Origin of the sequence: Sanguibacter suarezii NBRC 16159, assembly GCF_001552735.1 — a bacterium.
Taxonomy (GTDB): domain Bacteria; phylum Actinomycetota; class Actinomycetes; order Actinomycetales; family Cellulomonadaceae; genus Sanguibacter; species Sanguibacter suarezii.
Genome location: NZ_BCRT01000013.1, coordinates 56,697 through 114,367, shown reverse-complemented (window position 1 = coordinate 114,367; position 57,671 = coordinate 56,697). Strand labels below are relative to the sequence as shown.

39 protein-coding genes, 1 tRNA gene, 1 pseudogene and 1 riboswitch (2 of these 42 cut by a window edge) are annotated in these 57,671 nt (G+C 67.4%); of the genes and pseudogenes, 30 read left to right on the top strand and 11 right to left on the bottom strand.

Annotated elements, in window-relative coordinates; genetic code table 11:
• The 3 genes from tpiA to SS2_RS08460 all read left to right on the top strand — a co-directional run.
• On the top strand, nt 1-778 hold the 3' portion of the coding sequence (gene tpiA, locus SS2_RS08470) for a triose-phosphate isomerase (RefSeq protein ID WP_066463017.1). 5 nt of this gene lie to the left of the window's left edge; the window shows 778 of its 783 coding nt (coding positions 6-783); its start codon lies beyond the left edge, outside the window; its stop codon occupies nt 776-778.
• Nucleotides 779-963: 185 nt separating this feature from the next.
• Complete coding sequence (gene secG, locus SS2_RS08465) at nt 964-1,218, top strand: preprotein translocase subunit SecG (RefSeq protein ID WP_066463015.1); 255 nt, start codon at nt 964-966, stop codon at nt 1,216-1,218.
• Nucleotides 1,219-1,245: 27 nt separating this feature from the next.
• The gene (locus tag SS2_RS08460; RefSeq protein ID WP_066463014.1) at nt 1,246-1,593 is read left to right on the top strand and encodes an RNA polymerase-binding protein RbpA; all 348 of its coding nucleotides are present in this window, start codon (nt 1,246-1,248) and stop codon (nt 1,591-1,593) included.
• 85 nt (nt 1,594-1,678) lie between these two features.
• Here SS2_RS08460 and pgl read toward each other — a convergent pair whose 3' ends face one another.
• From pgl to tkt, 5 genes and pseudogenes are all read right to left on the bottom strand, one after another.
• Nucleotides 1,679-2,431: a 6-phosphogluconolactonase gene (gene pgl / locus SS2_RS08455; RefSeq protein WP_066463012.1), complete on the bottom strand. Its 753-nt coding sequence runs from the start codon at nt 2,429-2,431 to the stop codon at nt 1,679-1,681.
• Nucleotides 2,428-3,351 carry a glucose-6-phosphate dehydrogenase assembly protein OpcA gene (locus tag SS2_RS08450; RefSeq protein ID WP_066463010.1) on the bottom strand — a complete coding sequence of 308 codons (924 nt, stop codon included), beginning with the start codon at nt 3,349-3,351 and terminating at the stop codon, nt 2,428-2,430. Before SS2_RS08450 ends, pgl begins: the two co-directional genes overlap by 4 nt.
• Before the next feature lie 61 nt (nt 3,352-3,412).
• The gene (gene zwf, locus SS2_RS08445) at nt 3,413-4,954 is read right to left on the bottom strand and encodes a glucose-6-phosphate dehydrogenase (RefSeq protein ID WP_066463005.1); all 1,542 of its coding nucleotides are present in this window, start codon (nt 4,952-4,954) and stop codon (nt 3,413-3,415) included.
• 162 nt (nt 4,955-5,116) lie between these two features.
• Nucleotides 5,117-6,261 (bottom strand): annotated as a pseudogene (tal, locus tag SS2_RS08440) (transaldolase).
• Nucleotides 6,262-6,399: 138 nt separating this feature from the next.
• The gene (gene tkt / locus SS2_RS08435; RefSeq protein ID WP_066463001.1) at nt 6,400-8,577 is read right to left on the bottom strand and encodes a transketolase; all 2,178 of its coding nucleotides are present in this window, start codon (nt 8,575-8,577) and stop codon (nt 6,400-6,402) included.
• Between the two features lie 507 nt (nt 8,578-9,084).
• Between tkt and SS2_RS08430 the strand changes: the two genes are divergently transcribed.
• From SS2_RS08430 to SS2_RS08375, 12 genes are all read left to right on the top strand, one after another.
• Complete coding sequence (locus SS2_RS08430; RefSeq protein WP_066463271.1) at nt 9,085-9,969, top strand: heme o synthase; 885 nt, start codon at nt 9,085-9,087, stop codon at nt 9,967-9,969.
• 22 nt (nt 9,970-9,991) lie between these two features.
• A complete protein-coding gene (locus SS2_RS08425) occupies nt 9,992-10,927 on the top strand; it encodes a site-specific tyrosine recombinase XerD (RefSeq protein WP_066462999.1) in 936 nt (311 codons plus the stop codon).
• 119 nt (nt 10,928-11,046) lie between these two features.
• Complete coding sequence (locus SS2_RS08420) at nt 11,047-11,928, top strand: ParA family protein (protein ID WP_066462998.1); 882 nt, start codon at nt 11,047-11,049, stop codon at nt 11,926-11,928.
• The gene (locus tag SS2_RS08415; RefSeq protein ID WP_439646297.1) at nt 11,921-12,805 is read left to right on the top strand and encodes a segregation and condensation protein A; all 885 of its coding nucleotides are present in this window, start codon (nt 11,921-11,923) and stop codon (nt 12,803-12,805) included. Before SS2_RS08420 ends, SS2_RS08415 begins: the two co-directional genes overlap by 8 nt.
• Nucleotides 12,798-13,556, top strand: coding sequence for an SMC-Scp complex subunit ScpB (gene scpB / locus SS2_RS08410; RefSeq protein ID WP_083942004.1), 759 nt, complete (start codon nt 12,798-12,800; stop codon nt 13,554-13,556). The genes SS2_RS08415 and scpB overlap by 8 nt, the downstream gene beginning before the upstream one ends.
• The gene (locus tag SS2_RS08405; RefSeq protein WP_066462997.1) at nt 13,549-14,340 is read left to right on the top strand and encodes a pseudouridine synthase; all 792 of its coding nucleotides are present in this window, start codon (nt 13,549-13,551) and stop codon (nt 14,338-14,340) included. Before scpB ends, SS2_RS08405 begins: the two co-directional genes overlap by 8 nt.
• A 76-nt stretch (nt 14,341-14,416) precedes the next feature.
• Complete coding sequence (gene aroH, locus SS2_RS08400) at nt 14,417-14,779, top strand: chorismate mutase (RefSeq protein WP_066462995.1); 363 nt, start codon at nt 14,417-14,419, stop codon at nt 14,777-14,779.
• The gene (cmk, locus tag SS2_RS08395; protein ID WP_245643459.1) at nt 14,776-15,531 is read left to right on the top strand and encodes a (d)CMP kinase; all 756 of its coding nucleotides are present in this window, start codon (nt 14,776-14,778) and stop codon (nt 15,529-15,531) included. Before aroH ends, cmk begins: the two co-directional genes overlap by 4 nt.
• A complete protein-coding gene (locus SS2_RS08390) occupies nt 15,528-16,250 on the top strand; it encodes a lysophospholipid acyltransferase family protein (protein WP_083942002.1) in 723 nt (240 codons plus the stop codon). Before cmk ends, SS2_RS08390 begins: the two co-directional genes overlap by 4 nt.
• A gap of 46 nt (nt 16,251-16,296) precedes the next feature.
• Nucleotides 16,297-17,856, top strand: a complete 1,560-nt coding sequence (gene der, locus SS2_RS08385; RefSeq protein WP_066462990.1) for a ribosome biogenesis GTPase Der — start codon at nt 16,297-16,299, stop codon at nt 17,854-17,856.
• Between the two features lie 90 nt (nt 17,857-17,946).
• A complete protein-coding gene (locus SS2_RS08380; RefSeq protein WP_066462984.1) occupies nt 17,947-19,344 on the top strand; it encodes a UTP--glucose-1-phosphate uridylyltransferase in 1,398 nt (465 codons plus the stop codon).
• 90 nt (nt 19,345-19,434) lie between these two features.
• Nucleotides 19,435-19,511 (top strand) — tRNA-Pro (locus SS2_RS08375).
• Between the two features lie 310 nt (nt 19,512-19,821).
• On the opposite strand, the gene SS2_RS08370 is transcribed toward SS2_RS08375, so the two are convergent.
• Together SS2_RS08370 and eccCa are read right to left on the bottom strand one after the other, a co-directional pair.
• A complete protein-coding gene (locus SS2_RS08370) occupies nt 19,822-20,367 on the bottom strand; it encodes a hypothetical protein (protein WP_066462983.1) in 546 nt (181 codons plus the stop codon).
• Entirely contained in the window at nt 20,364-23,957 is a 3,594-nt protein-coding gene (eccCa, locus tag SS2_RS08365; protein ID WP_245643476.1) for a type VII secretion protein EccCa, read from the bottom strand. Before eccCa ends, SS2_RS08370 begins: the two co-directional genes overlap by 4 nt.
• 194 nt (nt 23,958-24,151) lie before the next feature.
• Here eccCa and SS2_RS17390 point away from each other — a divergent pair, with 194 nt between their 5' ends.
• From SS2_RS17390 to SS2_RS18235, 5 genes are all read left to right on the top strand, one after another.
• Nucleotides 24,152-24,517, top strand: coding sequence for a DUF6507 family protein (locus tag SS2_RS17390; RefSeq protein WP_157607262.1), 366 nt, complete (start codon nt 24,152-24,154; stop codon nt 24,515-24,517).
• 64 nt (nt 24,518-24,581) lie between these two features.
• Entirely contained in the window at nt 24,582-26,582 is a 2,001-nt protein-coding gene (locus SS2_RS08355) for an HNH/ENDO VII family nuclease (protein WP_169796281.1), read from the top strand.
• A gap of 19 nt (nt 26,583-26,601) precedes the next feature.
• Entirely contained in the window at nt 26,602-27,189 is a 588-nt protein-coding gene (locus SS2_RS08350; RefSeq protein WP_157607261.1) for a hypothetical protein, read from the top strand.
• 12 nt (nt 27,190-27,201) lie between these two features.
• Nucleotides 27,202-27,573: a DUF2185 domain-containing protein gene (locus SS2_RS08345; RefSeq protein ID WP_066462978.1), complete on the top strand. Its 372-nt coding sequence runs from the start codon at nt 27,202-27,204 to the stop codon at nt 27,571-27,573.
• A 576-nt stretch (nt 27,574-28,149) separates the two neighbouring features.
• On the top strand, nt 28,150-29,358 hold the full coding sequence (locus SS2_RS18235; protein WP_369405205.1) for a DUF6011 domain-containing protein: 1,209 nt from the start codon (nt 28,150-28,152) through the stop codon (nt 29,356-29,358).
• A 58-nt stretch (nt 29,359-29,416) separates the two neighbouring features.
• Here the strand turns inward: SS2_RS18235 and SS2_RS08340 are convergent, their stop codons facing one another.
• From SS2_RS08340 to SS2_RS08330, 3 genes are all read right to left on the bottom strand, one after another.
• Nucleotides 29,417-29,791: a hypothetical protein gene (locus SS2_RS08340; protein ID WP_066462976.1), complete on the bottom strand. Its 375-nt coding sequence runs from the start codon at nt 29,789-29,791 to the stop codon at nt 29,417-29,419.
• Nucleotides 29,792-30,059: 268 nt separating this feature from the next.
• Complete coding sequence (locus SS2_RS08335; protein WP_066462974.1) at nt 30,060-30,869, bottom strand: hypothetical protein; 810 nt, start codon at nt 30,867-30,869, stop codon at nt 30,060-30,062.
• A gap of 135 nt (nt 30,870-31,004) precedes the next feature.
• Nucleotides 31,005-31,739 (bottom strand): DUF4839 domain-containing protein, encoded by a 735-nt coding sequence (locus SS2_RS08330; protein WP_066462973.1) that lies wholly within the window; start codon nt 31,737-31,739, stop codon nt 31,005-31,007.
• Nucleotides 31,740-32,640: 901 nt separating this feature from the next.
• Here SS2_RS08330 and SS2_RS08325 point away from each other — a divergent pair.
• The 7 genes from SS2_RS08325 to SS2_RS08300 all read left to right on the top strand — a co-directional run bounded on the left by SS2_RS08325 (nt 32,641) and on the right by SS2_RS08300 (nt 52,454).
• The gene (locus tag SS2_RS08325; RefSeq protein WP_066462972.1) at nt 32,641-33,885 is read left to right on the top strand and encodes a hypothetical protein; all 1,245 of its coding nucleotides are present in this window, start codon (nt 32,641-32,643) and stop codon (nt 33,883-33,885) included.
• Nucleotides 33,886-34,267: 382 nt separating this feature from the next.
• A complete protein-coding gene (locus SS2_RS08320) occupies nt 34,268-37,153 on the top strand; it encodes a helicase-related protein (protein WP_066462971.1) in 2,886 nt (961 codons plus the stop codon).
• Between the two features lie 503 nt (nt 37,154-37,656).
• Entirely contained in the window at nt 37,657-41,976 is a 4,320-nt protein-coding gene (locus SS2_RS08315; RefSeq protein ID WP_217995581.1) for an Eco57I restriction-modification methylase domain-containing protein, read from the top strand.
• Nucleotides 41,973-48,440, top strand: a complete 6,468-nt coding sequence (locus SS2_RS08310) for a DEAD/DEAH box helicase (RefSeq protein WP_066462969.1) — start codon at nt 41,973-41,975, stop codon at nt 48,438-48,440. Before SS2_RS08315 ends, SS2_RS08310 begins: the two co-directional genes overlap by 4 nt.
• Nucleotides 48,440-50,686, top strand: a complete 2,247-nt coding sequence (locus SS2_RS08305) for a UvrD-helicase domain-containing protein (protein ID WP_066462968.1) — start codon at nt 48,440-48,442, stop codon at nt 50,684-50,686. The genes SS2_RS08310 and SS2_RS08305 overlap by 1 nt, the downstream gene beginning before the upstream one ends.
• A gap of 260 nt (nt 50,687-50,946) precedes the next feature.
• The gene (locus SS2_RS17380; protein ID WP_157607259.1) at nt 50,947-52,011 is read left to right on the top strand and encodes a TY-Chap2 family putative peptide chaperone; all 1,065 of its coding nucleotides are present in this window, start codon (nt 50,947-50,949) and stop codon (nt 52,009-52,011) included.
• 122 nt (nt 52,012-52,133) lie between these two features.
• Nucleotides 52,134-52,454, top strand: coding sequence for a hypothetical protein (locus tag SS2_RS08300; protein WP_157607258.1), 321 nt, complete (start codon nt 52,134-52,136; stop codon nt 52,452-52,454).
• Nucleotides 52,455-52,579: 125 nt separating this feature from the next.
• On the opposite strand, the gene SS2_RS08295 is transcribed toward SS2_RS08300, so the two are convergent.
• Entirely contained in the window at nt 52,580-55,102 is a 2,523-nt protein-coding gene (locus SS2_RS08295) for a DUF4268 domain-containing protein (protein WP_066462966.1), read from the bottom strand.
• A gap of 322 nt (nt 55,103-55,424) precedes the next feature.
• On the opposite strand from SS2_RS08295, the gene SS2_RS17375 reads away from it, so the two are divergent.
• From SS2_RS17375 to zorA, 3 genes are all read left to right on the top strand, one after another.
• Nucleotides 55,425-55,727 (top strand): hypothetical protein, encoded by a 303-nt coding sequence (locus SS2_RS17375; protein ID WP_157607257.1) that lies wholly within the window; start codon nt 55,425-55,427, stop codon nt 55,725-55,727.
• Between the two features lie 628 nt (nt 55,728-56,355).
• Nucleotides 56,356-56,472: riboswitch (SAM riboswitch) on the top strand.
• A 23-nt stretch (nt 56,473-56,495) separates the two neighbouring features.
• Nucleotides 56,496-57,023: a hypothetical protein gene (locus SS2_RS08280; protein ID WP_157607256.1), complete on the top strand. Its 528-nt coding sequence runs from the start codon at nt 56,496-56,498 to the stop codon at nt 57,021-57,023.
• Between the two features lie 377 nt (nt 57,024-57,400).
• Nucleotides 57,401-57,671, top strand: the beginning of a protein-coding gene (zorA, locus tag SS2_RS08275; RefSeq protein ID WP_066462959.1) for an anti-phage ZorAB system protein ZorA. The gene runs 1,487 nt beyond the window's last position; only the first 271 of its 1,758 coding nucleotides appear in the window; it begins with the start codon at nt 57,401-57,403; its stop codon lies beyond the right edge, outside the window.

Below are 57,671 nucleotides of genomic sequence, written 5' to 3'. Positions count from 1 at the left end.
TAACGCCCGTACCCCGCTCATCGCGGGTAACTGGAAGATGAACAAGGACCACCAGGAGGCGATCCAGCTCACGCAGAAGCTCGCCTGGTCCCTCAAGGACGCCAAGCACGACTTCTCGGCCGTCGAGGTCACCGTGCTCGTCCCGTTCACGGACCTGCGCAGCGTGCAGACCCTCGTCGACGCCGACCAGCTCGAGCTGAGCTACGGCGCCCAGGACGTCTCCCAGCACGTCTCCGGCGCGTACACCGGCGAGATCTCACCGGTGTTCCTGAGCAAGCTCGGCGTGAAGTACGTCGCGGTCGGTCACTCCGAGCGTCGTCAGTACCACAACGAGGACGACGCGCTCGTCAACGCCAAGTCGAAGAACGCCCTCGCCCACGGCATCATCCCGATCATCTGCGTCGGTGAGGCCCTGGACATCCGCAAGGCCGGGGACCAGGTCTCCTACACCCTCGCCCAGGTTGACGGCGCCCTCGCCGGCTTCTCGGCCGAGGACGCGGCCAAGGTCGTCATCGCCTACGAGCCCGTCTGGGCCATCGGCACCGGCGAGGTCGCCACCCCGCAGGACGCCCAGGAGGTTGCCGGAGCCATCCGCACCCGCCTGGCCGAGCTGTACTCGGCCGAGGTGGCCGACGCCGTCCGCGTGCTCTACGGCGGTTCGGTCAAGTCCTCCTCGATCGCCGAGCTCATGAAGGAGACCGACGTCGACGGCGCCCTCGTGGGCGGCGCGAGCCTGGACCCCGAAGAGTTCGCGAAGATCGCGGGCTACCAGGGCTGAGACTCCACCCGGTCGCGTCGATGACATGACCGGCCCTCCATGGCCCACCGATACCTCGGTATCGGTGGGCCATGTGCGTGGGCACCTGAGAAGTGGCCTATTCTTGACCCCAGCGCGGACAGTGTTGTGCGTCACGGTTTTCGCCTCGTGCGGAAATGCCACCGAGAGAAAGAAAGAACGATTCTGTGGACATCTTGCGTATCGCCCTGAACGTGGTCCTCGTGCTCACGAGCGCCCTCCTGATCCTGCTCATCCTGCTGCACAAGGGCAAGGGCGGGGGACTGTCGGACATGTTCGGTGGAGGTGTCTCGAGCAGCGTGGGCAGCTCGGGCGTGGCCGAGCGCAACCTCAACCGCCTGACGATCGGCTTCGCCCTCGTGTGGTTCGCCGCCGTCGTGCTGCTCGGTCTGATCCAAAAGGCTTCACCCGCCCTCGGGTGACCTGTCCCTTCTCTTGCTGGAGCTGTCGTGGCTGGTGGTAGTGCGATCCGCGGATCGCGTGTAGGCGCTGGACCCATGGGCGAGGCCGAGCGCGGGACCACCGCGCCCCGGTTCTTCGTGTCGTACTTCTGCGCCAACGCGCACGAGACCCGCCCGAGCTTCTCGATCGAGTCCGGCGCGCAGGCGCCCGAGCTCTGGGACTGCACGCGGTGCGGTTGCCCAGCCGGCCAGGACCGGGAGAATCCCCCGAGCAAGCACCACAACGAGCCGTACAAGACGCACCTCGCCTACGTGAAGGAGCGGCGCAGTGTCGAGGACGGCGACGCCCTCCTCGCCGAGGCCCTCGCGGCGCTGCGCGCCCGCCGAGGTCGCTGACCCGACGCTGCTGACACGCAGAAGGCCGCCAGATGCTCTCGCACCTGGCGGCCTTCGTCGTTGTCGCAGACCTGTCCGTGAACGCTCAGGCCAGCGTGACGTCCTGAGCGGCAGCAGCCGAGTCGAGCAGCCACAGCGTGACCGCGGTGCCCACAGCAGCAGAGACCGGTGCGGCCGGGTCGCCGGCCAGCCCGTCCGCCACGGCCTGGGCCTTCTCCGCGCCGGCGGCCACGATCCACACCTCGCGCGAGGCCTGGATCGTCTCGACCGTGAGCGAGACGCGCTCGGGCGGCGGCTTCGGTGAGCTGCGCACCCCCACGGTCGTCACGCCGGTCACCTCGAGGGCCGGGTGACCCGGGAACAGGGAGGCGACGTGCGCGTCGGGGCCCATGCCCAGCAGCGTCACGTCGAAGACCGGAGCCTGCTCGCCCTCGGGAGCGAAGGCGGCCAGCTCGCCGGCGTAGCGCTCAGCAGCAGCCTCCACCGTGAGCGTGCCGTCGGCGGCCGGCATCGGGTGGACGTTCTCGGCCGGCAGCGTGGTCAGGTGGTCGAGCAGCGCGCGCCGGGCCTGGGTCTCGTTGCGGTCCGGGTCGCCGTCGGGCAGGAAGCGCTCGTCGCCCCACCACAGGTGCACCCCGGACCAGTCGACCGCGTCGCGGACCGGGTTGGTCGCCACCGCGGCGAGCATCGCGATGCCCACGGTGCCGCCGGTGAGGACGAGGTGCACGGGGGAGTGCACGGACTGCAGGTCGAGCACCCGGGTGAGCAGGCGCGCTGCGGCAGCCTGCGCGAGCACCTGAGCGTCGGGGTGGACCACGACGAGACGCTGGCCGCTCATGCGGTCACCTCCACCCGGGCCAGGCCCTTGGACAGGACCTCACCGTAGACGTCGTCGGGGTCCAGGCGGCGCAGCTCCTCCGAGAGGCACTCGCGCAGCTCACGGACGGGCAGGGCGATGCGGTGGGCCGGCTGCCCGGGCTGGGACAGGGTGGCGATCCGGCCGTCCGGGCGCTCCAGGACGATCTCCCCGGACTTGCGGCGCAGGATGACCTTGGTGATCGCGTTGGCCGAGGTCTGGCGGGCGATCTTCACCGGGCAGCGCAGGCGCTGGGCGAGCCACGCGGCGAGGAGGTCGACCGAGGGGTGGGACTCGTCGCCCTCGACGACGGCCTCGGTCACGGACTCGAAGGGAGCCTGGTCCAGCGTCGCGGCGAGGAGGCCGCGCCACACGGTGACCCGGGTCCACGCGAGGTCGATGTCACCGGGCTGGTGGTGCGAGCGCAGGGTCTTCAGGGACTCGACAGGGTCCGCGTTGCGCAGCGCGTCGGTGATGCGGATCTTGGCCATCGAGCCGACGAGGTCGTTCGCCGGGCTGTCCGGGAACTCGTGCGGCCACCACACCACGATCGGCGCGTCCGGCAGCAGCAGCGCGGTGACGAGGGTGTCCGGGTGCTCGGCGACCACCGGTGAGGGGCGCAGGATGATGACCTCGCTCGCACCGGCGTCCCCGCCGACCCGGATCTCGGCGTCGAGGCGGTTGGTCGTGGCCTCCGGCTCCGGCGCGATGACGAGGATGCGGCAGGGGTGCTCGCGGCTGGCGTCGTTGGCCGCCTCGACCGCTTCCTCGAAGGTCGACTCGTGGGCGACGATGATGAGCGTCAGGACACGGCCGAGGGCGACCGCGCCGCCGTCCTCGCGGAGCTTGATGAGACGTTTCGCCACGGCGCTGGCCGTGGTCTCAGGCATGGTGATGATCACGTGTGGTCGTCCCTCTCAGGGCTGCGGGTCGGCGAAGGGGTCGGCGGGCGGGTGCGGGCCGTCACGGTCGGCGCCAGGCGCGCCCGTCCCGGGCGAGCATCTCGTCGGCCGACGCCGGACCCCAGGTGCCCGAGCGGTACGGCTCCGGCTTGCCCTTGGCGGCCCAGTGCGCGGTGATCGGGTCGAGGATCTTCCAGGACAGCTCGACCTCCTCGTGGCGCGGGAAGAGCGGCGGGTCGCCGAGCAGCACGTCGAGGATGAGGCGTTCGTAGGCCTCGGGGGAGGACTCGGTGAAGGCGTGGCCGTACCCGAAGTCCATGGTCACGTCGCGGACCTCCATCGCGGTCCCGGGAACCTTGGCACCCAGACGCAGCGTGACGCCCTCGTCGGGCTGGACCCGGATGACGATGGCGTTCTTGCCGAGCTCGGAGGTCGCGGTGGACTCGAAGGGCAGGTGCGGGGCCTTCTTGAACACGACGGCGATCTCGGTGACGCGGCGGCCCAGACGCTTGCCGGCACGCAGGTAGAACGGGACGCCAGCCCATCGACGCGTGTCGATGTCGACGCGGATCGCGGCGAAGGTCTCGGTCGTGGAGTTGGGGTCGGTGCCCTCTTCCTCGAGGTAGCCCACAACCTCCTCGCCGCCCTGCCACCCGGCCTCGTACTGACCGCGGGCGGTGTGCTTGGAGATGTCTGCGGGCAGGCGCATCGCGGACAGGACCTTGATCTTCTCAGCGATGAGGTCGTTGGCGGAGAAGGAGACGGGCTCCTCCATCGCGGTCAGCGCGAGCAGCTGGAGCAGGTGGTTCTGGATGACGTCGCGGGCGGCGCCGATGCCGTCGTAGTACCCCGCGCGGCCCCCGATGCCGATGTCCTCGGCCATGGTGATCTGGACGTGGTCGACGTAGTTCGCGTTCCAGATCGGCTCGTACATCTGGTTGGCGAAGCGCAGCGCCAGGAGGTTCTGGACCGTCTCCTTGCCCAGGTAGTGGTCGATGCGGAAGACGGAGTCGGGGTTGAAGACCTCCGAGACGACGTCGTTGAGCTCGCGCGCGCTGGCCAGGTCGTGGCCGAAGGGCTTCTCGATGACCACGCGGCGCCAGGCGTTCTCCCCGGACTTCGACAGCCCGGAGCGGGCGAGCTGACGGCACACGACCGGGAAGGCGCTCGGCGGGACGGAGAGGTAGAAGGCGTGGTTGCCGCCGGTGCCGCGGATCTCGTCGAGCTCGGCGACGGTCTCGCTGAGCCGCTCGAAGGCCTCGTCGTCGTCGAAGGTGCCCTGGACGAAGCGGATGCCCTCGGCGAGCTGGTTCCACACGGACTCACGCCACGGGGTGCGCGCGTACTGCTTGACGGCGTCGTGCACCACCTGGGCGAAGTCCTGGTCCTCCCAGTCCCGGCGGGCGAAGCCGGTCAGGGCGAACCCTGGGGGCAGGAGGCCGCGGTTGGCGAGGTCGTAGACCGCGGGCATGAGCTTCTTGCGGGCGAGGTCACCCGTGACACCGAAGATGACGAGGCCGCACGGCCCCGCGATACGCGGCAGACGCAGGTCGCGTGGGTCGCGCAACGGGTTTGAATCGGCTTCGATCTTTGCAGGTCTCACTGGCGCCACCATTTCTCAGAGTGCGGGTGCTCGTCCTATCCAACACGATCATCGTCGCTGATCATCCCGTCGGTCGAACGTCGGGTTCCTCCTGAAGTGCACGTACACCTCGGCGTTGCCCGCTCCATTATCAACCGCGACGGGCGATCGGTTCGGGTCGTCTCAGGACCGGGCCTGCTCCAGCCCGGCCGTCACGGTGGCCACCAGCTCCTCCCAGCTGGCCACGAACTTGGCCAGCCCGTCGGTCTCCAGGTGCTCGGTGATCGCGGCCAGGTCTCCGCCCACCCGCGCGAAGGCCCCGATGGTGACGTTGGCCTCGGCGATGTTGGCGCTGATCGTGTCTCCGGTGATGAGGCCGTGGTCGGCGACCGCCTCCAGCGTGGCCTCGGGCATGGTGTTCACCACACCGGGTGCGACGAGCTCGGTGACGTAGAGCGTGTCGGGGTAGGCGGGGTTCTTCACGCCGGTCGAGGCCCACAGCGGACGCTGCGGCTTGGCCCCGATGCGGGCGAGGGCCTGCCAGCGGTGGCTGGCGAGGATCTCGGTGTGGATGTCGTAGGCGAGACGGGCGTTGGCGACGGCGACCGTTCCCTGCAGGGCCAGGGCCTCCGGCGTGCCGATCTCGGCCAGGGCGGCGTCTGCCTCCCCGTCGACGCGGGAGACGAAGAAGGAGGCGACCGAGGCGATGTTCGTCACGTCCAACCCGGCCTCGGCGGCCTGCTCGATCCCGGCGAGGTAGGCCTCGATGACCGCCGCGTAGCGGTCCAGGGAGAAGATCAGCGTGACGTTGACGCTGATCCCCTGCGCGATCGCCGCGGTGATCGCCGGCAGGCCCTCGAGGGTCGCGGGGATCTTGATGAACAGGTTGGGCCGGTCGATGGTCTGCCACAGGAGGCGGGCCAGCTCGACGGTGCCTTCCGTGTCGCGGGCCAGGCGCGGGTCCACCTCGATGGAGACGCGGCCGTCCACGCCGTCCGAGGCGTCGTAGGCCGGGCGCAGCACGTCGCAGGCGTCCTGCACGTCCCGGGTGACGATGGACCACACGGCGGCGTCGACGTCGGCGGGGGAGAGCGGGCCCTCGCCGCCAGCCAGCTCGCTGAGCTGAGCGTCATAGCTCGAGCCCTTGGCCAGCGCACCGGCGAAGATCGTCGGGTTCGTGGTCACGCCGACGACGTTGCGGGTCGCCATGAGCTCGGCGGGTTCCCGGAGGTGATGCGTTCTCGGGAGAGGTCATCGAGCCAGATGGCCACCCCCTCTGCGGACAGCTGCGCGGTGGCTTCTGACTGAAGGGTGCTGGCTTCGGACACGATGACCTCTCCTTAGGATGTGGTGCTCGTTCACTGCTGATAGTGCTGGTGATGCGGATCCTGCTGATTCTGCGGGTGCTGCTGGTGGTGCCAGATGCGGAAGGGCCCGGGCGCTGTGTGCGCCCGGGCCCCGGTGGATCAGATCTGGTCGCCGGTCCCACCCTGGGAGACGACCGGTGCGGCGCCCGGGGACGTGGACCCGGCAGCGGCGATGGAGTCCTTCGCCGCAGCGGCCACGGCCTCGGCGGTGATGCCGAACTCGCGGTACAGCGTGGCGAAGTCGGCCGAGGCACCGTAGTGCTCGATGCTGACCGAGCGACCGGCGTCGCCGATCAGGTCGCGCCAGCCCTGAGCGATCCCGGCCTCGACCGAGACCCGGGCCTTGACCGAGGACGGCAGCACCGACTCGCGGTACTCCGCGTCCTGGGCGTTGAACCACTCCAGGCACGGCACGGACACCACGCGGGCGTTGATGCCCTCGCCCGCCAGCGCCTTGCGGGCGTCGACGGCGAGCTGGACCTCGGAGCCGGTGCCCAGCAGGATGACGTCGGGCGTGCCGCCCGGAGCCTCGGCCAGCACGTAGGCACCCTGGGCGACGCCGGCGGCGGAGGCGAACTCCTCGCCCTGCGCGGCACCCTCACCGCGGCTGAACGTCGGGACGTTCTGGCGGGTCAGGACGATGCCGGCGGGACGGTCGGTGTGCTCCAGGAGCGTCTTCCAGGCCCAGGAGACCTCGTTGGCGTCGGCAGGACGCACGACGTCCAGGCCCGGGATCGCGCGCAGCGAGGCGAGGTGCTCGATCGGCTGGTGCGTGGGGCCGTCCTCGCCCAGACCGATGGAGTCGTGGGACCAGACGAAGGTGGTCGGGATGCGCATGAGCGCGGCCAGACGCACCGCGGGGCGCATGTAGTCGGAGAAGACCAGGAAGGTCCCGCCGTAGGCGCGGGTGCCGCCGTGCAGGACGATGCCGTTGAGGATCGCGCCCATGGCGTGCTCACGGATACCGAAGTGCAGGGTGCGCCCGTAGGGGTCGCCGGTCCAGGCGTTGGTCGAGTGCTCGGCCGGGATGAAGGACGGCTCGCCCTCCATGGTCGTGTTGTTCGACTCGGCGAGGTCGGCGGAGCCGCCCCAGAGCTCGGGCAGGACCGGGGCGAGGGCGCTGAGCACCTTGCCCGACGCCGCGCGGGTGGAGACGGCCTTGCCGCCCTCGAAGCTCGGCAGGACCGAGTCCCAGCCCTCGGGGAGGGTGCGGGTGCTCAGACGCTCCAGCAGAGCGGCGCCCTCGGGGTTGGAGGTCTTCCACGCCTCGAAGCCGGTCGACCACTCCTTGCGCAGCTCGGCGCCGCGGGCGCCCACCTCGCGGGCGTGGGCCAGCACGTCGTCGGCCACCGCGAAGGACTCCTCGGGGTCCAGGCCCAGGTTGATCTTCAGGCCCTTGACCTCGTCGGCGCCGAGGGCGGAGCCGTGGATCTTGCCGGTGTTCTGCTTGCTCGGCGACGGCCAGCCGATGATGGTGCGCAGCGCGATGATGGAGGGCTTGTCGGTCTCGGACTTCGCGGCGGCCAGCGCGGCGGCGAGCTCCTCGACGTTCTCGACGTAGCCGGTGCCACCCTGCGTCCAGTCCACGCGCTGGGTGTGCCAGCCGTAGGACTCGTAGCGGGCCAGCACGTCCTCGCTGAAGGAGATGTTGACGTCGTCCTCGATCGAGATGTGGTTCTGGTCGTAGATGACCACGAGGTTGCCGAGCTTCTGGTGACCGGCGAGGGAGGACGCCTCGGAGGTGACACCCTCCTGCAGGTCGCCGTCACCGGCGATGACATAGATCGTGTGGTCGAAGGGGCTCTCACCCGGTGCGGCGTGCGGGTCCAGCAGACCGCGCTCGCGGCGGGCGGCCATGGCCATGCCCACCGAGGAGGCCAGGCCCTGTCCGAGTGGCCCGGTCGTGATCTCGACACCGTCGGTGTGCATGTACTCGGGGTGCGCGGGGGTCTTGGAGCCCCAGGTGCGCAGCGCCTTGATGTCGTCGAGGTCGACGTCGTAGCCGGACAGGAAGAGCTGGAGGTAGATCGTCAGCGAGGAGTGGCCGGCGGAGAGCACGAAGCGGTCGCGGCCGACCCACTGGGAGTCGCTCGGGTCGTGGCGCAGCACCTTCTGGAAGAGCAGGTAGGCGGCCGGCGCCAGCGAGATGGCGGTGCCGGGGTGGCCGTTGCCGACCTTCTCGACTGCGTCTGCGGCCAGGGCCTTGATGGTCTTGACCGCGCGGTCGTCGAGCTCTGACCACTCGAAGGGCTTCGCTGCGGGGGTGAAGGCGTTCACCGAACCTCTTTTCTTCGCAGGCGCTGTGCCCGCTCGTTTCTGGCGTGATGGGGGACTGGCGCCCAGTCCCGCTGTGCTCCGTACCACGATACGTGTGCCCGCTCGCGCGAGGCCGAGCCGTCCGTCAGACGGTCGGCCGGGTGCGTGCGGATCGACATCGATCGCAGACCCCAGCGTATCGCGTCGACGCGTCGGAGTGTTAGCGCTCACAACAGGACTTCTCGGCCGTGTTCCCCGTGTTCTGGAGAGGGTGGCAACCAATCTCACAGTGGCTGAGACCACGAACAGCATGGAGTTGGCACACCGTCGACGTAGCATGGGGGGACGTTGGTCACCCCTGCCCCCTGCCTGTCTCGGGCACATGACCTTCCATCAGACGCAGAACGGAACCAGCCCCGCGTGCACACCTCGAGTCCAGCCTCGGCCCACCCGTCCAGCTCGCACCTGGACCGTGGTGCGTCGGCGTCGTCGGCCCCAGTCTCAGACGAGCCCGTCACCCGGTCCGCCGTGGTGCTCGGCCGGATCGGCGCGTACGTCGCGCTGACCAAGCCGCGGGTCATCGAGCTGTTGCTGGTCACGACCGTCCCCACGATGCTGCTCGCCGCCGGCGGGTTCCCGTCGCTGTGGCTGGTGATCGCCACGCTCATCGGCGGCGCCGGCGCGGCCGGTGCGTCCGGGGTCCTCAACTGCTACATCGACCGCGACATCGACGAGGTCATGAACCGGACCAAGCGACGCCCGCTGGTCACCGGTGAGATCACCCCGCGCAACGCGCTGATCTTCGGCCTCGTCCTCGGGGCGGTGTCCCTGGCCTGGTTCGCGGTCTTCGTCAACCTCGCCTCGGCGCTGCTCACCGCGGGTGCGATCGCGATCTACGTCGTCGGCTACACGATGATCCTCAAGCGACGCACGCCGCAGAACATCGTCTGGGGCGGCATCGCCGGGTGCATGCCGGTCTTCATCGGCTGGTCCGCGGTGACCGGCGGCCTGAGCTGGGGCGCCCTGGCGCTCTTCCTCGTCATCTTCTTCTGGACGCCGCCGCACTACTGGCCGCTGTCGATGAAGTTCCGCCGCGACTATGCCGAGGCCGGTGTGCCGATGCTTCCCGTCGTCGCCGACGACCTCAAGGTCGCCCGCGAGATGATCATCTACACGGTGGCCATGATCATCTGCTCCCTGGCCCTCGTCCCGCTCGAGGACATGACCTGGGTCTACGCCGTGGTCGCCGCCGGGCTCGGTGCCTGGTTCCTGGCGCAGTGCATCGGCATGTACCGCCGCGCCGCCGACCCGCGCCGCGGCAAGCTCGGAGCGATGAAGGTGTTCCACGCCTCCATCACGTACCTCACCCTGCTGTTCGTCGCCGTCGGCGTCGACGTCTTCCTCCCGCTGTAGAGCGACCGAGCCCCGTCCCGCCGTGCCCGCCCCGACCACAGCCCGCGCGCTGCAGGAGTACCTCGACCACCTGACGATCGAGCGGGGCCGCTCGGCCAACACGGTGGCCGCCTACCGCCGGGACCTCAGCCGCTACATCGCGTACCTGGACAGCCTCGAGCTCGCGCTGGACGCGGTGACCACCCAGGTGGTCGAGGACTACGTGGTCGTGGTGCGCACCGGGTCCGACGGCGGCGCCCCGCTCGCGGCCGGCTCGGCCGCCCGCAGCCTCGCCGCGCTGCGCGGCTGGCACGGCTTCCTGGTCGACGAGGGTCACGCCACGCACAACCCGGCTCACGGCATCCGCCCGCCCGCTCAGGGCAAGCGGCTGCCCAAGGCCATCTCCACCCACGAGGTCGAGCGGCTGCTGGAGGCGGCGGGCACCGGTGACGGCCCCGGCCCGCTGCGCGACCGGGCCCTGCTCGAGCTGCTCTACTCCACCGGAGCGCGCATCTCCGAGGCCGTCAACCTCGACGTCGACGACCTCGACCTCACCCCCGGGACGGCGGCCGTGCGCCTCTTCGGCAAGGGCAGCAAGGAGCGGGTGGTGCCGGTCGGCTCCTACGCGGTCGTCGCTCTCGACGCCTACATGGTGCGCGCCCGGCCCGAGCTCGCCGGTGCCGGTCGAGGGACCCCAGCGGTGTTCCTCAACACCCGCGGCGCCCGGCTGAGCCGGCAGAGCGCCTGGGCGATCCTGCGCGCCAGCGCCGAGCTCGCCGGCCTGCCCGAGTCCGCGCACGTCTCCCCGCACACCCTGCGCCACTCCTTCGCCACCCACCTGCTCTCCGGCGGGGCCGATGTCCGCGTGGTCCAGGAGCTGCTCGGGCACGCCTCGGTGACCACGACGCAGATCTACACGATGGTCACCGCTGACGCCATGCGCGAGGTGTACGTGCAGTCCCACCCGCGCGCGCTGTGACGGGCACGCCCAGCGCCAGGACCCCTGTGACGCGTGCGGTGAGTGGTGTGCGCCACGCGCTGCACGCCTGCGCGGCGCGGTGACGTGTGCGGACGGGAGCCCTGCGGTAGCGTGAGCGCGTGAGCAGCCAGGCCCCGACCTCCGCACAGATCAACGCGCCGTCCTTCGACCCCGTCGGGCGCCCGTTGCCATCCTTCGACGTGCCCGATCTGCTGGAGGGGCACGGCCCCGCCCGGATCATCGCCATGTGCAACCAGAAGGGCGGCGTCGGCAAGACGACGACGACCATCAACCTGGGCGCGAGCCTGGCCGAGTACGGCCGCCGCGTGCTCATCGTCGACTTCGACCCGCAGGGCGCGGCCTCGGTGGGCCTGGGCATCAACACCCACGAGCTCGACCGCACGGTCTACTCCCTGCTCATGGAACGCGCCGCTGACATCCACGAGATCATCGTGCCCACCCGGTTCCCGGGGCTGCACGTGCTGCCGGCCAACATCGACCTCTCCGCAGCCGAGGTCCAGCTCGTCGGTGAGGTGGCCCGCGAGTCCGTCCTGGCGCGCGTGCTGCGCCCGGTCGTGGACGACTACGACGTCATCCTCGTCGACTGCCAGCCCTCCCTCGGGCTGCTCACCGTCAACGCCCTGACCGCCGCGCACGGCGTGCTCATCCCGCTGGAGTGCGAGTTCTTCGCCCTGCGCGGGGTGGCGCTTCTCGTGGAGACCATCGAGAAGGTCCGCGACCGGCTCAACCCGCGCCTCGAGGTCGACGGCATCATCGCCACCATGTTCGACCCCCGCACCCTGCACTCCCGCGAGGTCATCGCCCGCGTCTACGAGGCCTTCGGTGACACCCTCATGCAGACGGTCATCGGACGGACGGTGAAGTTCCCGGACGCCTCGGTGGCCGCCGAGCCGATCACCACCTACGCCCCCACCCACTCCGGGGCGACGGCGTACCGCCAGCTGGCACGCGAGCTCGTGGCGCGTGGCGACGCTGCCTGAGCTGACCTCGCCTGAGGTGGTGACGCCCGAGGTGGCGACGACCTCGGCGCCCTCAGTGGGAGCCGCGAACCCTGGCGCCGCCGACGCCGCTGAGCCTGCCGGCTTCCGGGTGCACCTGGACAACTTCGAAGGTCCCTTCGACCTGCTGCTGTCCCTCATCGCCAAGCACAAGCTCGACATCACCCAGATCGCCCTGGCGCAGGTCACCGACGAGTTCATCGGCTACATCCGGGCCGCGGACCGCGACCTGTCGACCACGAGCGAGTTCCTGCTGGTGGCGGCGACGCTGCTGGACCTCAAGGCGGCGCGGCTGCTGCCCACCGGCGACGTCGAGGACCCCGAAGACCTCGCCCTGCTCGAGGCGCGCGACCTGCTCTTCGTCCGGCTGCTGCAGTACCGGGCGTACAAGCAGCTCGCTGCGGTCTTCGCCGACCGGCTCGCCGACCAGGGCCGCGGCCTGCCGCGCACGGTGCCCCTCGAGCCGCACCTCGCCGAGCTGCTGCCCGAGCTCGTGTGGACCACCACCCCGGCTGACCTCGCCGCGCTGGCCGCCCAGGCCCTCGCCCCGCGCCCGGCGCCGCCCCAGGTCGACACCAGCCATGTGCACGCCCCCGCCGTGAGCGTTCGCGAGCAGGCCGACCTCATCGTGCGCAGGCTGCGCCGCGACGGCCCGGCGACCTTCCGCGTGCTGGTGGCCGACGCCGAGTCCCGGCTCGTCGTCGTCGCGCGCTTTCTCGCGCTGCTCGAGCTGTTCCGGGAAGGCGTGCTCGCCTTCGACCAGATGGCGCCCCTCGGTGACCTCACCGTGCGGTGGACCGGCGCGGGGGAGGGCGACGTGATCTTGACGACACTGACCTCGGAGGCGAGCGATGACTGACCAGCTGACGACCGAGGCTCCGACCGAGCCGGCCACAGAGGCAACCACAGAGGCAACCACAGCCCCGACCACCGACGCGCCCGCCACCCCGAGCGTCGACGACCTGCCCGGGGGAGCCCTCGCCGCGATCGAGGCGATCCTCATGGTTGCTGACGCCCCGGTCTCCGCCGTCCGCCTCGCCGTTGCCCTGCAGCTGCCCGTCGAGCGGGTCGAGGACCTGCTGTGGCGGCTGACCACCGAGTACTCCCAGGGCGCGCGTCCGGCGGGCTTCGAGCTGCGCGAGGCGGGCGGCGGCTGGCGGTTCTACTCCGCGCCGGCCTTCGCGGACGTCGTCGGGCAGTTCGTCACGGACGGGCAGTCCGCCCGGCTGTCCCAGGCGGCACTGGAAACTCTGGCCGTGATTGCGTACCGTCAACCTGTGACGCGGGGGCAGGTTTCCGCGGTTCGTGGGGTCAGTGTGGACGGTGTGGTGCGCACTCTGACCATGCGTGGGCTGGTCGCCGAGGTGGGCACGGAACCGTCCAGTGGGGCGACCTTGTACGGAACTACGGGATACTTCATGGAGCGCATGGGCTTCACATCGCTCGACGAGCTACCCGCACTAGCACCGCACCTGCCTGAGATCGACGCCGAGGACATGGCCGACGACGCCCAGCGTCGTGGCCTCACCGGCCGATGGGCAGAGCCGGGACCCGCCGAGCCGGCGGGACAGCTCGATGCGACCAAACTGGAGGAAAAAGTACATGAGTAACACCCGTGGCGGCCGCAAGAAGGCTCGCCCGCAGGAAGCGCCCCGCGACGTCCACGTGCCCGACGGCGTGCGGCTGCAGAAGGTCTTGGCGACCGCCGGACTCGGCTCACGACGAGCCTGCGAGAACCTCATCACCGCCGGCCGCGTCGAGGTCGACGGCGTCCTGGTGACCGAGCTGGGCGTGCGGATCGACCCGGACAAGAACGTCGTCCACGTCGACGGTCTGCGGATCCAGCTCGACCAGTCCCTGCTGACCCTGGCGCTCAACAAGCCGCTGGGCGTCGTCTCGACCATGCACGACCCGGACGGTCGCCCGACCCTCGCCGAGTTCGTCGCTGACCGCCCCGAGCGCCTCTTCCACATCGGCCGTCTCGACGCCGACTCCGAGGGCCTCATCCTGCTGACCAACGACGGCGAGCTGGCCAACCGGCTGGCGCACCCCAAGTACGAGATCCCCAAGACGTACCTCGTGCACGTCGAGGGTCGCGTGCCGGCGACGCTGGGCACCAAGCTCACCCACGGCATCGAGCTCGAGGACGGGGTGGCCAAGGTGGACAAGTTCCGCATCGTCGACTCCACCCCGCAGGCGAGCCTCGTCGAGGTCGAGCTGCACGAGGGACGCAACCGCATCATCCGTCGCATGTTCGCTGAGGCCGGCTACCCGGTCAACCAGCTCGTGCGCACGAAGATCGGTCCGGTGCGCCTGGGTGACCTGCGCCCCGGACGCGTCCGCGTCCTCGGCCAGACCGAGCTCGGCACGCTCATGGCGGCCGTCGACCTCTGACCCGGCGCCGGCCACGGGCGACCCGCCCTCTGCTTCACCAGGACGAGCTTCACCAGGACGACCCAAGGAGTGACCCATGACGGTGCGCGCGATCCGCGGCGCAACGCAGCTCGACGTCGATGAGCGTGAGCACCTGTTCGAGCGTACGACCGAGCTGGTGCAGGAGGTGCTCGCCGCGAACGACCTCTCCACCGAGGCGCTCGTGTCGATCATCTTCACCTGCACCCCGGATCTCGTCTCCGACTTCCCGGCCGCGGCGGCCCGGGAGATGGGCCTGGGTGACGTCCCGCTCATGTGCGCCACCGAGGTGGCCGTGCCCGGGGCGCTGCCCCGGGTCGTACGCCTCATGGCGCACGCCAACCTCGAGGTGCCCCGCGGCGAGGTCCGCCACGTGTACCTGCACGGGGCCACCACGCTGCGCAAGGACCTGGCGCAGTGACCGGGGCAGTGAGCGCGGGAGTGAGCGCGGCGCGGGTCGCTCCGCTGACCGTCGCGATCGACGGTCCGTCCGGGTCGGGCAAGTCCAGCGTCTCCCGTCAGGTCGCCCACCGGCTCGGCCTCGCCTACCTCGACACCGGCGCGATGTACCGCGCCGCCACGTGGTGGTGCGTCGAGCAGGGCGTGGACCTCACCGACGCCGACGGCGTGGCTGCCCTCGTGGCCGCCATGCCGCTGGAGATGGGCCTCGACCCGCTCGACCCGACCGTGCACGTGGGCGGCACGGACATCGCCGAGGCGATCCGTGACTCGGCCATCTCCACGGCCGTCTCCGCGGTCGCCACCAACCTCGCCGTCCGCGCCGAGCTGCGCGCCCGCCAGCGCGCCGTGATCGACGCCGAGCGGACCGCAGGCTTCTCCGGCGGCGCCGGGGTGGTCGCCGAGGGCCGGGACATCACCACTGTCGTGGCTCCCGACGCCGACGCGCGCATCCTGCTCACCGCGAGCGAGGAGGCGCGCCTGGCGCGCCGCGCCCGCGACGTGCACGGAGCCGACGACGCAGCCGCCGTCGAGGCGACCCGTGACCAGGTGCTGCGCCGCGACCGCGACGACTCGACCGTCTCCCAGTTCCAGGTGGCTGCGGACGGTGTGGTCACGGTCGACTCCTCCGACCTGGACTTCGAGCAGACCATCGCCGCTGTGCTCCAGGTCATCGCCACCGTGACCGGGACGGCCGCCGGACTCAGCCGGTGACCTCGACCGCCGCGCCCGCCGCGTCCGCTGCCTCGACGGGCCCGCGTGTGCCGGGCCCGCGCGGGCCCGTGTGGTCGCGGTGGGTGGGGCGGTTCCTGGCCCGCGTGGTGTGGAACACCGACGTGGTCGGCGCCGAGCACGTGCCGGCCACCGGGGCGGTGCTGCTCGCGGCCAACCACACGGGCCTCATGGACGGTCCCGTGGTCATGGGCGTCGCGCCCCGCCCGGTGCACATGATGGTCAAGGCCTCCATGTTCGACGGCGCACTCGGTGTGATCTTGCGCGCGGCCGGGCAGATCCCCGTCGACCAGGAGAACCCGCGCGCGGCGCTGACTGCCGCCGTCGCGGTGCTGCGCCGCAGCGGCGGCGTCGGGATATTCCCCGAGGGCAACCGGGGGCGCGGCGACCTGGCCGGTGCCCGCGCGGGTGTCGCGTGGCTGGCGCTGGCCAGCGGCGCGCCGGTGGTGCCGGTCGCGGTGCTCGGCACCCGGCGCACGGGGGAGAAGGTCAGTGCGATCCCGGGGCTGCGGCGGCGTCTGGTCGTCCAGTTCGGCCCGCCGGTGATCATCTCCCGGGCCCCCGGGACGAGCGGCAAGGCCGCTCTGGAGCAGGGCAACGAGCAGGTCCGCCAGGCTCTCGTCGCGGTCGTGGCGGACGCCGTCGGGCGCAGCGGGATCACGCTGCCGATCGACGATCCCAACCGTGAGGGACGCCCCTGAGAGCGGTGTGTTCGTCGAAGGCCTCTGCGGCTGGGACAATGGGTGTATGAGCACGCCTGAACAGAACCTTTCCGAGGACCAGACCGCACCCGCGGCGTCCCCTGCAACGACCCCTAGCGCCGCGAGCGAGGCAGCTGCCTCCCAGGTGCCATCCGGCAGCAGCGACGGGCCCTCCGACGAGGTCCGGGAGCGCGCCCTGCGCGCCGGGCTCGAGGACTACGAGCTGGCCGAGGACGACCTCGCCCTGCTCAACAGCGAGGGTGGAGAGGGCGACGAGGACCACGCACCCGTCGCCCTGCCCGTGCTGGCCGTCGTCGGCCGCCCCAACGTGGGCAAGTCGACGCTGGTCAACCGCATCATCGGCCGCCGTGAGGCGGTCGTCGAGGACAAGCCCGGTGTCACCCGCGACCGCGTGAGCTACCCGGCCGAGTGGGCCGGTCGCCGCTTCATGCTCGTGGACACCGGTGGCTGGGAGGTCGACGTCGCCGGCATCGAGGCGCGCGTCGCCGAGCAGGCCGAGGTCGCCATCTCCCTGGCCGACGCCGTGATGTTCGTCGTCGACGCGACCGTGGGCCCCACCGCGACCGACGAGCAGGTCGTCAAGCTGCTGCGCAAGTCTGGCAAGCCCGTGATCCTGTGCGCCAACAAGGTCGACGGCCCGCGCGCCGAGGCCGACGCCTCCGAGCTGTGGAGCCTGGGCCTGGGCGAGCCCTACCCGGTCTCCGCCCTGCACGGCCGCGGCACCGGTGACCTGCTCGACGCCGCGATGCGCAAGCTGCCGACCGAGACCGTGCACGGCAAGGCCATCGTCCAGGGCCCGCGCCGCGTGGCCCTGGTGGGACGCCCCAACGTGGGCAAGTCTTCCCTCCTCAACAAGGTCGCCGGGTCCGAGCGCGTGGTTGTCGACTCGACCGCCGGCACCACGCGTGACCCGGTCGACGAGCTCGTCACCCTGCGCGGCAAGCAGTGGATGTTCGTGGACACCGCCGGTATCCGCCGCCGTGTGCACCAGACCTCCGGTGCGGACTTCTACGCCTCGCTGCGCACGCAGTCCGCGATCGAGAAGGCCGAGGTGGCCGTCGTGCTGCTCGACGCTTCCGAGAAGCTCACCGAGCAGGACACCCGAGTGATCTCCCAGGTGATCGACTCCGGCCGGTCCGTGGTCATCGCGTACAACAAGTGGGACCTCATGGACGAGGACCGTCGTCCGTTCCTCGAGCGCGAGATCGAGCGTGACCTCGTCCAGGTGCAGTGGGCACCGCGGGTCAACATCTCCGCGGCGACCGGCTGGCACACCGACCGGCTGGTGCCGGCGCTGGAGAAGGCGCTGGAGTCGTGGGACACCCGCATCTCCACCGGGCGCCTGAACTCCTTCCTCGGTGAGCTCGTGGCCGAGCACCCGCACCCGCTGCGTGGTGGCAAGCAGCCGCGCATCCTCTTCGCCACGCAGGCCTCCACCCGGCCGCCGCGCTTCGTGATCTTCGCCACGGGCTTCCTGGAGGCCGGCTACCGCCGCTTCATCGAGAGGCGCCTGCGCGAGACCTTCGGCTTCGAGGGTTCGCCGATCTCCATCTCGGTGCGCGTGCGCGAGAAGCGCAAGCGCTGACGAACGCTCCCGGACCCGGGCAGCTGTGAACTGAGCCACATGGCTCGGCCTCGGCTGTCCGGGTCTGTGCGTTCTCCGTAGGATCGGTCCATGAGCGAATCTGGACTGGACCAGGCACGACGCAAGATGCGTGACGGCGGCGTGCACGAGACTGCGATCGACGTGTTCTCCCACCTGTACGCGCTGCTGGAGGCGGGGGAGACGGGGATCATCGCCGAGGCGGACGTCGACCCGCTGACCGACGTCCCGCGCCAGGAGGACCTCGACGTCCCCGAGGACGTGGGCCGGGAGGCGCTGGCCAAGACGGCGATCATCAAGCTCAACGGCGGGCTCGGCACGTCGATGGGGATGGACAAGGCGAAGTCGCTGCTCACCGTGCGCGGGGAGGAGACCTTCCTCGACATCATCGTGGGCCAGGTGCGCCACGCGCGGGAGCGCTACGGGGTCCGGCTGCCGCTGGTGTTCATGAACAGCTTCCGTACCCAGGACGACACCCTCGCGGCTCTGGACGCGCACCCGGACGTGACGGTGTCCGGGGTGCCGCTGGACTTTGTGCAGAACCGCGAGCCGAAGCTGCGCGCCGACGACCTCACCCCGGTCGTCTGGGACGCCGATCCCGGCCTGGAATGGTGCCCTCCCGGGCACGGGGACCTGTACACGGCCCTGCAGACCTCCGGGGTGCTCACCGCGCTCCTGAAGGCCGGTTTCAAGTACGCCCACATCTCCAACTCCGACAATCTCGGTGCCGCCCCCGACGCGGCCCTGGCCGGGTGGTTCGCCTCCTCCGGGGCGCCCTTTGGCGCCGAGCTTGCCGTGCGCACCCCTGCCGACCGCAAGGGCGGCCACCAGGTGGTGCGCAAGAGCGACGGGCGGATCGTGCTGCGCGAGACCGCCCAGACCCTCGACGCCGACGCCGACGCCGCCGCGGACATCTCCCGTCACCGGTACTTCAACACCAACAACTTGTGGTTCGACCTCGAGGCGCTGGCCGCCGAGCTGGAGCGGTCCGGCGGGGTGCTCGCGCTGCCGCTCATCCGCAACGCCAAGACGGTGGACCCCACGGACTCCTCCTCGACCCCGGTGATCCAGATCGAGTCCGCCATGGGGGCCGCGATCGAGGTGTTCGAGGGCGCTGCGGTGCTCGAGGTGGAGCGTGGGCGGTTCTTGCCGGTGAAGACCACGAACGACCTGCTGGTGCTGCGCTCCGACGTCTACGAGCTGGGGGAGGACTACCGGCTCACGGCGGTGGTGGACGCACCGCTGGTGGACCTGGACCCGGAGTACTACAAGACGATCGGGGCCTTCGACGCGCGGTTCGCCGAGGGCGCGCCGTCGCTCGTGCAGGCGCAGTCGTTGACGGTTGAGGGGGACTGGACGTTCTCCGCCGGGGTGACGGCTGTGGGGGAGGCCGTGCTGGCTGACCCGGGGGAGCCCGCAACCGTGCCGGCAGGGGCCACGATCAGCGCCGACGGCATCACGAGTTCGTGAGCACGGCCTCGGATGGGGTAATGTTCTTCTCGGCCCTCCGGGGCTGGTGAGGTTCTCACGGAAGGTCTTCGGACCCTAGGTGGGAACCTTCGGGATGTGGCGCAGCTTGGTAGCGCACTTGACTGGGGGTCAAGGGGTCGCAGGTTCAAATCCTGTCATCCCGACCAGCGTTTACGCAGGTCGGAGGCCATCACCGCGAAAGCGGTGGTGGCCTTTTTCGTGCCTGGGAGCCTAACTGGGAGCCTAACTGGGAGCCTAAGTCTGGGGTGGACGCGGGTGGATACGGTTGGGTAACGATTGACTACGTCGGCTGCCTATCGCTGACGGAGAAGGGTGACGCGAAGCAACCCTCTCTCGAGCGACGAGGTGCCGAGGTGTCTTCCCTATCGACCTGGATGTGTCGGCCGTACGGCGCAGCTACGCCGCGGGCGACCTCTCCGCTCGTCGAGTGCGGGTCGAAGACCGCCACGAAGGTGCTCAGGTCCGCAGCGCCCAGGACGCGTAGTTCTGCCATGCGGTGATGGCTGTTCGTGTGCGGCGGGAGTAGTTCCGTGGGTCGACAGGAACCCCACCGGGCTGGGTGAGCGCGCGGTCGTAGGGGAGGGCAAGCGAAGCGATGCCCATCCTTGTGCGCCGTGGTCGGCGGTATCCGTAGATCCCGGTGTGGACGATCGTCACTCGTTCTAAGAGCTCGGGGTTGGTGCTGGAGATCGCGGCGGTGACGCGGGCTGCGTCGGCGCTTCCGAGCGGGGTTGCTGGGACGGCGATCGCGACGATGACGTTTCGTGTGGTGAGCAGGTCGAGGATCTCGGTGGTGGAGCGGACCCCTGCGTCCCAGAGGGCGATGTGTGGGTTGAGCGCCGTGACCTCATCGCCGTTGGCGCGGTTCAGGAGCGGGCCGTGGGCTGGTCCGCAGAGCAAAGGGGAGCCGTTGAGGTCGTGGCGGGTGCGCGCGAAGGCAAGTGCCGTCAGAGTGGTGACGCCGGCGCCGGCGGTGGTGCTGAGGATCGCGAGTGTTCTCATGTGTGGCTGTCTTCGGGTGTTTGGGCAACTTGGATGACCCGGGGTGGTGTCCCACGGCGGATGAACTTGCCCCGGCCGGGCGGGAAGCGTTCGGGGTAGATGCGGTTGGCGAGCTGTCCTTCGCTACGTTCCCCCGACATGAGGAGCATCGAGCCGCCGGTGTCCCGCGTGACTTGGAGCATCTGGGAGTACATGGCACGGCTCGCGCCGGCGACCGGGCGTGCGATCACCAGGTGGAGTCCGAGGTCGCGGGCACTGGGTAGGTAGGGCAGCAGGGGAGCGAGGGGGTCCGTGCCGCCTGCGGAGACGATGTCGTAATCGTCGACGAGCACGACGATGCGCGGGGCGCGGGCGCGGAGCGCAGCGTCCATCGATGGGCGCTTCTCGAGTTCGCTGGCGATCGATTCCGCAACGCCCCGGGCTTGCTTGGCGTTGCGGGCGTGGGCGGCGAGGTAGTCGTCGTCGATGACGTCGGGTACGTGCCCGCGGACGTCGATGACGGCGATGGCGAGCTCGTCGCTGGTGAAGCGGGCGGTGAGGCCGAGCGCGAGGGTGCGCAGCAGGGTGGTCTTGCCGCTCTTGGTGTCACCGAGGACGATGAGGTGCTGGTCTTCCCCGGCGAAGTCCCAGAGTGCGGCGTCCATGGTGTCTTGTCGCAGCCCCATCGGTACCTGGTCGGGTTCGTCGAAGGGGTCGGGCAGATCGACGGTGCTGACGTGCAGCGGGAGGAGCCGGATCGGTGCGGCGGCGGGTCCGCTCCAGGCCTTGGCGGTGCGGCGAGCGAGTTCTTCGAGCTCGTCGCCGATGGAGTCGTCGGGGACGTCGTCGAGGATGGGCAGGGCGACGTGGGCGAAGTTGCGGTTGTCGAGGAGGACACGCCCTGGGGTCTCGGCGGACAAGGTGGTGGAAAGCTTGCGGTCGATGCTGGACTCGGCCGGGTCGTTGAGGCGCAGCTCGAGGCGGGTGCCGAAGAGCGCTTGGTGGCCCATGCGAAGCTCGCTCCAGCGGGTCAGGCCGAAGACGAGGTGGATGCCGAAGCTGGCTGCCCGGAGCATGATGTCGATGAACGGGTTTTCGAGGTCTTCGAAGTCTTGGCGGATCTGGCCGTATCCGTCGACCAGGAGGACGACGTCGGCGGCGGCGAGCTCGGGGATGCGACCTGCAGCGTGCATGGTGCGCAGCTGAGGCATCGAGTCGATTCCGTGGGACTTGAAGATGGCTTCGCGCTGAGCGAGCATGCCCGCGAGCTCTTCGATGAGGCGGACGAGCCGGTCGCGGTGGGACCTGGTGGCGACGCCGCCGACGTGGGGGAAGTCTTCGATGCGCTGGAGGCCACCACCGGTGAGGTCCATCCCGTAGATGGCAACTTCGCGTGGGGTGTAGGTGAGGGCGAGGGAGGCAGCGATCGTGCGCAGCACGGTGCTGCGCCCGGACTGGGGTGCCCCGATGACGGCGACGTGACCGCCGGCTCGACCGAGGTCGAGGCGCCAGGGATTCTGCGCCTGCTTCGCGGGATCGTCTTCGAGTCCCACGATGACGGTCAACCCAGGGGGGCGTTGTCCTTGCTGGTCGAGCACCAGGCCGAGGGCCAGGCGGTCAGGCAGCGGCGGCAGCCACACCGGTCGGACGGCCCGGTCGTCATTGCGGATTCGCGAGACGGATTCGTCGATGAGGCTGCGACCGGTGTCCGGGCGGGTCAGTTGCAGGGGGGCGCCGTGGGCGGCCCGGTCGTCGGTGATGCCGTTGTAGACGGGAAGCAAGAGCGGGCGCAGCTGACCGTCGTGGTCGGTGGACGTGCGGGTGCGCTCGACTGGTCCGGAGACGTACCCGGCGCGGAACCGGGTATAGACGCTCGTGTCGACCTTGAGGTAGCCGAATCCGGGCAGGGCCGGCAGGTGATAGGCGTCGGAGGAGTTGAGCACCACCTGGGATTCGGCCTCGCTGAACGTGCGTAGCCCGAGGCGGTAGGACAGGTAGGTGTCTAGGCCGCGAAGCTTGCCGCCCTCGATCCGTTGGCTGGACAGCAGCAGGTGCACGCCGATCGATCGGCCGATCCGCCCAATCTGAAGGAACAGATCGATGAAATCCGGTTCCGCAGTGAGCAGCTCGCCGAACTCGTCGATGACGACGAAGAGATGGGGCATCGGCGCAAGGCTGGGGTCCTGGGCGCGGAGCTCGCGGTAGTGCGAGATGGACGGCGAGGACCCGGCGTCTTTAAGCAGCCGTTGTCGGCGCACGACCTCCCCTTGGATGGAGGCCCGGGCGCGGGTGGTCAGTTGGGGGTCGTCGGCCAGGTTGTCGATCAGCCCAGCGAGGTGGGGGAGATCGGCGAACGGGGCGAAGGCGGCGCCGCCCTTGTAGTCGACCAAGATCATGGACAGGTCTTCGGGCGGGTGTGTCAGGGCCAGGGAGAGGATGAGGGTGCGCAGCATCTCGGACTTGCCAGATCCGGTCGCCCCGATGCAGATGCCGTGGGGACCCATGCCGAGCTGGGCGCTCTCCTTGAGGTCGAGGTGGACGGGGTTGCCGCGGTCGTCGCAGCCGAAGGGGACCCGCAGGAAGTCCGACGGCGTGCGTGCGCGCCACAGGAGCTCGGGGTCGACGTCGTCGAGACCGTCGATCTCGAGAAGCTCGTAGATGTTGAGCGTTCGATCACCTTCGGTGTCCGCAGCTGCCGTGAGGGATACGCGCATCGCTGACATCGCGCGGGTGGTCGCCTCGAACAATGGCGTGCCCGTCTGGTCAGCGTCGAACTCGAACTCTTGCGCAGCGGGCGTCCCGGATGCGACCTCGAGCAACGCTGACTCGGCGAGAGTGATGCGGACATCGACGTCGCGGGGTTCATCGAGGCGGTCCGCCAGGACATGGATCAGGGTGATTCCCAGCTCGTGCAAGGTGGCGGCGGCGTCGACGGGAAACTGGGCGGCGCGGTTGCCGTAGTCGTCGCAGACGATGATGAGTCGCGATGGCAGGCGCTGGGATACGCCCGTGCGGCGGGCGGCGTGTACGTGCTGGAGCCGGTCCGTCAGGCTCGTGCCGAGGACCGCGGCGAGGGAGTCCAGGTCAGCGGCGACGCGGCGCGCGGGCACCGGTCCGTCGAAGAGCTCGGGATCTTGGACGTGGGGGAGGAGGTCCAGCCCAGCCCAGTCCTGTGCCCGCTCGCGGGGGAAGGCCGCCGCTACGCAGACGTCGTCGGGCCCGTGGGCGGTGGCGATCTGCAGGAGCATGCTGCGCACGCAGGCGATGGCCTGGCTGCGGTCACCGATGACTGCGATCACCGCAGCCTCACGCAGATCGACCGCGACCGGGAGCAGATCGATCCGTTGGGCCCGGTCGACGACGAGCTCAGCCTGGGCCAGGAGGCTGGAGTCGTGAGGTTCCATGGGGGAGGAGGCTGGTGGGATGGACAGATCGAACCAGGGGACCGTCCCTGTCCCCAGGCGGATGGTGAGGAAGTCGTCGTCGTGGCGACGCCTGTCCCAGAGACGGCAGGGGTCGCGGACCACCCCGATCAGGGCGGCTGGCTCGGGGTGCGCCGATGCTGCCTGGAGCCGGGTCTGCGCTGTGCGCTTGGTGAGGTCGCGTCGCAGAGTCTCTATCGGACCAGACCCATAGTCATCGCGCGCGAAGCAAGGGCTGCGCTCCGCAACGCGCCGAAGAGCTTCGGACTGTGGACGGACATGACCATCGCCTATGGAGACCCGTCCTGCGGTCGTGTCCTGGCTGAATCGATCGCTGCCGCTGTGGGCGGCGTCATCAACGACAGAATCTGATTGGGCCCGACATGACTCAATGGAAAGTTGACCCCGACGCGGTCAAGGCGATCATGGTGAACGTTGCCGCAGATCAAGGAGAACTGGGCGCGGCCCTCTCTGAAGACGGATTTCAGGGAGTCCTGGACGCGCTGGTTTGGGGAAGGGACCTCACCGCGTGTGTATCTACCGCAGTGAATGCAGTGTTCACTGACCAGAGCGCGAACCTGCAGAATATCGGAAACCGCATCAATGCCGGCATCATAGGCGTTTCCAATGCCGCCATAGCCTTCCAGAACAGTCAGGAAGACATGTGCGACAGCTTTCAGGCTGAACTTCTGCTCTCCGCCGAGACTGGCGACTTCACCTACTTCGCAGACAACGGCTACCAAGAGTGAGGGGCGTCCGACGATGATGGACTCTGACCCTCAAGCCGACCCAACCGGTCTCATCAAACCGGACATGTTTGTGGCCAAGGCCGCCAGTCTGAACACGAGCCTTATTGCCCAAGCCGCGAGGGACCTGCGCAGCATGGGGCGCAAGGTGAGCGATGAGGTGTCCTCGATCAGCACCTCCTGGAGTGCTCTGAAGGACGGCGAGACCTATCAGTCTCCACATCAAGACCGCGTCTATGACCTGATGGCACCCGCCGTGACCAGCGCGGACGACCTCGAGGCGGTCTTCGATGCGATGGCGACCCACCTAGAGACCTACCGGGGGACTTTGTGGGCGATCAAGCCACGACTGACTGAATTCGAGACCCGAGCGGCAGCATTCCGGTCGAAGGTGGTCGGGGGCGTCATGGTTGATGGCTCCAGTAAGAAGAGCCCAAGCATCGGCGACTCTATCCGCGGCGCATTCGACTTTGTGCCGCTGGTCAACGAGAAGAAGGTTCGCGTTCCCTGGTATGAAGACCGGGCAAGCTGTGACATGAACGAGGGTCTCCTGGCCGAGTACGCAGGCCTCCTGGCGGAGATTTCGGAGGCCAGTACGTTGTGTGCCAACAGCATCAACGCGCTCGTGGTGGGAACGACCATCGACGTGGCCACCGCGTACCAGGCCGAGCAGTTCACTGACCTCGCCAACCCAATGCCGTGGGGGACGCCACGCGAGGAGGACCGCAACTGCTCGGAGTCGGCCCGGCACGGGGCTGAATCCTTCGGGACAGGGTTGTGGGATGGAGCGCGCGCGCTTGTCGTCGGCTACAACCCCCAGACGGGAGGCTATTTCGAAACCGCTGACGCCTGGCGAGGGCTGGGGGATTTGGCAGAGTCCATCGCGGCTGTGGCTGTGTTCGGGATCCCCGCCAACCTCATGATTGCGTTCGGTCGCGATGACAACGCTTTTTCCGACTATATGGGGGAGCGCTCAACCACATTCATCACGGTATTGGGTTCTTTTGTGGGTTATGACGCCAGCTCCTCCGATGGGTGGCATAAATGGAAGGAAGACGCGGTCTCAACCGGCACTGAATCGGCCCTGACGCTGGCAACGTTCTTCATCCCTAGTGCTTCTGCCAGCAATGGCCTCAAGGCAGGCTCTGCCGCGTCCCGTGCAGCAGCTGCAGGTGCTGTTGCGGCCGATGTTGTCTTCCAAGGCGGATCGTGGGCGGTAAAGGGCGGCGTCAAAGTCAGTGCGGCTCTGGGTGACGTGCTGCGATTCGGTGATGACCTGGCGGGCGTGTCTGGGCAGGTCGTGCAGTCAGGCGGCAGGCTCAGCTGGTCGGGTGGCACTGCCGGACTGATCGACGCCGTCGCAGGGCCAACACCGGTGACCGACTCCTTGTTCGGCCCGGCCAAGGTCTCTCCCTCGAGTGGTTCAACATCTTCCTTGTACGACCCCAACGCACCTGTTCGGGAGACCGTCAACCAGAGTTCCGCACCGAAGGGCTATGGTGCTGCCGATGTTGAGACTGCGTGGCGGGACGCACCGGTGGACGCTCAAGGTCGTCCTGTCGACCACCGCACGGGGACACCCCTGATCGCAGAGAACCTAGACGGCAATCGCGGATGGCACATGAAGTGGGACCCTGAAGGAGGGCAGTGGGTTGCCGAGAATCCGGGCACTGGAGCGCTCGCTCCTGGTCACTTGCCACTCACCGGTGAGCCGGGCTCGTTCGGCTACGACTCTGCCGGAAACCGGATGCCGTACGCGAACTCTCGTCCCGACTACGCCCCCGGGCAAGAGATTGAGGTGTGGCGTGGAATGCAGAACGAGAAGGGCGAGGTGTGGGTCGAGGGGCCCGAGGGGCAGCGGGTTCAGATAATATGGAAAGAGGGGGATCCCCGCCAAGGGGTCTGGGATATGGGGCACGTGCCCGATCAGGAATATCGGCTCCTGCGCGACGACTATCTCAGTCACAAGATATCCTTGGAGGACTTCCTTGGGCAGTACAGGACTGTGGACAATTACCAAGTCGAGCACCCCTCTGTGAATCGTTCGCGCTCTGCTGAGACAAACTAGATTTGCAGAATAAATCTGATTGGGAGATCTCTGGGTGCGTGTGGAGAGGAGAATTATGCCGAGTCTGATTACCGCCGCGAGGAGTCATGCGCTGGACGTGTTTGAGGAGGTGTATGAGCCGGGGCAGGAGACGTGGTTCAGTCCAAGTGGGCTCCCGCTCTTGCTGATTGCGCTGGGGAACAACGATCCTGCCAACAGGGTTGCGATCGCGAATTTTCTCCTGGATGAGGGGGCTGACGTGGCCGCGGTCTCCATCCATGATCGGTACACAGCGTTGCACATTCTCTTTGGCCAGAATGTCCACGACTTTGAGGCGGAGGCTGTGCTGCTGAAGAGGCTTCTGGATGGTGGGGTTGACGTCAATGGTGTTGCTCGCGGGCGGTGGGGGACGCCGCTACAGACGCTCGCCTCCAAGCTGAAGTTCAGTGACGAGACGCTCAGCCCGTTCTACGATGTGCTCTTCGCCCGCCACGATCTTGACCTCCTGCGTGCTGGCAAGGCGGGCCGATCCTCCCTTCTGAGCGCTCGCCTGCTTGAGCGCCAGGGTTTGGTCGCTCGCATGGAGCAGTATCTTCTCGACCATGGCCTGTCGGCCGACGATTCCTAAGGAGCCCCGAAAATGACTGGTTACCCTGAGTTCATCCCCCAGGCGGGCGCGTGCCTGGTGTCCAAGAACGTGATGTCCGGTGCGGGCCGGGTGCGGTGGATGGTCCGTGTGCCGTCCCAGGTCCCGGCCGACAACGGGTGGCGGATCTTTAGTTCCATCGACTCGCAGGCGTACCTCGCTGACCCGTCGAACCTTCAGGTGGCTGACTTCAACGCGGTCTGCGCTCTCGAGCCGGCGCTGATCGGCATCTATGACTTCCCCGTCGGATCCGACCTGCAGATCGTCGACGACGGCAGAGGCATCCAGGTCGTCGACACGGCCACTGGCCGAGAGATCCCTGCCGAGAACTTCTTCGTCCCACCCGCGATGAGAGACCGCGGCTAACGACTCGCCGCCGAGAGAGTCGGCTCTGACGCTCGGGATAGTTCCTCAGGCGAGGGTCTAACATCGGGTCGGGTGCGCTGGGGGTCAAGGGGTCGCAGGTTCAAATCCTGTCATCCCGACCAGCGTTTACGCAGGTCGGAGGCCATCACCGCGAAAGCGGTGGTGGCCTTTTTCGCGTCTGAAGGGGCCCTGGGGGCCTAACTGGGGGCCTAAGTCTGGGGTGGACGCGGGTGGACACGATTTGATAACGATGCACTTTGCGGGTTCCGCACCAACCCGGCTGGCTACCTTGCTTCACGCCCTCAGTGAAGCCTTCGCCCCGCTTCTCAGGCAACGAGGAGGCTGCCTCTGCGAGTTGCCGCCAACCTCAAGCCCCGTTTCCGCGCGCGGGTCGTCCGAGACTGGTCTGCGGCGGGTCTCCGACGTCCGGCATGATGCCAAGAAGCAGCACCGCCCAGGGTCAAGCGTGATGCGTGGCATGCCGATGCTTGTAGAACGCAAGACATCGACCATCAGGACGGCATGACGTGAACGATGATCCCGTGTGGGTGCCGACTCTGAAGTTCGAGCACTGAGATGCTGGAGTCGCCACAGATACGCGCCTGGCGCAGGGCATACCGTACGGCTTTCGGGCGGGCGGAGACCCTCACAGAGACAGAGCTGCGTGAGCACCTGGCGCGAGCGCTTGAAGTGGACGTGCTGCGCAACCTGGTGCGCTTGGTGGAGACCGACCCGCACATCACCAGGGACGGAGACAGGCTCTATCTCGACCAGGCCGCCGTATTTGGTGTCGAGATCGCGACGGCCATCGTCTCGGACCTCACTAGGCGATCGGCGCCATGGGACTCGACGAGTAGCCTGTCTGTGAATGTAGGGCCGACAAGAGGGTTCGGCACCGACGCCTTCGTTCCAGCCGCACTTCAGGCGGTCGCCGGGCGAATGTTGGATGAAGGGGAACTTCGTGTTCTGCCCAACGGGCAGCTGGCGCTCGTCGACCCTTGGCACCTTCCTCAAATCGCGCCACGGTCAACGCCAACCGAGGACACCGACTCTCCGGTGACCGCATCCTCGACTCATCGCCTATCTGGAGTTGAAGTCCGTCGCGGCGGCCCGTTGATCGAGTCGACCCTGCAGACAAGCATCTTCCGCGCCCTACGACTTACTGTGCCGTTGCCGTCGAGGGCTCCGATCGTCGTTAGCTGCGCGGCCGTTGAAATCCATGACACGACAGCACTAGTCGTGGCGTATATCGGTGATCTGACAGACGGTCAGCGATCCGACTTGGAGACAGGCGACTGGTGGTTCTGGGACCCTGAGATCACGAGCCCCCTTGGTCGCCCTGCCACCCGGACGTATGCCTGCGAGTTTGCTACGGGGCAGCCCTCGCTCAATATCTTCGCCACCACCTCCCCGGGTGCTGCAATGGAGGCACTGTTGACGTTGACGCAGATAGCTGGCCTGCGCTTGTCTGCTCGGGTGGAGGTTGAGTTCGACATCGCTCCTCTAGCTGAATATGACGTATTCGAGGGTGGGGATGGGGGTGGTGGCTACCCGCGCGGTCCGCGGATTGGAACTTGCCTCGAGTGCGGACAACCGCTCACTGACCCGGAAAGCGCCCTCCGCGGGTATGGCCCGCTGTGTTGGGAGAGGCTACTTGACCTATACCCGGAGATGGCTGACTCACCATTCTCGGGGCGGTCGCAGGAGATTGCCTACACCGACTCTGGACACTGGGTAGCTCCACTACAGCTCTCAGCGTGGGAAGAGTGGGTGGGGCTTCGCTAGAGCTGCGGGGCAGATCCTCGGCTCACCACGACTCCGCGCAGGCGCGGAAGAGGTCTACTCATGACGTGGCAGGGGATTCGCTCTGATCGGCGGCCCAAAGGCGGCACGTCGCCTTGAACACCCCCTCGACGTCGCCTCCGACACCTTCACCGGCAGCGACCATACGCAAGATCTTGAGCTGAGTATCACGAGGAGGAACCGGCCCCGCACCCTCGACAGCCTCTCGCGCCCAGGCGTCACACGTCTTCGCAAGGGCGGCCCTGTCGATGGCCTGGACAACGAACCCTAGGATGAGCGCCGCCACGCCGATTGTGAATACGAGCGAGTTCTGCTGGAACAGGCCGACTACTGCGGTGACCAGTCCGCCCAGCATCAGCGGCACCTTCAGGAATCCAAAAAGCAGCCCACCGACTGCCTTGCTCGTGTCACTCATGCCAACCTCCACTATCACCGAGTCCCTGTGCGACGCAATTTAGCACAGTCGCAAGACCTAGATGGCGGCCGACTCGAGCACCTGCGCGGCTCCGCCCTCGGATTCCGAAACCTCACCCACTACGTCGCCAAATCACTTCTGGAGACCGGCGGATTCAGATCCCGACTACGCCCTCGTTTGTGAAGAGCCGGAAATCCGATGGCCAGCGTTATTTGAAGCGCGTTGGGCGGGAAGGTTGAGTTCCTTGGAGGCTCGCCGAAGTGCGGTACTAAGGGAATGGGGCATGGGAGCGCTCGAGCGTGCGGCGTTGGCCCGTTCGGGCGGCCAGGGCAGGGCGGTCCGCACTACCGAGGGCGTTGTAGGTGTCCGCGATCTGTGCGACTTCGCCCGCCTGGAGTGCGACATAGCCGCCGACGAGCGCGGCGGCAGCTGCAGTGACGTTCTGGCTGAGGTCGTCGCGCTTGAGGTCGCGGGCAGGTAAGAAGAGTTGGTTCGACCGGGCCAGGGCGTCGAAGGTGCGGGCGTTCCAGGCGGTGATGTCGCCCATGAGGGAGAGGGCCCCGTTGACTGCTTGCTTTGTCCGTTGCTGGCGGGCGGTGACCTGTCCGCCAGGGGCGGGCGTGGTGTGGAGGTCGGCGCACTGAGCCAGTAGCATTGCCGAACGGGCGATCTCCTTGCCGCCGAGGGAGTCTCGAGGGTCGATGCTGCGCACGGGGTACAGCGCGTCCGCGAGGTCACGCCACGCGGCGGCCCGGTGCATGAGGACGTTGGCGACGCGTTGATGATCGCCGCCGCGTACGGGCAGGTCAGTGCCTGCGTAAAACTGGGCAGCTCGAACGTGGACTGCGAGGCCGAGCGCGGCGAAGCGTTGCAGCGGTGCGATTTCGTAGCTCGGGGTAGCAACGAGTGCCCAGGCCCGTTGGCGCAGTGCGCGCATGTGGTCGGTGAGCTCGACGAGCGGGTCGAAGGTCCGCACGGCGGGGCGGATCGGCCCAGTGCTGTCGAGACGGCGCGAGGGTGCCGGTGCGCCAAGGGTCAGCGCTGTGGCGGCGTCGTGCATCTCGTCGAGGCCGGTCATGAACGAGCAGTCGTCGGCCCTACCTCAATGCCATCGCTGGAGAGCGCGACGACAGGACCAGCGCCGCACTCCGCTCCTGCGCCCCACGGGAGATGTCTGAGAAGTTTAGCAATCGGCAACGTACGAATGCCCAGACTATCGGAACTGAGTAGAGATTGGTTCTAGGTAGAAGAGAAGGCTGTCGGCGTTGAATTCTCCGACCTGCGCGGCGATGCGGATATTGTCTCCAACGCCAATTGAGTCCGGAATGTTTGCGCCGGTGAGGTGCAGGTCATAGGTGGTATTGACGTCGCGGAATTGAAAGTTGGGCCCTCCCGATGAGTGGGTCTCGCTGTAGTCACCATATGAAATCAAGATGTCGTATCGTGTCTTGGCGTCGCCATGAGGGGCCATCGCGCCAATGTTGCCATCGAACTCGATGACCCTGCCCTTGTATTTGGCTGCAAATTCCTCAACCGCGGGGCCTTGATCCGGTCCCGCCAAGAGAGTTGCTAAGTCTTCATTGTTCTCGACAGTCAGCACATCTTCTTCGGCCGGTTCGCTCGGCTCCGGTTCCACGGTGGGCTGTTCGCTCGGTGCGACGGCACTCTCGGTCGGAGATGTGGTTGGCTTGGGGCTGTCGTCTTCGCCCTGGATCGCGCCTATGGTGACGGCGAGGATGATCAGGAGCAGGACGCCTCCTCCCGACACGGCGAGTAGTCGCCACGGCGTCTTCGCCTTCGGGCGGCGGAAGTTGATCTGTGTTTGCAATGCCCCTTGGTTTTGGGTGACGAACTCCCAGCCGTCTTTCTCCCATTTTGCCGTCGTCCTGGCTTCGGTGCCGCGGATCGTCCGCACGGTCTTCAACTCATACTTCACGTCGTCAGCCATGCGGCTCCCCGACCCCAATCAGGCTCATCACTCGTGGACGATCGTGAGCATAGCTCCTGCCTGGCTCCATCCCCCAAAGGGCCTCTGGTGGCTCGTCAGAGTCGCGGTAGGGCGTCGCGCCGGCTCATTCTCAAGATGTCGATGACAGCGTGTTGACTGGGCGTCGATTCTCTGGAGGTTGTTGTCCGCGATGCTCAGCGGCTCGGCAGCCGGTGCGGGCGACCCAGTCGGTGAGTCGTTGTCGTGCGGGTGTGAAGTGTTCGTGCCAGGTGAGGGGTGCGTCACCTGGGAGGTCTCGGCGTAGGCGTCTTGCCAGGCGGAGTGTAGGGCGGCGGCGAGATCTTCGATGACTTCCCAGTGTTGCCCAGCATGGGGATGATCCGGTGGTCGAGCGTGTATTGGCCGGCGAGCCAGTCGACCCAAGGTTCGAGATTTTCGAGGAGCAGCCGAGCGTGCTGGGGAGGTGAGCTGACCGCAGCACGGGGTCCGCGGTGCTCAGAGGTGGGACCAGGCGACGTCGGCGTGACCACCGCGAAAATCGTCGACTGGACCCGCGGAAGCATCGAGTTCAACTGACTCGGCACGTGGAACCGCAGTGCGGAGGAGGTTTCTCCGACTCTGCCGCTCACATCGACGCCACGCTCGGTGAGGTTGGGACCTGATGCGGATAGGGTTTCGCCCCGAAGCCCTGGGTCTGGCTGCTCAGGTCCGCTCAGGTCCGGCTCTTCGGAGTATGCGGGCACCCGGACCATGGTCAGCGTCGAGAAGGCAGGGTAGCCGGCACTGAGAACGTGGCGCTCTTCGATCTCGCCAGCACCGAATACCCGGTGGCTGCAAGCAAGCGACAGACGCCACACACGCCAATGCCAGCGGGGCCGTACGCATGAGGAATGATCGCTAAGTGCATCCCGCCATTTACCAGCGCGACCCTCGCGAGTACGAGCGACCACCCGCAACGTTCGACCTCGACGTGCTCTGCCCGAGCTACGCCGACGCCATCCCCACCTTTGCGGCCGGGTCCTCCTTCCACCAAGAGGCCCTGGCCCACTTCCACGTCGGGCAAGCCGTGCGAATCGAACTCGTCCCCGAACCGGGCAACCCCCACGACAACCGTGCCGTCGCCCTCGACGTCGACGGGCTCCGATGCGCCTACATCCACTCCGATACAGCCGCGTGGTTCCACGACATCGTCACCGGCCTCAACCGTGCTGGCTACGCAGTTTTCACCGCAGGAGCCATCGCCCCGGGCAGCGACCCCGATGGTGAGACGCCGCGGGGACTGCAGTGGACCCGCCCCGACCTCGAGGACCGCATCGTCCTGGCTGACCTCGTGGGTTTGCGAGAAGCCCACGAGCGCGTCGTAGCGACGTTCACCGCGGAGGAGAGGCAGGAGATGGCTGAAGACTGCTGGTTCGAGTACTCCACCCCGGTCGTCCGTGCACTCCGCACGCGCTCGGACCTCGCACCTGAGCTGACCTGGTCAACGCAGTCTGGTCTGTCGGAAGCTTCTGGCGTCCCGGTCTGGCACCATGTATACGTGCGCCAGGATGTCCTCGACCGGCGCGCCCTCGCCAGCCAGCGCCGGTACGCCAAGCGGCTCCTGCGCCGGCGCATCAAGGCGTTCATTGCCGCAGACAAGGCAGAGCAACGAGAAGCCACGAAGGCTCTAAGAGCCCAACAGTTGACAGACATGATGGCCTTGCGCGCTCAAGGTCGCACCTATGCCCAGATAGCCGCTCTGCTAGGCATCCCCCACAGGAGCATCGAACGGCTCGTGCGCGCTGAGAGGCGCCTCATCGATGATGCCGCCGGCGCGCCTTCGCCCGACTTCAACAACAAGCTCCGCTCCGAGCGCGTCGAACGCGCAGCGCTGGCGGTGGCACTGCAGGCTCAAGGAATGTCACGGCAGGAGATCGGCGCGCGCCTCGAGGTGGGACTTGAGAGCGTGAAGCAGCTCCTGTCGGACGGGAAGTTCTATCAGCATCCTGCTGCGAACACGACGAGGCTTGAACGGGCGCGTCGGACTGCAGAGCTTCTTGCGGGCGGAGCGACCCGCGCGGATGTCAGCGCCGCCTTGGAGCTGTCACCGCCGGCGACGGCCACTGCCATGCGTGATGCGCACGCGCTCGCCCAGCTGGAGCTGTAGTGCTTCCACCCGAGTTCCATCAGGAGCCCTGTCTGTGACGGCTCCTTTTGAGCTGAGCCGTGCCTGAGGTAGGCGTGGAGACCTCAGGCACCACGTCACCTTGACCACCTAGGCGCTTCAGGCCCTCTCGGATGGCTGCGAGATCGGCGGCTCGGCTAAGGGCCCAAGTATGCCGCCGACATCACGTTGCAGCATTCACCGGCAGATGGGGTGAAAGAAGACAGAAACCGACTCCCGCTCAACGTACTTGAGCTCCATTGCGACCCCAGGTGGATAGAGTGCCGGTGAACGCTCTCGGCGAACAGCCTCTTGCAGTCCTCCGCCGGGCGACGTAGATCACGAGAGACGGCGCACCGGCGTCATCACAGCAAGGAACGCACGCATGAGCGCAGTTGTCGATCCCCCCCCCGAGCTGACCGTCGCCCCCGGCTCGGTCGTCCGAGTCCGCGACGAGGACTGGCTGGTGACCGGGGTCGAGCAGACCGCCGACGGCCCGCTCATCAAGGTCCAAGGCCTCTCCGAGCTGGTCCGCGACACCACCGCCATGTTCTACGCGAGCCTCGACACCATCGTGCCCTTTGACCCGTCAGCCACCTCGGTCAAGGCCGATGCGTCTTCGGAGTACCGCAGGGCCCGCCTCTGGCTCGAGTCGACCCTGCGCAAGACCGCCATCCCGCTCGACGACGATTCCCTCACCGTGGCCGACGCCGCGCTCGCAGACCCCCTGGAGTACCAGCGGATCGCGGTGCGTAAGGCGCTCGACACCTCGAACTTGCGCCCCCGCATCCTGCTGGCCGACGCCGTGGGCCTGGGCAAGACCCTCGAGATCGGCATGATCCTCTCCGAGCTGGTGCGCCGTGGCCGCGGCGACCGGATCCTCATCGTCACCCCACGCCACGTGCTCGAGCAGATGCAGCACGAGATGTGGTCGCGCTTTGCGCTGCCGTTCATCCGGCTTGACAGCCAGGGCATCCAGCGCATCCGCCAGAAGCTCCCGGCCACGCGCAACGCCTTTGCCTTCTACAAGCGGGTCATCATCTCGATCGACACGCTGAAGTCTGAGAAGTACATCCAGCACCTGCGCAAGCAGCGATGGGACGCGGTCGTCATCGACGAGTCGCACAACATCACGAACTCCTCGGCCCAGAACAACCGCCTCGCCCGGATCCTCGCGCCCAACACCGAGGCACTGATCTTGGCCTCAGCGACCCCGCACAACGGCAAGGCCCAGTCCTTCGCCGAGCTCATCCGGCTGCTCGAGCCGACGGCCGTAGCTCCGGACGGCACGGTGATCGAGGACGAGGTCAAGCGCCTCGTGGTGCGCCGTCACCGCAATAGCCCCGAGGTGGCCAAGGTTGTGGGTGGGGCATGGGCGCCGCGCAAGGAGCCGGTCAACCGCCTGGTTCAGGCCTCCGCCATCGAGGACGCGATCGCCACCGAGCTGAGCGACACGTGGTTGCACCCTTCCTCTGGCAGTGCGCCCGGGTCCAACAACTCGCTCTTCCCGTGGACCCTCGCCAAGGCGTTCCTTTCCTCGCCGGCCGCTCTCACAGCAACGGCTACCGAGCGTCTCAAGCGCATCAAGCCTGCACCCGGTCACACCAACGAGGAGAAGGACGCGCTGGAGCGCCTGCGCGCACTGAGCACAACCGCAGAACAGGGGACCTCGGCGAAGTACGACGCGCTGCTCGACGAGCTGCGCCGCATTGGCGTCTCGAAGACTTCACCGGAACGAGCGGTCATCTTCGCCGAGCGGGTCCCCACCCTCCACTGGCTCCGCGACCGGCTGCGCAAGGACCTCAAGATGTCCGCTGACCAGGTGCAGGTGCTGCACGGTGGGCTGACCGACGTCGAGCAGATGGCCATCATCGAGTCCTTCAAGCAGGCTTCCTCTGACATCCGGGTCCTGGTGACCGGTGACGTCGCGTCGGAGGGGGTGAACCTGCACCTGCAGTGCCACGAGCTCATCCACTTTGACATCCCGTGGAGCCTGATCCGCATCGAGCAGCGCAACGGTCGCATCGACCGGTACGGCCAGCGCCATGCCCCGCAGATCACGTCCTTGCTGCTCGAGCCGACGAGCGGACACTTTTCCGGCGACGTCCGAGTGCTCACCAAGCTCATCGAGAAGGAGCACGAGGCTCACCGGGCGCTGGGTGACGCGGCGTCGCTCATGGGCAAGTACGACGTCGACGCGGAGGAGACGGCGATCCGTAAGGTCTTGGCCGGTGAGGTCACCCTCGAGTCCGTGGTGCACGATGCCGACCAGGTCGCCTCCCAGAACACCGTCGCGGGGCTCTTCGCGCGCCTGAACAAGCCGGCCGCGGCCAGCGCGGCGCCGGCGGCGCAGCCCAGCCTGATTCACGCCGGCACGACCGGCCTGTACCCCGACCACCTGAGCTTCCTGCGCGACGCGCTCACCGAGTCCTATGCCGCCCCGGCGCGCCCGTTGCCCGGCGGGGTCGGCTGGACCGAGCACCCTGGGCACGCTCTGGTCGAGCTGACTCCGCCGCCGGACCTGGCCCGGCGTCTCGACGACCTGCCGCAGAGCTACCTCGCCGAGCGCAAGGTCACCGAGCGTTTCATGCTCGCCGTCACGAAGGTGCGTGGCAAGGAGACTCTCGCCCGGGCATTGCAGGACGAGGGGTCTACCTGGCCGGAGGCCCACTACCTGGGCGGCCTGCACCCGGTCCTGGACTGGGCAGCTGACCGGGCGCTCTCCCGCCTGGACCGCGACTCGATCTTCGCGGTGCGTGGCCCGGTCGATTACCCCACGGTGCTGCTGGTCGGCACGCTGACGAACAAGCGCGGGCAGATGGTCGCGTCGTCCTTCGCCTCGGTGGAGTTCCCGAACCCTGCGAACACCGCCTTCGCGCTGCAGACCCAGTTCTCCTCGCCCGCGGAGATGCTCGAGTCCGTCGGCCTCCACGAGCGTCGCGCGAACCACGGCCCGGTGGCAGACGCGGACCTGCTCACCGCGCTCGTCGCCCCCGCTGTCCGGGCGGCCCAGGACGAGATGGAGCAGCTCTTCGTTGCAGCGTCCTCGGCTGCCTCCCAGCGCGTGGCCGCTTGGTCGCAGCGCCTGAAGCAGTGGGAGAACGACGCCGACGCCCTCGTCCAACGCTCGGACCTCAAGGACCGTCGGGTGAGCGTGGAGAAAGAACGTGAGCTGGTGGAGCAGATGGCTCCCGCGCAGCGCCTGGTGCGCCCCCTGGTGGTCGTGGTCCCGATGGACCACCCGGTCGAGACGAATGAAGGAATGAACTGATGGCGGCCAGCGATGCCCTGGTGATCGGCGAGGACTGGATCTCCGAGCACTACTTCACGACCGACGCGCCGAAGGAGTCCTTCCAGGCAAAGGTGCTCGAGCGCCGCAAGGCGTGGGACGAGGCCGCGCAGAGCCAGTCCGGGCAGCAGTCCACGCAGCCCCCGTCCACCCGGGCGGCCCTCACCGCGGCCCGCGGCGAGGTGGAGACGCTCCTGGGTGGCCTGCTCACCCCTGAGGGCGGCCTAGCCGTCAGCGTCGACGACGTGCGCGACGTCTACGCCCGTCTCCGCACGCTGCTGGGGTACGCCGGCCCCGGGAGGACTCTCGTGGATGACTCCGGCGTCCTGATGGTCTCGACCCCAGGTGTCGCAGACAGTGCCCCGCTCATCCTCGTCGCCGCACGCCCGGTCGCGGCGATCGAGGCGCTCCTGGAGAAGGACGCCCCCACCCTCCTCGAGCCCTACGCGAGCGACGACGCACCTGCCATCACCTCCGTCTCGCGCTTGCTCTCGGCATTCTTCGTGCGCGACGACGGCCCGGACTTCGCCCTGGTGCTGGCCGGCCGGTGGATGCTCATCACCGACAAGGAACGCTGGCCCGAGGGACGCTACCTGGCAGTCGACCTGCAGCTGGTCGCCGAGCGCAACGACACCAAGCGCGGCGGCGAGCTCGACCGCGCGCTCACCTGCGTAGACGCGGAGTCCCTCGCGCCCGACGCCGACGGCGTGATCTGGTGGTCGGCGGTCCAAGAGGCCTCGGTCAAGCACACCGTCGGGGTGTCCAAGGATCTGCGGGAGGGCGTGCGCCGCTCGATCGAGATCATCGCGAACGAGGTGCTGGCCCGGCGCACGGTACAAGGGCTGGACCCGCTCGACGCATCCCACGGGCAGGTGCTCGCGACCCAGTCGCTGCGCTACCTCTACCGTATCCTCTTCCTGCTCTACGCCGAGGCGTCCCCCGAGCTCAAGGTCCTGCCGGTGGGAGCCGGGGAGTACGAGCAGGGATACAGCATCGACCGCCTGCGTGACCTGACCCTGGTCAAGCTCGCAACCCCGAACGCCGAGAATGGGACGCACCTCTTTGACTCCCTCGGCGTGCTGTTCCGCCTGGTCGACGCCGGTCACGGCACCCAGCGGGGGGACAGTACCGCCTCGACTGAGGACGAGGCCGCGGAAGGCGGGGTGGTCGCCGAAGGGCTCGAATTCAACAGCCTGCGCGCGGACCTCTTCCGTCCGGAGGCGATCGCCCTCATCGACGAGGTGAGCCTGGGCAACCTGGCCCTCCAGCAGGTCCTGGGCAAGCTCCTGCTGAGCAAGGAGTCACGCGGCAAGGACCGTGGCTTCATCTCTTACGCCGAGCTCGGCATCAACCAGCTCGGCGCGGTCTACGAGGGCCTCATGAGCTACACGGGCTTCTTCGCGACCGAAGACCTCTTCGAGGTGGCCAAGGGCGGCGACGCGGAGAAGGGCTCCTGGGTGGTCCCGGTCGCCCGCAGCGCGGGCATCTCCGAGAAGGACTTCGTCATGGAGAAGGTCGACGCCACGGGGGAGGAGAGGGCCGTCCGCCACCGCGCGGGGACCTTCGTCTACCGCCTGGCCGGCCGTGACCGTCAGCAGTCTGCGTCCTACTACACCCCCGAGGTGCTGACCCGTTTCACCGTGGGCCAGGCCCTCGAAGAGCTCGTGACCGACGAGCACACCGCCGAGGACATCCTGTCGATGAGCGTCTGCGAGCCCGCGCTGGGCTCCGGGGCGTTCGCGATCGAGGCCGTGCGCCAGCTCGCCGAGCAGTACCTCACCAAGCGCCAGCGCGAGCTCGGCGAGAAGATCGACCCCGACGCCTACCCCATCGAGCTGCAACGCACCAAGGCCTACATCGCCCTGCACAACGTCTACGGAGTCGACCTCAACGCGACCGCAGTCGAGCTCGCCGAGATCTCCCTCTGGCTCGACACCATGGTCGCCGGCCTCCAGGCACCGTGGTTCGGCCTGCACCTGCGCCGAGGCAACTCCCTCATCGGCGCTCGCCGCGCGACCTACTCCCGCGAGCAGGTCAACTCCAAAGCCTGGTTCAAGAACGCCGCGGCTGAGGCCAACATGGTGTCCCTGGCCGCCGACGCCGAGGCGGGCGCCGTCGGCCCGGAGGTCTCCGGCCGGATCCACCACTTCCTGCTCCCCGCCGCCGGATGGGGCTCGGCCACCGAAGCGAAGGAAGCCAAGGACCTCGCCCCGGACGCCCGCGCAGCCTTGAACACCTGGCGCAAGTCCGTCCTTGCCAAGCCCACCAAGAAGCAGCTCGAGGCCCTCGTCATCCTCGGCTACCGCGTCGAGGAGCTGTGGCAGCTGGCCCTGCGCCGCCGCCAGATCGCCGAAGACGCCGTCCGCCGCTCCATCGACGTGTGGGGCAGGGACCCGGCCGATTCCGGGACTGACGCCGGCCCGGCAGTGACCCGAGAAGAGATCGAGCAGGCGCTCGCCGACCGAGATGGCTCTTACCAGCGCCTGCGGCGCGTCATGGACGCCTGGTGCGCCCTGTGGTTCTGGCCACTGACCGACGACGCCCGCCGAGTCACCACCGACGACGGCGAGCTCCTCGTCAACCCGCCCACGGTCGATCAGTGGATCGCCGGGCTGCAGGAGCTCCTCGGGTCCCACTCGGAGTCGGCGTTGGCCAAGCGCCGCCAGTCAGCGACCTTCGGCTCCAGCCTGAGCTGGGACGAGCTGGGTGAGGCGGAGAACCTCGAGCGAGGCTTCGCTGGCGCCCGCGACGTCGAGGGTGTGCTGACCCGTCACCCATGGCTTCAGGTCACCGAGCGGATCGCCGCCCAGCAGGGCTTCTTCCACTGGGAGCTCGACTTCGCCACCGTCTTCGCCCGCGGCGGGTTCGACCTCCAGGTCGGAAACCCGCCGTGGGTGCGGCCGGACTGGGACGAGAAGGCGGCGCTCGGGGAGTACGACGTCGAATGGGCACTCCGCGACAAGATCCCGACCGCGGAGGCGTTGGGGCTGCGTCAGGAAACTCTGGCCCTCCCGGGAGCGGTGAACTATTACCTCGACGCACTAGCTTCTGCCACTGCGACACGTGGGTTTGTTTCAGACGATACGACATACCCGTATCTGATTGGTCTGCGACCCGACTTATATCGAGTCTTTATGGAGCAAGTGTGGCGTCATGGATCGCCTAGGGGTATCCAGGCTCTGATTCACCTAGAATCGCACTTTACCGACGAAAAGGCGGGCGTCCTTCGTTCCCGGGTTTATAGGCGCATGCGACGGCATTGGCAGTTCATCAACGAACTGGGGCTCTTTGAGATTCAGAATCAGAAGACCTACGGCGTGAACGTATACGGGATCGAGCGAGAAGTTGTGCGCTTTTTGCATTCGGTCTCTCTGTATCATCCGGATACGGTGAGTCGGTCGTTTGCGCATGACGGTTCTGGTCCCGAACCTGGAATCAAAGATTCTGAGGGGAACTGGGATCAGCGGCCGCATGCCGGTAGGCTCATAACGGCGGATGAAGCGGTCCTACGCACATGGCATGCTGTTCTTGAATCGGAGAGCGTACCGGTCGTGCAGTCTCGCATGCTCTACGCCGTCAACCTGTCGGCCTCCAACGTGCTTATGAAACTCTCAAAAGCGCCGCGCATCGGCGCGCTCGAGTTGAAGTTCTCTCAAGGGTGGAATGAGACAACCGACTTTGGAAATGGTCGCTTCGTGAAGTGCTGGGGGGCGCCGGATTCTTGGGATGACGTGATCCTGCAGGGGTCGCATCTATTTGTCGGCAACCCATCCTATAAGTCGCCGAATCCGTCGATGCTTAACCAGCGAGATTGGTCAGCAATCGATCTTGAAGTCCTGGCGCCCGACGCTATCCCGGTCACGTCCTACAAGCGCGCGGGCGACGACTACGACTATGACGTCGCCTACACCGACTGGGGCACCGAAGAAGACCCCAACCCCGCCCGAGACCACTACCGCGTCGCGTGGCGCTGCATGGCGGCCAACACTGGTGAACGCACATTGATCTCATCGGTGATTCCACCAGGCGCTGCGCACGTAGATGGAATCTACTCGGCAGGCCTACCTGATGGGACGGCTGCTGATCTCGTTGGAATCGTCGGATTTCTGTCGGCTTTGCTCAGTGACTTTGCGATCCGGGTAGCGCCCAAATCGACGATCCGATCCGGCTCTGCAAGCAGACTGCCCTATGTTGATGATCATTTGCTCAGCGCCCATCTACGCTTGAGGTCACTTCGTTTGAACTGCGTGAGTGACGCTTACGCAGACCTATGGGGAGACGCCTATGACGGAGCCTTTACCCGCGATCAGTGGGCTCTAGGCGATCACATGGACCACAGCTTCCCCGAGGCTCTGGGCAAGGTCGGCCTCCATTGGACCGCCGAGACCCCCCTCCGCCGTGCCATCGACCGCCGTCAAGCTCTCGTCGAGATCGACGCGATCGTCGCGCTGATGCTCGGCGTCTCAGCCGATGAGCTGTGCTCGATCTACCGCACCCAGTTCCCGGTCCTCGCCGGCTACGACCGCAACGACTACCTCTACGACGCCAACGGTCGCCTCGTCCCTACCGCCGTCCGCACCCCGTGGCGCAAGAAGGGCGACGCTCTCACCCTCGAGGAGCGCACAGCTACCAACCCATCCGGCACTACCTACGTCTACGAGCTGCCCTTCGCTTTCCTCGACCGTGAGGCGGACATGCGGACGGCCTACGCCCACTTCGAGCGGATCCTGGCCGCACACAACGACTCCGCCGAGAGCCCGGCAGCCCAGGGTCAGCTCGCACAGTTGCAGGTGACGCAGGCATGAGCGAGCTGCTCCCCACCCGTCAGGCCGAGCAGATCCAGGCCGGCCTGCTCGACTACCTGACCACGACCTTCGCCCTCGCCGACGCAGACGCCCGACGCGCCCTGCACGACTTCTTGACGGAGCCGTCGTCGGGCATCTTCAAGGGTCCCTACCTCCGCCTGCGCCTGCCCTTCCAGCAGGCGGCACCGGGTTGGGAACGGCTGCTCTCCTGGGAGCTGCCGTACCCGCCCTACCGGCACCAGGCCGAGGCCTTCACCCGGTTGGTGAGCATCACCCCCGCGGGCATCCCGCGCCGACCCGAACCAACCCTGGTGACCACCGGCACCGGGTCCGGCAAGACCGAGGCGTTCCTCTTCCCGATCCTCGACCACGTGCTGCGCGCCCGCCGCACTGGTGTGCCTGGGATCAAGGCGCTCATCCTCTACCCGATGAACGCCCTGGCAAACGACCAGGCCACCCGCCTGGCCGGCCTGATCGCCACCCGGCCCGAGCTCGCCGGCATCACCGCCGCGCTGTACACCGGGCAGCAGGACGAGGTCCGCACCGTCGTCACAGCCGAAGGTCTCATCACCGACCGCGCCGTCATCCGCGACACCCCGCCGGACATCCTGCTCACCAACTACAAGATGCTCGACCAGCTCCTGCTCCGCCACGAGGACAGCGCACTCTGGCAGCAGAGCGCCACGTCCCTGCAGTACCTCGTCCTCGACGAGTTCCACACCTACGACGGTGCCCAGGGCACCGACGTCGCCATGCTGCTCCGGCGCCTGGGCATCACCCTCAAGGCCGCCTGGCCTACGGACGACGCCAGCCTGGCGGAACATGGGCTGACGCCGGAGGACCGCGCCCGCCCCCTCGGACGCATCACCCCGGTCGCCACGTCGGCCACGCTGGGTGACAAGGGCGACCCGCAGATCATGCTCGACTTCGCGACCACCGTTTTCGGTGAGACCTTCGACGCGACGATGGTTGTGGGGGAGTCCCGGCTCACCCTCGACGAGTGGGCCGACCCCTCCGCTGCGGCCCGCGTGCATGCCGCGGGGCTGGCTCCCCTCGCCCTCGCCGACCTCGACCAGGCCGACCTCATGCCGCGCCTTGACGCAGCGCACAGCAGCGACGAGCTCGCCGAGGTCTTCTTCGCCGCCGCCTTCGGCACCACTGAGACCGATCTGCGCAGTCACCTCGCCGGCGACCTGGCCCTCCTCGACCTGGCCAAGACGCACCCCGCCGTGCACCAGCTCGTGGCGGCGAGCACCGACGCGCAGGCACTCGACGATCTCGTCGACGAGCTGTTCGCAGGACGACAAGCGAGCGGCGCGGCAGATGGCACCGTGGCTTTGCTGGTGCACCTCACCGCTGCGCTCTCCCATGTCCGCGCGGCCTCTGGGCGAGATGCGCTCACGGTCGACCTGCACCTGTGGGTGCGCGAGCTCAGCAGGCTCGACCGGGTCGCCGCCGCAACCACCAAGTACCTGTGGAACGACGACGGGGGAGTGGAGGTCGGAGAATCCGACGCCTTCGCCTGGGAGGGCCGGCCCGCCTTCCCCGCCCTGTACTGCCGCCACTGCGGACGTTCCGGCTGGGGAGTCGAGCTAGCCCCCGTGGGGGCGGACCTGCACACAGATGACACTGCCATCCGCCGCAACCATGCCGCCCGCAAGGGCAGGTTCCGCGCGCTGCTCTTCGCCCCCGGCGAGGCCGACCACGCCGTCTTCGCCGCCCCCGGCCAGGAAGCCGACACAACAGGCCTGTCCTGGTTGCACGTCCGCCAGCGCACCCTCCTGCCCACGCCGCCCGCCGACACCGACCCCGACCTGCTCGACGGGTGGATCCTGCCCGTCCTCACCCAGGTAGGACCGGACGCCGACGACCTGTCCACCAGGGACCAGTGCCCCTCCTGCCAGCAGCGTGACGGCATCCGGTTCCTCGGCTCCGCGATCGCCACCCTGCTCTCCGTGACGCTCTCCACCCTCTTCGGCGACCCCCAGCTCGACGCCGTGGAGAAAAAGGCCCTCGTCTTCACCGACTCCGTCCAAGACGCCGCGCACCGCGCCGGATTTGTGGAAGCCCGCTCCCACACGCTGACCCTGCGCGCCGTGCTCCGTGCCGCGGTCGGTGACATGCCCCGCTCCGTCGACGAGGTGGTGGACGAGGCCCTGCGCCAGGCTGGTGACGATCCGTTCCGCCGGTACCGGATGCTGCACCCCGACCTGGTGGACAACGACGGCTTCAAACCCTTCTGGCAGGCTGACCGGCTCCTTGCCGTGCCCGTCGGCGTCCGCAAACGTGTGCGCCGTCGGCTGCTCTTCGACGCGATCCTCGAGGTCGGTCTGTTCTCGCGAGTAGGACGCACCCTCGAAGCCACCGGATCCGTGGCCGTCGGCGTCGAGGCCGGCACCGGCGCGCGCCTGGCGACCATCGCGCGACGCGTCCTGACCGAGAGCTCAGGCCAGGAACACCTGGATTCCGACCTTGTCTCGACCACTGACGCGGACCTCACGCGCTGGGTCCGCGGGACCCTGGAGAGGATGCGCGAGCGCGGCGCGATCGAACATGAATGGTTCGCCAAGTACATCGCCGAGGACGGCAACCGGTACCGGCTGTGGGGCGGACGTCCCAAGAACCAAGGTATGTCCGCCTTCCCGTCCGGACGCTCCACCCCCGCCTTCCCGCGAACAGGACCAGCAACCGGAGCCAAGGATCCGCTCCTGGACGCGGTGACCAGCCCGCAGAGCTGGTACACCCAGTGGACCTCCCGCACCCTGTCGGTCCCTACCCACTTCGCCGGGGTGCTCGCCCGCCGGCTCCTGGAGCTGCTCACCAGCGAGGGAGTGCTGACCTCTGCAGCCAGCAAGACCGGGATCGTCTACGCGATCCCGGCCAGCGCCGTCGTCGTGCATCCTACGACGGACGACGACCTCGCTGCCGGACGCCACCTGCTCGTCTGCGACACCTGCCGTCACCAGGTGCCGGTCACCGTGGAAGCCCACGACCAGCTCAGCGGTGCGCCGTGCATGCTCGGGCGGTGCCCCGGGCACCTGCGCCCGACCGCCCAGGACGACAACTTCTACCGGGGCCTCTACGCCTCGGCCGACATGCGCCGCATCGTGGCCCGAGAGCACTCCAGCCTGCTCGACGACGAGGAGCGGCTGCGGTACGAGAACGAGTTCAAGTCGGGTCACCTGAGCCCGGATGCGCCGAACGTGCTCGTCGCGACACCGACCCTCGAGATGGGGATCGACATCGGCGATCTCTCGACCGTCATGCTCGCGTCCCTGCCGCGGACTGTCGCCTCCTACCTGCAACGCATCGGCCGGGCCGGGCGCCTCACCGGCAACGCCCTGTCCCTGGCCTTCGTCACGGGCCGTGGTGAGCACCTGCCACGCCTGGGCGACCCGCTGTCCATGATCAACGGACAGGTACGCCCACCGGCGACCTATCTGTCCGCCGAGGAGATCCTGCGCCGCCAGTACACCGCCCACCTCATCGACGCCTTCGCCCGCGACAGCGACCGGCCGCACCCGAGGAAGGCCACCGGGGCGATCGGCAAGGTCGAGAGCGGAACGTTCCTCGGTGACATTGCCACCGTGGCCGAGACCGAGTCGAAGGAACGCCTCGATACCTTCCTCGGTGCCTTCCCCGGCCTCGACGACACGGCCGTGGACGCCCTGAAGTGCTGGGCCACGTACTCGGACGAGACTGGTGGGAGCGGACTCCGACTGCACCTCGAGAAGGCCTCCGCCCGCTGGAACCTCACCGTGCAAGACCTCAAGCACCAGATCGCCGAGCTTGAAAACGCGTTGCCGAAGCTCAACGCCGCCGCTGACCTGCCCGCGGCCAACGACGACGACAAGGCGGCCGCCAAGTCGGCCATGGGCACGCTGCGGTTGCTTCGAGCGCAGCTCAAGGACCTGCGGGGCGACCACTGGATCGCCGTTCTCGAGGAGTACGGCATCCTGCCGAACTACACCCTCCTCGACGACTCCGTCACCCTCGACGTCGCCCTGACCTGGATCGACCCGGAGACCGGCAGCTACGAGAGTGAGTCCCACGACTACCAACGGTCCTCAGCCAACGCGCTCCGAGAACTGGCGCCGGGATCCACCTTCTACGCCCGCGGGATGGAGATCGTCGTCGACACGGTCGATCTCGGCCCCGACGGACAAGACGTCCGGGACTGGTCCCTGTGCCCGTGCTGCGGGTACGCCCACGAGATCCACACCACGCAGTCGGCACCGACCATGTGCCCGCGGTGCCAGTCGACGGACATCGCCGACGCCAAGCAGCGGGTCAAAGCCCTCGAGCTGCGCCGTGTCTCGGCCGAGGTGCGCCGCGACGAGGCGGCGATCAGCGACTCACGCGACGAGCGCGTCCGGCAGGCATACAACATCGTCATCGCCGCGGACATCGACCCGGACGCCGTCGTGGGGCAGTGGTTCCTCGAGGACTACGACTTCGGCGTGAAGTACCTCGGCCACCTCGACGTGCGGTGGTTCAACACCGGCAAGCTCGCCGGTCTCGGATCCACGTTCGCGATCGCCGGGGTCGAGAGCCCGATCGGCGGGTTCCGAGTGTGCACCGCGTGCGGTCACCTGAGCCCCGGGGACGGCGTCAACACCCCGCGCCAGCACCGTCCGTGGTGCGTGCACCGTACGAGCGCCCAGGAGGACACGGTCGACCTCATCCTCTCGCGGAGCCTGCGCACCCAAGGACTCGTCATCCGCCTGCCACATTCGGTGACCAGCGCTGACTCCTTCGCTGAGCCCAGCCTGTCGGCGGCTCTCATGCTAGGCCTGCGTGAGCGCCTGGGCGGGTCACCAGACCACATCGGGGTCTCCCTGATCGCCGATCCGCTCCTGGCCACCGCGGGCGGTCCGGGTGGTCAGACCACCCGGGCGCTGCTCCTGCACGACTCCGTCCCCGGTGGAACGGGCTACCTCGCCGGGCTCAGTGACGCGGACACGTTGTGGCAGGTGCTCGCCACAGCGTGGCAGATCATCCGCGACTGCCCGTGCGCGCAGGAGGCGCGCCTGGCCTGCCACCGCTGCCTGCTGCCCTTCGCCGGCAACCGTCCGGACACCGTCTCGCGGACCGTCGCCGAGCGGCACCTGCGAGACATCCTCCTCGGCGGCACACCGGGCGAGGCCGACGACCTCGCAGCCGTCCTTGCCGGCACAGCCGGAAACGGGTGGACAGTCACCGACGTCGAACCACCGAGCGGAGCCCACGCATCTCCCTTGGAGATCCGGTTCCGCGCCCTGTTCACCGAGCGCCTGGCAGGTCTCGGAGCCACCGTCAAAGAACAGCCCGGCCCGCACGGCAACACCCTGCAGATCACCATCACCGGCGCCCAGCGCCGCTGGTCCTTCGAGCCGGAGGTGCCGCTCGGGCCCGTCAAACCCGACTTCGTGCTGCGCTGCGACGACCTCAACGTCCCGCGCGTGGCGATCTTCACCGACGGGCACTTCTATCACGCCAGCCCCGCGCACAACATCATCGCGGTCGACGCCGAGAAGCGCGCCTGGCTACGGGCGGAGGGCTACGTCGTCCTCGCCCTCACCCATGCCGACCTCGAGGCGAGCGGACAGGCGACGCCGGGCTACGGCGTCGGGCAGGATCTTGCTCCCTCCTGGCTCTCAGCCGAGACAGTCGAGGTGCTCATGGAGGCGGGCTTTGCGTTCCCGCCCTCCGCCGTCGAGGCCTCGCGCGGGGGAGCGATCGGGTTCCTCATGGCCTGGATCCAGCACCCCGACACGACCGGCACCCGCCAGCTGGCCGACGCGCTGCCGTGGTTCTTCGCCCCCCAGGCCGAGCCCTGCCAGCTCGACGCGGACATACCTCTCGACGTGCAGGCAGCCCGCCACCTCCTCGGTGAGTCTGACGTCGCCGGCACCACGCCCGGGTGGCGTTGGCGCGAGGGACCGGTACTGCTCATGGCCCGTGCGCACGGTGAGGACCAGACGTCCAACGTCGAGCTCGTCATCATGCTCGATGACCGTGAGCAGGCCGTGGCCGACAGCGACCACCGCGCAGGATGGCAACGGTGGCTGCACCTGTCCAACGCGATCAACCTGCGGATGCAGACCACGATCGTGACTGCACTCAGCGAGGTGGACCTCGGGGCCGCTGGTTCGGCGTCGGGCACTGCCAACGTCGTCGCCGATCTTGATCTGGCGCACGAGTGGCGGGTGATCCTTGAGGTCGACCTGCCCGCCGGCGGGCACTCAAGCCTGACCGCACAAGAACGCGAGGTGCTGCTCGCGCTGGAGCGTGCGGGACTGCCCGTGCCCGAGGTCGGCGAGGAGCGCGCGGGTGGCATCCCGGTCTTTGCGAGCTGGCCGCACGCCCTCGTGGCGCTCGACCATGACCTCGAGCCCGACGATCACGCAGACCTGGTGAAGGCAGGCTGGACCATCCTGCCGCTCGACGCCCCCACGCTCAGCGCCGCACTCCTGGAGAACTGATGCCCAACATCATCATGTCCAAGTCGAGCAACAAGCTCGACCCCTCGGTCAAGAAGAAGGCCTACGCCTTCCTCGAGAAGCTCACCGAGAATGACGCCTCACCGGGCCTGCACATCGAGCCGATCCACAACTCCGTCGACGCACGGGTGCGGACCGGGCGGGTTGACGACTTCTTCCGTGCGGTGCTGTTCAAGATCACCGGGTCCGGGGAACCGACATACGTCTTCCACGGGATCTGGCCTCACGACGACGCGATCGCACTGGCGAAGAAGACGACGCTGAGCGTCAACCCGGTGAACGGGATCACTGAGATCCGGACGGTGGAGCCGGATGCGGCTATGGGTGTCGCTGCCGGATCTGTTGCCGATCCTGCCCCGGCGGCCTCCGCTGCGCTCGCGCCGGAGGTGGCTCCTTCTGCGGCTGATGACACCCCCGTGCTCGTGGCTCTGGGCCTGAGCGTCGCAGACCTCGTCGAACGGTTGGGCCTGGACCAGAACCTGGCTGTTGCGGCCCTCGCTGCCGCGACGGAGGACAACCTCTTGGACCTGGCCGGCCGGGCCGTGGAGTGGCAGGGGCTTGCGCTCATCGACCTCGCCTCGGGACATAGTCTGGGGGAGGTGCAGGAGCGCCTCGCGCTCGACCAACCCGTCGAGGATGTGGCTGACGCGGACGAAGCCCTCTTGCGCGGACTCGACCACGCGGCCGCGAAGCTCTCGTTCACGTACATCGAGAGCAACGACGAGCTCCGTCGGGCGATCGACGACGGGGACTTCGGGGCGTGGCGGGTGTTCCTCCACCCCGAACAGCGACGCTATGTCGCCGGGAGCTGGAACGGTCCGTTCCGACTGTCGGGGGGAGCGGGGACGGGGAAGACCGTCGTGGTGCTCCACCGTGCCCGTGCGCTCGCGCTCGCCGATGACAACCGGCGCGTGATCGTCACGACGTACACCACGAACCTTGCCGAGGCGATGAAGCGTGACCTGTTCCGGCTGGACCCGAATGTCGCGGTCTCCACGATGCTGGGGGACTGCGGGGTCTACGTCGCCGGGATCGATGCGCTCGCTGCGCGCGTGCTGAAGGGTGCTGGTGACGCGGCCGACACAGCCGCCTCGACCATTCTGGGTGATGGGGCCAGGGTGGGAGCCGTGCGATCTGCCTCGGCCCGCTGGGCCGAGGTGCTCGACATTCACGGGGACGATTTACCACCCGAGCTGCAGAGCGTGGCGTTCCTCGACGCGGAGTACGCGACGGTCATCCTTCCCTCGCGTATCACCTCGGAGGCGGGTTACCTCAAGGTGCGTCGACCCGGCCGCGGGGTTCCACTCGACCGGGCTCGCCGGCGAGCAGTGTGGAAGATCGTGGCCGCGTACCGCAACAATGGTGCGCTCGACCGTGAGATGGACTTCGACGAGGCAGCCGCGGTCGCCGCGGAGTACCTCACCTCGGTATTCAGGAGCGGAGGCGGCTACCTCGCAGATCACGTCTTGGTGGATGAGGGCCAAGACCTCACGCCGGCGCGGTGGCAACTGCTTCGTGCCCTCGCGGGCCCCGAGAAGCGGCGCGACGACCTGTTCATCGCCGAAGACTCCCACCAGCGGATCTACGGGCAGAAGGTTGTGCTGTCCCGCTACGGCATCGAGATCGTCGGGCGCTCGCGCCGCTTGACGCTCAACTACCGGACGACCGCGCAGAACCTCGCGTTCGCGCTGAGCGTGCTCGCACCCGGGGAGTACACGGACCTCGATGACGGCTCGGAGAAGTCGTCCGACTACCGGTCTGCGAGATCCGGCCCTCTCCCCGCGCTGCACGGGTGCTCGGGGCTGGGAGCCGAGTACGACCACGCCACTGCCGTCGTCGCTGACTGGCTCGCCGCCGGCGTGGCGCCAGAGACCATCGCGGTGCTCGTGCGCGACCGGCTGGTCCGGGACAAGGTTGTCGCCGCGCTCGGTGAACGCGGTGTCAGCGTTCGTGCTGTGGACCGTGAGGGCATCAAGGCCGGCCTGCCGGTCGTCATGACCATGCACCGGTGCAAGGGGACCGAGTTCTCCCGGGTCCTGCTCTTCGGGGTGAGCGAGGGCTCTGTCCCCGCCGCGCTGCGCGCGGAGAAGTACTCCAAGGACTCCTGGGAGGACGCGATGCTCCGCGAACGGTCGCTGCTCTATGTGGCGGCAACGCGCGCTCGGGATGAGTTGGCGGTGTCGTGGAGCGGGGCGACGTCGTCTCTCTTGGAGACTACGTCGCGTTAGCGGGGTGGGGCGACAACGCGACATCCAGGACGAGGTGGAGGGAGCCGAACGTCAGAGCAGTTCGGCAGTACTAGTTCATCTCATAGTGGTCACCGATACTGAAGGTAGACAATGCGCACCCAACCAACCGTGAACAATGCATGGCTTGCCGATCGCGACGACGAGTGGTCGTCCGCCCTCACGCAAGCAGCTGGCGCGGGAGAGGTTGACGCTCATGGCGGACTTCTCACCTTGACGGCCAGTGGCGCAGAGGTGTTTGCGTGAGCGAGGTGCACCGGTATGCAGTCCATCTCGACTGGATACCGGGACATGGCCAGAATGGGCCTGTCGGGATTTGGAATGAGCGCGGTGAGTGTCACTACCCGCAGGCGACGGCAGCGTTGCAGGCTGAAGGTGCTCAGGCGTTCTCGGACAGAGGCGCCTCCCATACGTTCGAGTCATGGCTTGAAATGCGTGAGGAAACCACTTCGGCCTATGGCGCCAACTGGTCCTCGATAGACACTGACGAGCCGATGGAGACTGCGATCGAGGCGATGGTCGCCCAGTTTCTCGCCGTGAGCCATCCGGAGGCGGCCCTCGTTTCAGATACGGGGGACTCTTTGGACGCGAATGAGATCGAGCCCGACAGTTCGATCGTGCCAGACGAACCTTCGTTGCGCCGGATCATCGCCGAATCCTGGTGGATCGCCAGTGAACTTGCCGCTCGACATCCTGAGTACGTGGTGTGGGAGATGCATGTAGGTGGTGGCCTGTATGACTGTCTTGCTCTTTTGTTGCCGGGCGGAACGATCCCGGACGTTCAAATGAACCGCGCTGGCTCGCTTCATGTAATCTCGAACGCTGATTTTCACCTGAGTTGGAGAGAGGTGCTAGGCGACCCATCTCCACATGGCTCTGTTAAGGCTATTGAGGAGGCTGCCAGGCTAGCCCTCCCTGGGCCTCGTCCGCGATCGACTCGGCGCACCCTCACCTATCGATTCATTGCCGCTCTGCTCCGAATGCAGATCCACGATCGCCACAGCTGGGATGTCCGAAACGAGTTCCTCGACTCCTCGGATTGGGAGGAAGAGGAATCCCGAGGGTATGTGGAGCGGTTCCCCACGGCTGCCGCTGCTGCAAAAATCACGACAAAGCTAGGCGTGTATGGTGAGCCGTCATCCCATTTTTGGGCCATACTCCGCGATGAAGTGCCGATCGCCGTGGTCTCCGTCGAAGGTGTCCTCTACCGGGAAGATGGGACCTTCGACTTGATGGCCGAATATCGAGGAGCCGGACGAAGTGTTGCGCGCGTCATCGCCAAGTGTGTCGGTGACTGGTTGAACTGACGCTGCGCGCTGCCGCACGCTTGCTCGCGACTGGTCAATTGGGTCGAGGGGGCGCGCAAGCCAGACAAATGGTACCTGCCGCGCCCCTGGCCAGCTTGTGTTGTCGTTATGTCGGTGGCGTGGTGAATGATGAGACCAATAAGGAGGAGCATGTGACGCAAATCAACGACGTGACTAACGGCCAACTGTTTGTCGATTTGACCTTCCGAGATGGCGCGTACACGATCGCTGGCCAGCACCTTTCCGGCAGTCCGTTCGGCAACGAGTATTCGTACAAGTTCGCAATCCCCGCAAGCGCAACCAGTCAGTTCGCGACCAGCCTCGGCACCGACGCCGAGGGCATCCCTGCTGCCTGGGCCGCGCAAGTGCAACAGATCGCTAGCCGGGGCGAGCGCGAGTGGCTCATGTCACACGGCGTCCTGTTCTCGTTCCATAGCTACTGAAGGTGATGCCCACGCATGATGGCCACCGGGAGCCGGCAGATTTCAGTCGGGACGATGATCGACCGGCGCCGAAGAGTGTCAGCAATGTCCTCGATCCGGATGCTTGTTGTAGGTCGTGATCTCGTTCAGAGGAGCGGTCTGACTTCCTGTGCACGCTTCGGAAAGACCGAGGCGAAGGTCTCGGCAGTGCTGACGAGCCACTGTGCGAGGTCGGGAGCGAGGGCCTCATCGCGCCAGTCCCCGTCACGCCGGAGGACAACTTGGCTGGACTTGTACTCCGGGTTGTCTCGCCACTCTAGGGTGGATCCCAGATCGCTCTCGATTTCTTCACGGTGCGCAATGAGGTGAGTGAAGAGAGCTTTGTCGTGGCGGATGTAGAACGAGCAGGTGACGTTCGGCTCGCGACTGGCCAACGCCAGCACGACGGCGCAGCCCGGCACACCGATGCTGACGTCGACGGCTTCCTGCGTCGTGGCCTTGGGCCAGGACGTGATCAGGGTGCCCGTGGACTCGCCGAGGTCACGGACCTGCTGGAAGAACCCCTGCCGTTGTGCGAGAAGCGGGCGTCCGCTGGCAGCTCGCCAGTTAGGTGTCCCGTCGTCGACCTCGAGCCCGGCGAGCTCTGCGAGCTCTCGAGCGTCGACGAACTGGCCCGGGGTGGCGCGCCCGTCGCTATCGAACGTCAGCCCTTCGGACTCGAGATAGGCGCGGGGATCATCGGTGCGCTCGGCATCGAGCCAGCGGAAACCGGGCGAGATCGTTCCGCCCGATTGCAGTACCCGCCAGACACCCTGCATGAGATGGGTGGAGAGAATCGCCGCGATGGGCTGAGGGTAGGTACCCGCGACGAGTGCGACCTCGCCATAGGAGGTCCAACGTCCGGCGGGGATCTCAGCGATGATCGCCGCGACCAGCCGGCGGGTCTCTGAGGGCTGCTCGTCGCTCGCCCCGGCGAGGGCCTCGTTCGGCCCGGACCACAGAGCGATGATCTTCTCGGCCAGAGCCACCCCACGTGCGTTGATCTCGTCCACGGTCCACGCCTCGTGCGCTGCGATCTCATGGTTCATGTGGAGCCCGGACTCGGCAAGCATGGTCCGCTTGGCCGCGAACGGGCGGTTGCTTAGCTCGCTGTTGTACCCAGTCAGAGTGAGGTTTCCGAGGGTGTGCACGAGACGTTCGTGCTCAGCGGTGACATCGACATCCTCGGGAAGCGCGGCCGCCAAGTCCTGCCGGACCGCGTCTGACAGAGTCTGGGGCAGTACGTGCTCGATCGTGAGGTTCTTGGAGACGACAACCTCCTTGGAACCGTAGGATTCCTCGAGCCACTGCAGGATCAACTTCTTCTGCGCGGCACGCCCCTGCCAGTAGAAGGGCACCACTGTGACGGCCTGGCGGATCTGCTTGTCGGTGGCGAAGTGCTTACGCCCGCGAGAAAGGTAGTCGCACAGCGCGACATCGACGGCGTCCGCGTCGGCGACCGTGCTCACCGCCTGGAGCAGACTGCGGTTGAGGCCAGCGGTAGCGCGACCGACGACAATGCGGCGCACGAAGTACGACTCGAGGACGTGCAAGGCGCTGGCGGCCTGCGTGGGCGTCGCAGTGCCGGCCGCTCGACGAGCGAGGATCGTCATGACGACCGGGTAGGCAGTGGTCGATCCCCACGCCCTGATGCGCTCGAGCCGGTGCCGGATCGACAGGTCACTCTCCCGTGACGGATCGAGGATCGTAGCCAGGACGTCGCCGAGAGCGGCGATGCGGCGTACCTCGGACTCAATCTGGTCGGGCGTGGTGAGTTTCTCCAGCCGCTTCTGCTGGCCGGCGTAGGTGTCCGACTGTTTGGCACGCTCGTCGCGCTGGGCGAGGTCCAGCCAGAACAGCAGCTCGAGTGCCTCGGAGGTCAGCTTCTTCTCCAGCGGCAGCCAGACGTTGTCATAGACGTCCTCGGCGCGCTCACCCAGCCGCATGAACAGGTAGTTCTTGAGCAGGTCTGACTGGCTGAGCTGCAAGCCCGTGTTGTTGAGCGACTCGAAGATGCGGTGCGCGTTGTCGCCTTGCTCCGCGGTCACCACGACGAGGGCGAGCCCGTGGACGACCGCATTCTCGATCTCCTCCAGGTCGCGCGGGTCGTCGGGGTCGTCGACCGCTGCGATCTTGGACCGGAAGTGGTTGTAAGCGATGCCGATGGCATCGGACCCACCGGCGTCCGGGGACGACGTCAGCACCGCCTTGTACGCCTCGCGGTCGGCTTGGGTGGGCAATAACTTGGCAGGCTGGCCCCTGTCGTAGACGTTCACGAGGTACTGGGCGTGGATGCCCTCCGCTCCCGCAGCGTCGCCCGTCTTGGAGAGGTGGTCTCGAAGAGCTGCGAGCAAGAGTGTGAGCGTGGTCAATCGTTGCTGGCCGTCGACGACGAGCAGCTTCGCGACTCCGACGATGTTGAAATCCGGGCTAGTGGCGAGCACGAGGGAGCCGATGAAGTGACTCGTCCCCGGCTCCTCGCGGCGGGCCGCGGCCACCTCGACGACGTCGTCCCAGAGCTGGTCGAGCTGCTTTTTGCCCCAGGCGTATGTCCGCTGGTACAACGGCACCTGGTACTGCTTCTTGCCTTCCAGCACCCCCGCGAAGCTCGTCTCCATCGCCTTGACCACGCGCGCCTCCAGGTTTTCATCTGTGAACTACTCGCGTCACCATGTCGTTCCGAGCGGCGCGTCCGTTGGCGTATCGCCGCCGCCGCTAGGATAGCGCTGGAAATAACGCGGGATGACCCCGACTCACAACTTGTGCTCACTACGGCGCCCAATGGACCCGATGTAGTTGGTCGCTCTGGGCTTGAATCTCTGAGGTGGATCGATCAACGATGACGACAAGAGAATCTCCTGAGCTCGGTCTCGGCGCTATGGTGCGTCTCGTCGCGCGCTCGGAGATCACGGGGGCAGTGGTCGCCGTCGACACGGTCGGAGCGAGAACCCGGTGCTCGGTCTTCCGCGATGGCGCAGTCCACCGGTATTTCGCGGAGCAGGTCGAGGAATTCACGAGGCCGGCCGGGTCATCGTCTCCGCGGCGGAGCTGCACGCGGGACTGACGGCAACGTTGCTGCTCGATGAGAACAGTGACTACCTCCACTCTCGCAACTCCGGTCGCGTCGACTTTGAGCACTACCAGTACCGACTGATCCTCAAGCTGGTGCAATCTGACCGTCCGCGGATTCTTGTGGCTGACGACGTCGGTGTCGGCAAGACGATCGAGGCGTGCCTGATCTTGAAAGAGTTGTAGGTGCGCAAGAAAGCTGAGTCCGTTTTGGTGATCTGCCCACGTCCGCTCGTCGTCGACCGCGGAACTCCACTTCCGCGTCGCCAAGGGCGCTTCTTGGCCCGCTGATTCTGTCCGTATTCGCATTCCATGCGATGCGGAGGGGACATATCTCCGAGGCGCTCGGGCCGAAGGGCCGTGAGTTGCGACTCTCGACGAATGGCGTGCACTCACGGAACAGCGCGCGGGTGTCGATCTCGATGAAGCGCTCGCCGCAGGTGGGCTTGATTGATTGAACTCGGAGATGTGTCGAACCTCACTGGTGAGGCCCCGAGGGGTATCGAGTTGCTCGGGCGTCGCTGGGTGCCGCGATCGCTTTGCCGTCACGGACGGACCAGCGCTCGGGGCCCTGCCCGGAAACGCAGAAGCTCGACCACCGGCGAACAGCGACGCACTCCGAGACTCGACATTGCGGCGACCGTTGCAGCTTAGCGACAATCGGCGCCTTCTCACCACTCTATGAGGCTGTGGGACACTCGCCGAGGCCGCTCCGCGGGGCCAGTGGTCAACCGAATAAGACACGCATCGATAGCCCTGTGCACTGTCCGTTGATTCGCGAGAGCTCATCGGTGTGGGCTAGGGTCAACCTCAGGTTCAAGAGTTGCAGCTGTCGGTACCTGGCTGGCTGCACGGCAACCCCCTCCATCGAGCGGGGTGCCCCAGGGGAAGAACTGGCTCGACGCATTCGCGTGACGGGCAAGTCGATGGGAACCCGCCGCGGCGGGTTCCGGGATGGAGATTCCCATGTCCTTGATCTTTTCTGGGTCCCGAGGTGCCGACAATCTGCACCCTGTTGATGGGTGGGGCGAGGTTCCCGAGGCGGATCGCACGGTGTGGTCGCGATACATGGTCGACCACCTGCCATGGTTCCCCGGCGTGACCATCATGGTCCACATCGCGCCGGGCGTGATGGGGGGCAACACACGTGCTCCGCAGATCTGGAAGGACGCCGCTCGCGCTCTTCACGCAGCAGGGTTCACCCCTGCTGACTACTACCTGCTCGCCGAGCTCATCAAGAGCCGTATCGAGACGCTGGACGTGAACCGTCATGCTCCGTTGTTCGAGGTGTGGCCGACCGATGGTGAGCGCGGCCCGCGAAGCTTCCGCTTGAATCCGGAGCGGTGGGTGCCGTGGCTGGACCAGGTGCGCGCGGGTGGGTCACCTCGTCGCGCGTTGGAGTGGGTCCTCAGCGACGGGAACCTGAGCCCGATGGGCGGTATGTACACGAAGGACGGCGAGGCGACGACCATCGTGTGGTGATCGTCACCGACACCGAGTCGCAGTTCGACGTCGGTGTCGGTGGTGAGCACGGGGACGCCGTTCTCGGCCCGCCGGCAAAGGGGTGACCCAGTTGCACACCAACAAGTCGATCGGTATTTGGCCCCCTGAAGTGCCTGCAGAGGGTGGCGGCCCATGTGGCGTGGCGATCGCTGCGTGATCTCAAGGCCCCGCTGCGGTTCACTGATGGACGGGGAAGTGCGAGCGGCCCAGTTTCCCCGCTGTGGTCGTTGTAAACTGGGGCGCCCCCGGCCGAACGGCTGGCCTGGGGTGATCCCACTAGGGCCAGTGGGGAGACGCACGTAGCTGCCGCGGCTACGGTCACCACGTGAATGCGGACCCGATCAGAAAGAGACACGATGGACGAGCATGGACTTGGTGACCTGTGGACGCTGATCATCCCCCGCTTCGACAGGCTTCTGAGTGGGGATGTCGAGGCGGTGACGCCGCTTCTCGTACTGATCATCTGGGCTGTCGCGCTCTATGCCAGCGGCTTCGCGTGGTGGCACGCAAGAGCCGCACAGCGTCTCGTTGCGGAGACGAACCACCTTCTCGACGGACTCGAGCCGAGCAACCTGTGGGAACGCCGGAGTGAGGTGAATGCGAGATCGTTGACATGTTCTGAGCCGG

Coding starts and splice junctions, on each gene's coding strand:
- pgl (WP_066463012.1), bottom strand. CDS start 2,431: ATGAGCGGCCAGCGTCTCGTCGTGGTCCACCCCGACGCTCAGGTGCTC.
- scpB (WP_083942004.1), top strand. CDS start 12,798: ATGACTGACCAGCTGACGACCGAGGCTCCGACCGAGCCGGCCACAGAG.
- SS2_RS08405 (WP_066462997.1), top strand. CDS start 13,549: ATGAGTAACACCCGTGGCGGCCGCAAGAAGGCTCGCCCGCAGGAAGCG.
- aroH (WP_066462995.1), top strand. CDS start 14,417: ATGACGGTGCGCGCGATCCGCGGCGCAACGCAGCTCGACGTCGATGAG.
- der (WP_066462990.1), top strand. CDS start 16,297: ATGAGCACGCCTGAACAGAACCTTTCCGAGGACCAGACCGCACCCGCG.
- SS2_RS08380 (WP_066462984.1), top strand. CDS start 17,947: ATGAGCGAATCTGGACTGGACCAGGCACGACGCAAGATGCGTGACGGC.
- SS2_RS08370 (WP_066462983.1), bottom strand. CDS start 20,367: ATGAGAACACTCGCGATCCTCAGCACCACCGCCGGCGCCGGCGTCACC.
- SS2_RS17390 (WP_157607262.1), top strand. CDS start 24,152: ATGACTCAATGGAAAGTTGACCCCGACGCGGTCAAGGCGATCATGGTG.
- SS2_RS08355 (WP_169796281.1), top strand. CDS start 24,582: ATGTTTGTGGCCAAGGCCGCCAGTCTGAACACGAGCCTTATTGCCCAA.
- SS2_RS08345 (WP_066462978.1), top strand. CDS start 27,202: ATGACTGGTTACCCTGAGTTCATCCCCCAGGCGGGCGCGTGCCTGGTG.
- SS2_RS18235 (WP_369405205.1), top strand. CDS start 28,150: ATGCTGGAGTCGCCACAGATACGCGCCTGGCGCAGGGCATACCGTACG.
- SS2_RS08340 (WP_066462976.1), bottom strand. CDS start 29,791: ATGAGTGACACGAGCAAGGCAGTCGGTGGGCTGCTTTTTGGATTCCTG.
- SS2_RS08335 (WP_066462974.1), bottom strand. CDS start 30,869: ATGACCGGCCTCGACGAGATGCACGACGCCGCCACAGCGCTGACCCTT.
- SS2_RS08330 (WP_066462973.1), bottom strand. CDS start 31,739: ATGGCTGACGACGTGAAGTATGAGTTGAAGACCGTGCGGACGATCCGC.
- SS2_RS08320 (WP_066462971.1), top strand. CDS start 34,268: ATGAGCGCAGTTGTCGATCCCCCCCCCGAGCTGACCGTCGCCCCCGGC.
- SS2_RS08310 (WP_066462969.1), top strand. CDS start 41,973: ATGAGCGAGCTGCTCCCCACCCGTCAGGCCGAGCAGATCCAGGCCGGC.
- SS2_RS08305 (WP_066462968.1), top strand. CDS start 48,440: ATGCCCAACATCATCATGTCCAAGTCGAGCAACAAGCTCGACCCCTCG.
- SS2_RS08280 (WP_157607256.1), top strand. CDS start 56,496: ATGGAGATTCCCATGTCCTTGATCTTTTCTGGGTCCCGAGGTGCCGAC.